This is a genomic window from Subtercola sp. YIM 133946 (genome assembly GCF_036553535.1).
Classification (GTDB): Bacteria; Actinomycetota; Actinomycetes; order Actinomycetales; family Microbacteriaceae; genus Subtercola.
Map to the genome: position 1 here is coordinate 1 of NZ_JAZHPE010000002.1, position 55,966 is coordinate 55,966.

Sequence of the window (55,966 nt, forward strand, 5' to 3'; positions counted from 1 at the left end):
TGCGCCGCTACTCAACCAGCGGCAGCGTCACGCCGGTTGAGTAGGGCCGCAGGCCCGGATCGAAACCGCAACCCCGGCGCGAAGTACGCCGCGGTGCGGGGCGCAGGATCAGTGCGTGGCCTGGATGGTGCGAATGCGCAGCAGCACCTGATCGCGCAGCTGCTCGGGGGCGACCTCTTTGCAGGCGCGCTGAACGGCCTCGGTGAGCACTACGCCCACGTGCAGCTCTGACGAGCAGTCGGTGCAGCCCGCCATGTGCTCACGAATGTCGGCAGCGTCTCTGCTGGCGAGTTCGTTGTGCAGGTACTCTTCGAGTTCAGCCTTGGCTTTGGTGCAGCCGCAGTCGGTCATTTTTTCTTTCCCTTCGGAGCAGACGCCGCGGTTACGGGCGCTGCAGTCGCCGGGTCGGCGGAGTCGGTGGATTTCACCGGCACCCCCCTGCCCTCGGCGTATTCAGACAGCAGGCCCCGCAGCAACCGGCGGCCGCGGTGCAGGCGGCTCATCACGGTTCCGACGGGGGTCTTCATGATGTCGGCGATCTCCTGGTAGGAGAAGCCTTCGACGTCGGCGAGGTACACGGCCAGACGAAAGTCTTCGGGAATCGACTGCAGGGCATCCTTCACCGCGCTGTCAGGCAGGTGATCGATGGCCTCGGCCTCGGCTGAGCGGCTCGAGGTGGCGGTCGACGTGGCCGACTCGGCGTTGCCGAGCTGCCAGTCTTCGAGGTCTGAGGTGCTGCCCTGGTACGGGTCGCGCTGCTTCTTGCGATACACGTTGATGAACGTGTTGGTGAGAATGCGGTACAGCCACGCCTTGAGGTTGGTGCCCTGCTCGAACTGGGCGAACGCGGCGTAGGCCTTCACGAACGTCTCTTGAACGAGGTCTTGCGCGTCGGCCGGGTTGCGCGTCATGCGCAGCGCGGCACCGTACAGCTGGTCGAGAAACGGTATGGCCTGTTCTTCGAAGAGCGCACGGGGGTCGGATTTCACGGTTGTCATCGCCGACAAGTCTACTTCGAGGGCCGCGTCTGCTACGGCAGCCAGATACGTGCTGACGGGGCGGTCGACCGTGCCGATGGTGGAGCGTTCGATGGTGCTCTGCGAACCGCGCACGCGCTCCTCCTGTCGTATTCTCCGCATTGGCCGATACCCTAGACAACTGATGCTGATCTCGAGATATTCCACACCCGACTTCAACCCGTACGGCGATTCCGCCCCCGGCGAGCCGAACCCCGACTGGGCCGCGCCCCGGGCGCACGGCCCCCTCTCTGCCGTCGTCTCGCTGCCGGGCTCGAAGAGCCTCACCAACCGCGAGCTGGTGCTGGCGGCTCTGGCGGATGCCCCCTCGACGCTGCGCCGACCGCTGCACAGCCGCGACAGCATCTTGATGGTCGAGGCACTGCGCTCGCTCGGCGTGACGATCGAGCCCGTGCCGGGTACCGGGCGCTTCGGTGCCGACTGGCTCATCACGCCACCCGACGAGCTGCTCGGCAGCACCACGATCGACTGCGGACTCGCCGGAACGGTCATGCGCTTCCTTCCGCCCGTCGCGGCGCTGGCACTCGGCCCGATCGTGTTCGACGGCGACGAGGGTGCGCGCAAGCGGCCCATGGCCACCACGATCACCTCGCTGCGGGCGCTCGGCGTCGACATCAACGCCGACGGCCGAAGCAACCTGCCGTTCACCGTGTACGGGGCGGGCCGAGTGGCCGGAGGCGAGATCACCATCGACGCCTCGAGTTCGTCGCAGTTCGTCTCGGGCCTGCTGCTCGCCGCGTCGCGTTTCGAGCAGGGCCTCGTGCTGCACCACGAGGGCGAGCGGCTGCCGAGCCTGCCGCACATCGACATGACCATTGCCGCCCTCGCCGCCCGCGGGGTGCCGGTCGCCTCGCCCGAACCCGGTGTCTGGGTGGTCGAGCCCGGGCCGATCGCGGGGCTCGACGTCAGCATCGAGCCCGACCTCTCGAACGCAGCTCCGTTCCTGGCGGCGGCTCTGGTGACCGGCGGTTCGGTGACGATCAGCGGATGGCCGGGGTCGACCACCCAGGTCGGCGACGACCTGCTCGACCTGCTGCCGCTGTTCGGCGCGAACGTTCGGCGCGACGGCGACCGTGTCACGGTGACGGGTGGCACGGGCATCCGGGGTGTCGACCTCGACCTGACCACCGGGGGTGAGCTGGCGCCCGCGCTGGTGGCGATCGCCGCGCTGGCCGACTCGCCGAGCACGATCACCGGTATCGGGCACATCAGGCACCACGAGACCGACCGGCTCGCGGCGCTGGCCACCGAGATCAACCGGCTGGGCGGCGCCGTCACCGAACTCGACGACGGTCTGCGCGTCGAGCCGCGGCCGCTGCACGGCGGTGTGTGGCAGACGTACCACGACCACCGTATGGCCCACGCCGGGGCGGTCGTGGGGCTGGCCGTCGACGACGTGATCGTCGAGAACATCGCGACCACGGCGAAGACGCTGCCCGAGTTCGCCGAGCTGTGGCTCGCCATGGTGAACGGCGACACCGGCAGTGCGACCAACGTCTCCCTCGACGGAGGGCTGCTCGGCAATGGACTGAACGCGGGAATCGCCGGGCCGCGACACGACGAGCCGGGTGCCGTCGACGCTGACGGGTTGCCTGCATGACCTGGTGGGCCGACCCCGACGACGACGAACCCGACGAGTACGACCAGTTCGACGAGTCGAGCGTGCGAGTCAGACCGAACCCGAAGGGCAACCGGGCGCGCACGAAGATCAGACCCGAGCACAATGACGCCGTGCGCGGCCGCGTGCTCTCGGTCGACCGCGGCCGGTTCGGGGTGCTCGTGCGCGAGAACGAGCCCGACGAGGCCATCATCACCGCCTCACGGGCCCGCGAGCTCGGCCGCCTCGGCATCGTGACAGGCGACCTCGTCGACCTCGTCGGCGACACTACCGGGGCCGACGGCACGCTGGCCCGTGTCGTGCGGGTCGACGAGCGCCTCACCCTGCTGCGCCGCAGCGCCGACGACTCCGACGCCGTCGAGCGGGTGATCGTGGCCAACGCCGATCAGATGCTCATCGTGGTCGCGGCGGCCAACCCCGAGCCGCGCGCCAACCTCATCGACCGCTATCTCATCGCGGCCTTCGACGCGGGCCTCGCGCCCATCCTGTGCATCACGAAGACCGACGTCGCCGACCCCACCGAGTTTCTCGAACAGTTCGCCTGCTTCGATCTCGAGATCATCATGGGCGCCAAAGACGACTTTCCGCTCGACGACCTGAAGACGATGCTCGTGGGCCACACCACGGTGACCGTCGGGCACTCGGGTGTGGGCAAGTCGACCCTCGTCAACGCCCTCGTGCCCGGCACCGACCGTGCCGTCGGGCGGGTCAACGACGTCACCGGCCGGGGCCGCCACACCTCGTCGTCGACGGTGTGCCTGCGCGTGCGCGACGCCAACGGCGACCCGGGCTGGATCATCGACACCCCCGGCGTGCGCTCGTTCGGCCTGGGTCACGTCAACCCCGAGAACATTCTGCGGTCGTTCGCGAACTACGCCATCCCCGCCGCCACCCTGCCGCCGGAGGCCGGAGGCATCCCCCTCACCGAGGCCCACGACTGGGAGATCGTCGACCGCATCGAGGCCGGCGAACTCGGCGAGAGCGGCAAGGCCCGCCTCGAGTCGCTGCAGAAGATCATCACCACTCTCGCCACGTAGGAGATCGACGGATGGCCTCCGGCGCCGCCGATGCTCGGGCGACCGGAAGGGCGCGTAGCATGGTGGCGACCGCGAACAAGGGAGCAAGCGTGAAGATCGAACCACTCATCAAGCTCGTCAACGAAGCTCTGGCCGCCCAGGGCGGTGGGCCGTTCATCCAGGGCCCATTCGTCGAGGCCGACACCGATCGTGACGCGAACGAGGCTGTGGTGACCGGCAAGCTCGGCGGTCGCGACGTGAGCCTGACGTTCCACGTGAACAGCGGAAAGGCCGAGCACGCGTACCTGGTGAGCTTCGTCGACGACGCGACCGGCACACACCTCGGCGGCGGCGAGCCGCAGTCGACGTTCGCCGACTCGATCTCGGCGTACAAGTGGAACACGGCGCTGGCAGAGCTGAAGGAGCTCGGCTGAAGGAGCTCGGCTGAAGGTGCTCGGCTGAAGCAACCCGGTTGCTCGCCTCGGTACGCTGAGACCGTGACCGAATACACGCTCGCCGACGACCTGGCGCTCGCCCTGCAGCTGGCCGACACGGCCGACACGATCTCGCTCGACCGCTTTCGGGCCCTCGACCTCGTGGTCGAGACGAAGCCCGACCGCACCCCCGTGACCGACGCCGACAAGGCCGTCGAACGCGCCATCCGGGCGAACCTCGAGCGAGCGCGCCCCGACGACGTCGTTCTCGGCGAGGAGTACGGCGGCGAGGGTGCTGCCGCGCACGCCCACCGGCAGTGGATCATCGACCCCATCGATGGCACGGCGAACTTCCTCCGAGGCGTGCCGGTGTGGGGCACGCTGATCTCGCTCGTGGTCGACGGGGTGCCCGTGGTCGGTGTCGCGAGCTCCCCCGCACTCACGAAGCGCTGGTGGGCATCCACCGGTGCAGGGGCGTGGATGCTCGACCAGACCGCCCCCACGACCGACCACGCCGCACGGCGGCTCGAGGTCTCGAAGGTCGCCGATCTCGGTGGCGCCTCGGTCAGCTACAACTCCTTCCAGGGCTGGGACGACGCCGGCCACCTCGACGCCCTCACCCGGCTCAACCGCACCGTGTGGCGCACCCGCGCCTACGGCGAGATGTGGGCCTACATGCTGCTGGCGGAGGGGCTCGTCGACGTCGTCGGCGAGTTCGACCTCAAGGCATACGACGTCGCGGCGCTGATTCCGATCGTGCGCGAGGCGGGCGGCGCCTTCACGAGCCTGTCGGGTGGCGACCCGCTGTGGGCCGGCGACGCGCTGGCGACCAACGGGCTGCTGCACGACGCCACGGTCGGCCTGCTGGCGCTCTGAGTCGACTCGCCGCGGAGCCCCGTCGATCTGCGGCGCAAGCCGGTACCGGGGCAGGCGCACGAAGCTAGGCTTATGCGTGGGCCGACGGCGGCCACACGTTGAAAGATGGAGCAGGCACACTCATGTCACCGATTTACGACAACATCACCGAACTCGTCGGCCGCACTCCCCTGGTGCGTATCAACCGCCTCACCGAAGGCCTCGACACGACCCTGTACGGCAAGCTCGAGTTCTACAACCCCGCCAACAGCGTCAAAGACCGCATCGGCGTCGCCATCATCGACGCGGCCGAGCAGGCCGGGGCGCTGAAGCCGGGCGGCACGATCGTCGAGGGCACCAGCGGCAACACCGGCATCGCGCTGGCCATGGTGGGGGCCGCCCGCGGCTACAAGGTCATTCTGACGATGCCCGAGACCATGAGCATGGAGCGCCGCGTGGTGCTGCGCGCCTACGGGGCCGAACTCGTGCTGACGCCCGGTGCCGACGGCATGCGCGGCGCGGTCGAGACGGCCAACCGCATCGCGGCCGAGACCGAGGGCGCCATTCTCGCCCACCAGTTCGAGAACGAGGCCAACCCGGCCATCCACTATGCCACCACCGGCCCCGAGATCTGGGCCGACACCGAGGGCGCGGTCGACATCTTCGTGGCGGGCATCGGCACCGGCGGAACCATCACCGGCGCAGGCCACTACCTGCGCGAGCAGAAGCCGGGCATCCAGATCGTCGGCGTCGAGCCGCTCGACTCGCCCATTCTGAACGGCGGGGCGCCCGGCCCGCACAAGATCGCCGGCATCGGCGCCAACTTCGTGCCTGAGATTCTCGACCGCGAGGTCTACGACGAGATCATCGACGTGTCGCTCGATGACTCCATCCGCGTGTCGCGCGAGCTCGCCGCGCAGGAGGGCATCCTGTCGGGCATCTCGACCGGAGCGATCTTCTGGGCGGCCCTCGAGCTGGCCAAGCGGCCCGAGAACGCCGGCAAGACCATCGTGGCGATCGTCTGCGACTTCGGCGAGCGGTACGTGTCGTCGGTGCTCTACGACGACATCCGCGGCTGAGCGGTCTCGCGACCGTGCCCACCGGGTCGCCGCAGCCCCGTCGTCGGGCCGGCCGGTTCTTCGTGCGCCTGCGCGAAGACCTGGCCACCGCCCAGCACCGTGATCCGGCGGCGCGGTCGAAGGTCGAGATTCTGTTCGGCTACTCGGGCCTGCATGCCATCTGGATGCACCGCCTCACCCACACGATGTGGCAGCACGACGGGCTGAAGCTGCCCGCGCGGCTCGTGTCGCAGTTCGCGCGGTTTCTGACCGGTGTCGAGATCCACCCCGGTGCGGTGCTCGGGCGCCGCGTCTTCATCGACCACGGCATGGGCGTGGTGATCGGCGAGACGGCCACCGTCGGCGACGACGTGCTGATCTATCACGGGGTGACGCTCGGCGGGGTCGGCCAGACCGGCGGCCCGCGGCATCCGACGGTCGGCGACGGCGTACTGCTCGGGGCCGGTGCGAAGCTGCTCGGCCCGATCACCATCGGCAGCGGCAGTCACGTGGGAGCCAACGCCGTGGTGCTGCACGACGCCCCGCCGAACTCGCTGCTGGTGGGCATCCCGGCGGTGGCGCGGCCGCGCTGAGCGACGCACGGTGCCCGTTACGACCCCGCGGACGAGCAGTCGGCGACCAGCACCCCGCACACCACCCGCCCGGCACACCACCCACCCCGCACACCACGAAGGCCCCGCCGACGATCCATTCGTCAGCGGGGCCTTCGTGTTCTGCGCCAGATCAGACCTTGCGGCCGGTGATGAAGCGAAGCAGGAAGACGATCAGGGCGATGACCAGAAGCACCACTCCGACCCAGATCAGGAAGTTGAGCGACGAAGAAATCCCGCCTGTGATGAGCAGAATGATCGCGATGACCGCGATGACCGCAACGAGAATATTCATGGTGTGTATCCCTCCCGAGACATGTGTGTGCGGCGGTGACCGCGACCCCATGGTAGCGTCGGGCACCCCTTTTCGAGGGGGGATTGCGCCGGAGTGGCGCACTGCGCTAGGCCGTGCGGCGTCGTTCAGCCGGCCAGAACCCCGTCTTCGGCCGAGACGCGAAGTTCGTCAGCGCGCGATGCCCTGCACGGCGAGAACGGCCGACTTCACCGCCGCGGCAGCCTCGCGCAGCTCGTCGGCGGTGATCGCCGGGCCCATCGTGAACCGCGCCGCGGTCTGCGCCACCTCGGGCTCGTAGCCGACAGCGACCAGCACGTGCGACGGTTCGTCGCTGCCGGCGGCGCAGGCCGATCCGCTCGAGCAGACGATGCCCTGGCGCTCCAGTTCGAGCAGCACCGCTTCACCACTCGTCCCGGTGAAGCAGAACGAAGCGAGGCCGGGCAGACGGTGTTCGGGATGCCCGGTCAGCAGAGCATCCGGAACCTCGCGCTGCACGGCGGCGATGAACTCGTCGCGCAGCACTGTGACCCGGGCGGCTTCGGCCGCGCGGCTGGTCTCGGCGAGCCGCAGAGCCGTGGCCAGGCCGACGGCGCCCGCCACGTTCTCGGTGCCCGAGCGCGCCCCACGCTCTTGCCCGCCCCCGTGCAGTACCGGTTCGAGCGGAACGCGACCCCGCACGTAGAGCGCGCCGATGCCCTTCGGAGCGCCGAGTTTGTGGCCCGACACGGTGAGGGCGTCGACGCCCAGCACCGAAACGTCGAGGGGCAGCCAGCCGGCGGCCTGCACCGCGTCAGTGTGCAACACCGTCGAGGCGGCGTGTGCGCGCTCGGCGAGGTCGGCGATGGGCTGAATCGTGCCGATCTCGTTGTTGGCGTACATCACCGAGACCAGTGTGGTGCCGGGCGTCAGCAGGGCGGTGAGTTCGTCGGGGTCGACGAGCCCGTCGAGCCCCACACCCAGCATCGACACCGTGAAGCCGTGCTGGCGGCGCAGGTAGTCGCACGACTCGAGCACCGCCTCGTGCTCGATCGGCGTGGTGATGAGGTGGCGGCCCTTCGGTCGGGCGAGCGCGATACCCTTCAGGGCGAGGTTGTCGGCCTCGGTGCCGCCCGAGGTGAAGACGATCTCACTCGGCCGGGCGCCGAAGTCGGCGGCGACGGATGCCCGGGCGGCCGCCAGCGCATCGGCCGCACGCTCGCCCAGCGAGTGGGTGCTCGACGGGTTGCCGAAGTCGCCCGTCAGGTAGGGCCACATCGCTTCGAGCACCTCGCGGCGCACGGCGGTTGTGGCGGCGGAGTCGAGATAGATCACGGTGTGGGCTGCATGGCCGGCGTGGGCTGGCCGGTCGACGCGGGCTCGGCGACAGCCGGATGGGCGGCCGGGGTGGGCTGGGGCACGAGCGCCACATCGAGCCCGAGGTCGAGCGAGCGCACGCTGTGCGTCAGCGCGCCCGCCGAGATGACGTCGACGCCCGTCTCGGCGATGGCGCGCACGGTGTCGAGAGTCACCGACCCGCTGGCCTCCACGAGGGCGCGACCGGCGACCTGGGCGACTCCAGCGCGCATGTCGTCGAGGTCGAAGTTGTCGAGCATGATCGTGTCGACCCCGCCGGCCAGCACGGGCTCGATCTGGTCGAGTCGATCGACCTCGGCCTCGAGGTGGGTCGTGTGCGAGAGGGCCGCGCGCACGCGCTGCAGGGCATCCGTCACCGACAGCCCGTCGCGGGTGAGCACGGCGAGGTGGTTGTCTTTGGCCATGACCGCGTCTGAGAGCGAGAAGCGGTGATTGTGGCCGCCACCGCAGCGCACGGCGTGCCGTTCGAGCACGCGCAGGCCCGGCGTCGTCTTGCGGGTGTCGACGATGCGTGCCTTCGTGCCGACGGTCTGGGCGACGAACGCCGCCGTGAGGGTGGCGATGCCCGAGAGCCGCTGAACGAAGTTGAGCGCCACGCGCTCTGACTGCAGCACCGAGCGGGCAGGGCCCGACACGGTGGCGAGGGTGGCTCCACGCTCGAAGGGCGCGCCGTCGGCGACCAGCACGTCGACCGCGACTGTCGGGTCGAGAAGGCTGAAGGCGGCCGCGAACACCGCTCCCCCGCTGAACACGCCCGGTTCGCGGGCGACGAGGCTGGCCGTGGCGGTGGCGTCGGCCGGAATCAGGGTCTGCGAGGTGATGTCGCCCCAGGGCGCGTCTTCGTTCAGCGCCATGGTGACGATCGGCGTGATCTGCAGGGGGGTGAGGATGCCCGGGTCGGTGCTCACAGCGCTACCGGCGCCTTTCGTTCGGTCGTCAGATGGAGGTGGAACCGTTCGCTCGGCTCAGGGAAGTCTGACCTGAAGTGCGCCCCGCGCGACTCCTCCCGCGCCAGGGCCGCGCGGGTGATCAGCGTGGCGAGCTGCAGCAGGTTCGCGTTCTCGCGGTCGTGCAGCGTGGTTGCGTCTGCGCTCCACGACTCGAACGTGGCCAGGGCTGAGCGCAGGGTGGTCTCGTCGCGATAGACCCCGACGGCATCCCACATCAGCTGCTGCAGCTCGAGGCGGGTGAACGACGCGGGCGCCTCGAGGGCAGAGCCGGCCGCGAGGTCGACGTCGGCCTCACGCGCGGCAGAGCCGCCGACGGCCTCGGCGCGGCCGGGCCACTCGGCCGGCTCGGCCGCCCCCTGCAGCGCCTCGACGCAGCGCCAGGCGAACACGACCGACTCGAGCAGCGAGTTCGAGGCGAGCCGGTTGGCTCCGTGCACACCCGTGCAGGCGACCTCGCCCACGGCGAACAGACCGTGCAGCGAGGTGCGGCCCCAGTCGTCGGTCGATACGCCTCCCATCCAGTAGTGGGCGGCGGGAGTGATCGGAATCGGCGTGGCACTCCAGTCGAGCCCGTTGCGCCGGCAGGCCTCGGTGATGCTTGGAAACCGCGACGCGAGAAACTCGGCGCCCAGCGCGGTGGCATCGAGCAGCACCGGTGCGCCGCCCTGCCGGTGCATCTGCTCGGCGATGGCCCGGGCCACGACGTCGCGCGGGGCGAGCTCGGCATCCGGATGCACGGCCGGCATGAACCGCGTGCCGTCGGCGCCGCGCAGCACGGCCCCCTCGCCGCGCACGGCCTCAGAGATGAGAAAGTTGCCCGGCACCGCCAGCGATGTGGGGTGGAACTGGTAGAACTCCAGGTCGGCCAGTTCGGCGCCGGCCCGGTAGGCGGCGGCCACACCGTCGCCGGTCGTCACCACCGGGTTCGTGGTGTGCGCGTAGAGCTGGCCGGCACCACCGCTGGCGAGAATCACGGCGTCGGCGCGCAGCTCGGCGGGGCGGCCGTCGGCGTCGACGATCGAGACCCCCACGACGCGGTCGCGCCCGTCGGCGTCGGCCTCGACCAGCAGGTCGGCGACGAACGTGTACTCGAGAATGGTCGACGCGGTCGCCCGAACGGCACGAACCAGCGCCGACTCGATCGCTGCGCCGGTGGCGTCGCCACCGGCGTGCAGGATGCGGGCGTGCGCGTGCGCCGCCTCGAGCCCGCGCGCCAGCACGGCGACGGGGTCGGCGGCGTCGAGGGCAGCGGCGGCAACGGCGGGGGCAGCATTGGCCTCGGGGGCAGCGGCGGTATCGCCGGGGGCAACGGCGGTGTCGCCGGGCTCGACGTGGGCGCGATCGAACTCGACGCCCAGCGCGATGAGGTCGCGAATGCGCTCGGGCCCCTCGGCGCAGAGCACCTCGACGGCCGACAGCCGGTTGAGCCCCGCGCCGGCGACCAGGGTGTCGTCGATGTGCGACTCGACGCTGTCGTCGGCGAACAGCGCCGCCGCGATTCCGCCCTGGGCGTACCGGGTGTTGCTCTCGCCGAGTTCGGCCTTCGTGATGAGCGTGACGTCGTGGCTGCGGCCGGCCTTGATGGCGACGACGAGCCCGGCGATGCCGCTGCCGACGACCACAGCTGAGGGCCGGCGGGTCACGGCCGGGCCGCCAGCATGCGCTCGAGGGCCACGCGGGCCGGAACGGCGACCTCGTCGGCCACCGTGATCTGGTTCACGACCTCGCCGGCCACGAACGCCTCGAGCACCCACGCGAGATATCCGGGGTGAATGCGGTACATCGTCGAGCAGGGGCAGACCACCGGGTCGAGGCAGAAGATGGTGTGCTCGGGATGCTCGGCCTGCAGTCGCTGCACCAGGTTGATCTCGGTGCCGATCGCGAAGGTCGAGCCGGCCGGGGCCGCTTCGATGGCCTTCTTGATGTAGTCGGTCGAGCCGGCCTCGTCGGCCGCGTCGACGACGGGCATCGGGCACTCCGGGTGCACGATGACCCGAACATCCGGGTGCTCGACCCTGGCCTTGTCGATCTGGGCGACGGTGAAACGCTTGTGCACCGAGCAGAAGCCGTGCCAGAGGATCACCTGGGCATCCACGAGGCCCTCGACGTCGTTGCCGCCGAGCGGCTTGCGCGGGTTCCACATGGGCATGCGATCGAGCGGCACGCCCATGGCCTTCGCCGTATTGCGCCCGAGGTGCTGGTCGGGGAAGAACAGCACACGCTGCCCGCGCTCGAAGGCCCACTTCAGCACGGTCGCCGCGTTCGACGAGGTGCAGACGATGCCCCCGTGCTCGCCGCAGAAGCCCTTCAGGGCCGCCGACGAGTTCATGTAGGTGACGGGGATGACCGGCACCCGGCCGCTCGCATCGGGCTCGGTGCCGTAGATCTCGGCGAGCTGCTCCCACGCCTCGGTGACCGAGTCGATGTCGGCCATGTCGGCCATCGAGCAGCCTGCGGCGAGGTTCGGCAGAATCACCGACTGCTGCGGGCCGGCGAGGATGTCTGCGGTCTCGGCCATGAAGTGCACGCCGCAGAACACGATGGCCTCGGCCTCGGGCTTGGCCTTCGCCGCATTGGCCAGCTGGAACGAGTCGCCCACGAAATCGGCGTACTTCACGACCTCGTCGCGCTGGTAGAAGTGCCCGAGAATGACGAGCCGGTCACCGAGGGTGGCCTTCGCGGCGAGAATGCGGGCATCCAGCTCGTCGTTGCTGGCCAGCCGGTACTCCAGCGGGATCTCTCCCTGCCGCGGGGTGTCTGCCGGCGCCACGTCGTACATCGACGAGCCGGGCCCGTATTCGGGCAGCGGGGTCTTGTCGAAGTTCCAGGGTGCGTCTTTCAGCGCCGGGCTGCAGCTGGTGACTCGTCCGCCGGGGCGGATCAGCTGGATGGTGGTGTCGACTGATGGCATGTCGTGCTCCTTGCGGCACTGAGGGTGGTGCTGGATGATCGGGCGGAGGTTCGGGTGGGCGTCAGGTGACCGGCAGTGGCCCGTTGTCGGCCAGGTCGAACGACTCGTTGTAGCGGTACAGCCGGGGCGGCCTGTGTCGGCCGCCTGCCAGCCGCTCGTCGGTCGCGACCACCGAGTTCGTAGACTCGATCTGCCGGCGGAAGTTGGCCGGGTCGAGCGGTTTTCGCAGCACCGCCTCGTACACCTCGCGCAACTGGGTGAGGGTGAAGCGCTCACCGAGAAAGGCGTGGGCGATGCGGCTGTACTCCATCTTGTTGCGCAGCCGCCACAGGGCGTATTCGACGATCGTATTGTGGTCGAAGGCGAGTTCGGGCAGGTCGTCGGCGGCGAACCAGCGCACGTTCTCGCCTTCGGCCGCTCGCTCGGCCTCGTCGGGCCGTACCAGCGCCCAGTAGACGATCGAGACGACGCGCTGGCTGGGCGAGCGGTCGACGGTGCCGAAGGCGTAGAGCTGTTCGAGGTAGCGCGATCGCAGGCTGGTCGTCTCGAGCAGGTTGCGGGCGGCGGCGTCGGCCAGGCTCTCAGTGCTGCCGATCGGGCCGCCCGGCAGCGCCCAGCGGCCCTCGAACGGCTCGCGGATGCGCCGCACCAGGGGCAGCCACAGGGTGGCCGGCGTCGTCTCGTCAGAGTCGGTGGCCCGCAGCGCGAAGATCACCGTGGAGACGGCGAGGGTGGGCGCTTCGGTGTTCACGGGTGGTCTCTCTGTTGAGCCGAGGAGTAAAGGTGCATGTGACCTGAACTGATGATACAACCAAAACCGACGAGGTGCGAACCATCCACAGAATTGGCAAGCCGTCAAGGGCCATGCCGAAGTTTGTCTCCCGGCCCGAACCCGGCCATAGTTTTGTCATGACGCAGTCGTCTCTCCCCCACGAAGACGCTGCGCTCGGAGTTCTGTGAACGACCGGTGCGCGAGTTCTGACGCCGCCGACCTCTCGAATTCCTGTGGTCTGGCTTCCGACAATCGGGTAGTCCGAAGCCAGACCACTCCTCTTCGGCTGTAGCCGGGGTGTGCGTCTGCCTTTTCGCCGGGCCTGAACAGTAGTCTTAGCGCCAGGGAGAGTCATGGGAAAGCTTGTCTACGGAGATTCGGGCACCGAGATCGAATTCGACGATCGGGTGCTGACCCACCTGCAGATCGTCATCGGAGCCAAGCTGCGCCGCCGTGAGAGTTTCTTCTTCTCCTGGAAAGACGACCCTGCCGTGGGTGATGGCCGCAGCAGCATCTAGCTCGACTCGTCGGTGCCGCTCTACTTCCGCTACACCCACAGCTCTCTGCCGGCCATCAACCGCGACTGGATCGCCGTGATGACGGCCTCGGCCAACAGCGGCGCCGGCCTCACCTTCATCGAAGAGCCCGGCGAGCGCACGACCCCCCTGCCGAAGCCGTCGGCCTGACCCCTACTGTCGGCCGGGCCTGCCCGCCACAGCCGGCCTGCTGCCCGCCGAGGTCGACCTGCCCGCCGCCGTCGGACCGGCCCTCAGACCCGCGCGCCGATCGCCTGGTGCACCGAACGCACGGCGCTCGCGCCCTCGCCCACTGCGGCGGCCACCCGTTTCATCGAGCCGAGCCGCACATCGCCGGCCGCGAACACGGCGGGGATGCTCGTCTCGAACGGCAGCGGGCCGCGGCCGAGGCTCGCCCAGCACTCCGGCAGGTCGCTCGGCTCGAGGCTCTGGTCGGTGATGACGAACCCGTCGTGGTCGGTGGCGACCCCGGTCAGCCACGACGTCTCGGGATCTGCACCGATGAAGCAGAACAGCCCGGTGCACTCGGTGAACTCGTGCTCGCCGGTCACCCGGTTCGTGAGCCGCACCCCGGCCAGTGACTCCGCTCCGGCCAGCGACTCCGCTCCGGCCAGTGACTCTGCCCCGGCCACCGACTCCGAACCCCCCGCCGACTCCAAGCCCCCCATCGACCCCGAGCCGGTCAGCGCCGTCACCTCGGTCGACACCTTGATGGTGACATTCGGATGCGCGCGAAGCCGCTCGACGAGGTACGCCGACATCCCGCTGCCGATGTCATGGTGCCGCACGGCGATCGTGACCGCGCTGCCGTGCCCGGCGAGAAACAGGGCGGCCTGACCCGACGAGTTGGCGCCGCCGATGACCGTCACCGCGCGCCTGCCGCAGGCCCGGGCCTCGATCTCGGTGGCCGCGTAGTAAATGCCCGCTCCCTCGAACTGCGACCAGTTGGGCAGGGCGAGCGACCGGTAGTGCGCGCCGGTGGCGATGATCACGGCCCGGGTGGCGATCTCTGTACCGTCGTCGAGAAAGACCCGCAGCATGCCGACGCTCTCGTCGAGGCTGACCACCTTGCACGGCGTGAACAGTCGTGCGCCGAATTTCTCCGACTGCACGGCCGCCCGCGAGGTGAGCTCTGCACCGCTCAGACCCGACGGAAAACCGAGGTAGTTCTCGATTCGCGAGCTCGCCGCGGCCTGGCCGCCGGTGCCGATCTCGTCGAGCAGAACCGTCGAGAGACCCTCCGAGGCGCCGTACATCGCGGCCGCGAGACCGGCCGGGCCCGCGCCGATCACGGTGAGATCGACGATCTCGCCCGCGATGGCCCGGTATGACAGGCCGACGTGCTCGGCGAGCTCGCCGGGGGTGGCGTTGCGCAGCACGGCGTCGGGCATGATCACGGCCGGCAGATCGGCATCGGTGAGCTCGGCGACCGTCAGCAGGGACTGGCCGGCGACGCTGTCGGAGTCGAACCACAGGTGGGCGAGCTGCTGCCTGGCCGCGTAGGTGCGCAGAGCCAGCGAGGCGGCAGAGAGGCTCGTGCCGACGATCTCGATGCTGCGCGCGCCGGCACCGTGCTGCAGCTTCTTGCGGCGGGCGATGAACGCCCGCAGCAGCACGTCTGAGAGGTCGGGCTCTTCGGCCATCAGGGCGCGAAACCGCTCGGGCGAGATGTGCGTCAGCTGTCCGGGCTCGACGACGCGAGCCGTGAGGTAGAGCGTCTGGCCGGTGAGCAGGTTGAGTTCGCCGATGAAGTGGCCCGCCTCGAAGCGGCTCACCAGCTCCTCGGCCGCGTTCACTGTGGCGGCCTGGCTGATCTCGACCACGCCCTCGTCGACCAGCACGAGATCGAGCTCGGTGTCGCCGGCCCGGAAGATCACGTCGCCGCGGGCCGACGGCCGCGCCTCGCCGTAGGTGCGCAGCCGGCTCAGCTGGTTCGGTGTCAGCTCGGGATACGCCTCCGCCTTGACCCACGGGGCGTACAGCGCGGCCGAATCGGCCGAGACGGGCATGCTCAGACCTGCCGCAGCGGTTCCGGCGGCCAAAGCGACTCGGGAGACGTCTGCCTGGTCAGTCATGGATTACGATCCTATCTGTGAGCGCTATCGAAGGCATCAACCCAGAGGTCGGCCCGAGCGGAACCGGCTGCGTCGACTGCGATCCCGAGCAGGGCTGGTGGCTGCACCTGCGCCGCTGCGCCGAGTGCGGCCACGTCGGTTGTTGCGACGACTCCCCCTCGCAGCACGCGACGAAGCACTACCACGCGGCCGGGCATCCCATCATGCAGAGCTTCGAACCGGGCGAGTCGTGGATGTGGAACTACCGCACGAACGACTTCACCGAGGGCCCCGCACTTGCTCCCCCGGTGCACCACCCGGTCGACCAGCCCGTTCCCGGCCCCGCCGGCCACGTACCCGCGAACTGGCAGCAGCTGCTCAACTGATCGTGCGCGAGGCGTTCTGACGGTCATCCGGCAGCCACCGGCGTGAGCCTGAAGATGCGCAACTCGCGGCCCGACTGCTGTTCGTATTTCCGGTACCCGGGCCACTGGCGCTCGATGTAGCGCCACACCGCCTCGCGCTCGTCGTCGCCGACCAACGCCGCCACGACCGGCACGCGTTCTATCCTGTGTTCTGCAGGCCGGCGGCGACCCCGTTGACGGCGAGCAGCAGCAGCTGATGGGGTTCGTCGGCCGGGTCGGCGCTGCCGGATGCCCGAATCGACTTGAGCGCACGCAGCTGCAGCAACGACAGCGCGTCGACGTACGGGCTGCGCAGCCGAACGGCGCGGCGCAGAACGGGCCGACCCTCGAGCGGCTCGTCGTGCGCCGTGGTCTTCTGCACCCACTCGCGGGTGAGCGCCATCTCGTCGAGAACGAGCCCGGCGAGGTCGTCGCGGTCGCCGAGGGCCAGGTAGCGCCGGGCGAGCCGGTCGTCGGTCTTCGCCAGTGACATCTCGACGTTGTTGAGCATCGCCGTGAACAGCGGCCAGCGGGCGTAGGCGTCGCGCAGCAGGTCGATGTCGCCGACGGCCGCGAGTGCCGAGCCGAGGCCGAACCAGCCGGTGAGGTTGATACGAGCCTGGGTCCACGCGAACACCCACGGAATGGCGCGCAGGTCTTCGAGCGACTCGATCGAGAGCCCCCGGCGGGCGGGGCGCGAGCCGAGCGCCAGCAGGCCGACCTCTTCGAGCGGCGTCACCTGCGCGAACCACGGGGCGAAGCCGTCGCTCTTGATGAGTTCGTAGAAGCGCTCGCGCGAGCGGGCATCCATCGTGGCCGCCACCTCGGCGAAGTCGTCGGTCGCGGCGCGGTTCTCCTCCTCGTTCGACGGGCTCGACGCGAGCAGGGTCGCCGCGGCCATCTGCTCGATGTGCCGGGCGGCGATGGTCTTGTCGCCGTACTGCGCGAAGATCACCTCACCCTGCTCGGTGAGCTTGAACCGGCCCTCCACCGAGCCGGGCGGCTGCGCCATGACGGCCTCGTTCGCGGGGCCGCCGCCACGGCCGAGCGCACCCCCGCGGCCGTGGAAGAGGGTCAGCTCGATGTCGTTGTCTTTCGCCCACTGCGCGATTCTCGCCTGGGCCGAATACAGCGCCAGCGTGGCCGACACCGGCCCGACGTCTTTCGACGAGTCGGAGTAGCCGAGCATGACCTCGAGCCGGCGCCCCGTCGCAGCCAGGCGCGCCTGCACCTGCGGCAACTCGATCATCTCGGCGAGAATCGTGGTGCTGGCCTGCAGGTCGTCGAAGGTCTCGAAGAGCGGAATGGCGTCGAGCGTCGGTGCGGCCTGGGCTGACCCGAGTGCCGCCTCGGCGAGCGCGTACACGTTCGCCAGGTCTTCAGACGACTGGGTGAACGACACGATGTACCGGCGTGACGCGTTCACCCCGTACCGATTCTGCAGGTAGGCGATGGTGCGGTAGACGTCGAGCACTTCGACGGTCATCTCTTCGAGCGGCTCGCCCGATCGGATGTTCGCCAGCGCCTGCCGGTGCACCTTCGAGTGCTGGCGCACCTCGAGTTCGGCGAGGTGGAAGCCGAACGTCTCGACCTGCCAGATCAGGTTCTGCAGTTCGCCGTTCGCGCTGCGCTCGGCACCGGCATCCCGCAGCGAGTTCTGAATCACCCGCAGGTCGGCGAGCAGGTCGTCGGGGGTGGCGTAGGCGAGGTCGGCGTTGCGCAGCCGGGTGGCGGCAATGCGCTGGGCCACGACGAGCAGAACCCGGCGGTGCGGTTCATTGGGTGCACGGGTGCCGATCTGCGCGGTCACCTCGCCCGCGAAACTGCGCTGGCGCGCCCACAGCGCATCCAGTTCGGCCGAGGCCGGGGTGTCGGCCGAGCCCAGTGTGAGGGTGCGCCCGATGCGCGTGGCGACGTGTTCGAGGCCGAGCAGAATGTGCTCGGAGGCGATGGCGGCGGCGGCCTTGGTCACCTCGGCGGTGACGAACGGGTTGCCGTCACGGTCGGCGCCGATCCAGCTGCCGAGGCGCATGAACGCGGGGGCCGTCACCGGTCGGGCACCGGCGTTCTCGCCGAGCAGCCAGTCGTCGAGCAGCCGGTAGACGCTCGGCACGACCTGGAACAGCGTCTGGTCGAAGATGTTCATCGCCGTGCGAACCTCGTCGAGCGGGGTCGGCCGGGTGGTACGCAGCGGCGAGGTGCGCCACAGAATGTCGATCTCCTCTTTCAGGCGACGGTCGTTCTCGGCCTGGCGCAGCGTGCCGGGCTGGATGATGTCTCGCTCAGAGAGCAGCTCGCTGATGCGGCGGATGCCGGATGCCACGGCCCGCCGCCGCGCCTCGGTGGGGTGTGCCGTCAGAACCGGGTGGAACCGCAGGTTCGCGAGCCGGGTGGCGGTCTCGTCGGCGCCCACCTCGGCCGAGAGCCGGTTGATCGCCGCCGCCAGCGAGTCGGCGGCGGCCTCATCACCCTCGGCGTCGCGCGCGAGCAGCACCCGCACCCGGTGGTGCTCTTCGGCGAGGTTGCTGAGGTGGAAGTAGCAGGTGAACGCGCGGGCGACCTGCTCGGCGCGCTCGGGCGTCAGGGAGTCGACGAACTGCTCGGCGTCTTCCAGCGACGCGCTGTAGCCGGCGTCGGCGCGATTGGCTCGTTCGAACGCGCCGATCGAGAGGGCGCGCAGGTTCTCGACGTCGTCGAGCAGGTCGGGGCCGCCCGACTCGGTCAGCACCTGCCCGAGCAGCACGCCGAGCAACCGCACGTCGGCCCGCAGGTCTTCATCGACCTCGTCGCTGATGGCGCTGCGGCTGTGCTCTGAACCTGTGGTGGGGCGGTCTTCGATAGTCACAGGCACAACGCTAGCGCGCCCAGATTGACAGCATGTTACGGGCAGGGTGCCCTGGCGCCACGGCGAGCGCAGCCTTCACCCAGCTTGGCGCGAGAGATTGAAGGCTATGCAACTCGCCGTCGACCTGGTTCTCCTCGTCGCCGCCCTGCTCGCGATCGCCGGCGGCTGGGCGCGCGGCGCCGTCGTCATGGCCGCGTCGCTCGTCGGCATCGCGCTCGGCGCCTGGGTCGCCACGCTGATCGCCCCGCCCATCGTCGACATGCTCGTGCAGTACGGCTGGACCAGCACCCTGCAGCGCTCCATCGCCGCGGGCGCAGTGTTCGTGCTCTGCATCGTCATCGGTTCGACGGTTCTCGGCGCCGCGGCCACGCTCATCCGTCGCGCCGTCGGCCGGGTGCGGGTGGTGCGCGGCATCGACTCGCTCGGCGGCGCTCTGATGGGCGCCCTCGCCTGGGCGGTCGTCGTCTGGCTCGCCGGCGGCTTCCTGCTCTCGACGGGCCAGCTGCAGGCGACCCAGCTGGTCAACTCGTCGCAGGTGGTCAGCACCCTGAACGCCATCGCCCCCGTGCCCGCGACCGCCGCTCTCGGCACCCTCGACAGCGCGCTCGGCAGCGCCGGCTTTCCGACCGTCTTCGCCGACGGAGCCGAGTTCATCGCAGGCGCCCAGGCTCCCGATTCCACCGTTCCCGGCGCCGTCGATGCCTCCCGCGCCGGCGTGGTGAAGGTGCTCACCTCGGCGCCCAACTGTGACAACGACGCCGAGGGCAGCGGCTGGGTCGTGGCCGACGACCGCGTCATCACGAACGCCCACGTGGTGGCGGGCGGCACCGACATCTTCGTGCAGGCCAACGGCTCCGGTGCCCTGCTGCCGGCGACACTGGTCGTCTACGACCCGCTGCGCGACCTCGCCGTGCTCGACGTGTCGGGCCTCGGGGTCTCGCCCCTTGCGCTCGGCTCAGACCTCGGTGCCTCAGACTCCGCAGTGGTCGCCGGCTACCCCGAGAACGGCCCCTACACGACGGCGACCGCACGCGTGCGGCAGGTGGTGCAGGCCGTCGGGCTCGACATCTACGGGCAGCAGACGGTGACCCGCGAGATCTACTCCCTGCGCGGAACCGTGCTGCCGGGCAATTCCGGCGGTCCGTTGTTCGACAGCGGGGGCAACGTCGTCGGGGTGGTGTTCGCCCGGTCGACCTCTGACGGTGACACCGGGTACGCACTGACGCTCAGTGAGGTACAGCCCGTGATCGGCGAGTCGGGGGCATCCACCCCGGTCTCGTCGGGCGCCTGCCAGGCCGACTGACGCCCGCCTCACCACGCCAGGTCGAGGCCCGTTCGCGCGGCCGCCGAGCGAACGCGGTCGTGCAGGTTCGCCTGGGCGTCGGCGGTGAGCGGATGCACAGGGCGCCCGTTCTCGGCCGCCAGCACTCCCCCGACGTAGACCTGCTCGAGGTTGCGCAGGCCGCAGGCGAACGCATAGCTGGCGTAGACATCCCACACCGGACCGGTGTCGGGCGACGACGGGTTCACCACCACGAAGTCGGCGAACTTTCCCACCTCGAGGCTGCCCACCCGGTCGGCGACGCCGAGCGCCTCGGCCGAGCCGAGCGTGTGCAGGCGCATCATGTCGCGCGGCATCAGAACAGAGGCGTCCTGGTGCACGGCCCGCTGGGTGTACATGCCGATGCGCATGTTCTGGAACGGGTCGGAGATGTCGGTGCACGACTGGTCGTCGAGCCCGACGCCGATGGGCATACCCAGGTCGCGGTAGCGCGCGATGTCGGCGATGCCCGAGCCGAGGCGGCCGTTCGAGGTGGGCTGCCACACCATGCCGCTGCCCGACGCGGCAGCTCGGGCCGCCATCTGCTCGTCGGGGTGCACGAAGTGCCCGAACAGAAAGCCGTCGCGCAGCGCACCGGCGTCGTCGTACCAGCGGAACTTCTCGCGCTGCTGGTCGAGCGCCTCGCTGGTCTCGAGAAAGTGCGCCTGATTGCCGATGCCGTGGGCATCCATCACACGCACCTCGTCGCGGGCGGCCTGCTCGGCCTCCGACCACTGCACGGCGCCGAACACGCTGGTGCCAAGAGCCAGGTCGGCCGGAACGTCGCTCTGCACGTAGGCCACGGCGTCGGCGAACACCCCGAAGGCCCGGTCGGCGGGCTGGAACTCGCTGTCGAGCCTGATCGAGGTGACCACTCGCAGGCCCGAGTCGCGTGCGGCATCCACCTGTCGCCGCAGGTAGCTCTCGTCGCGAATCGCGTAGATCTCGCGCCGGTCGGTCACCGGGTCGTACCGGCCGACCACTCGCGAATCGGTGAAGTTGTATGCCGAGGTGATGCCGTTCGAGATGAAGTCGAGGCAGCCGTGCAGTGTGAACCAGTAGATGTCGTCGACGCCCGCGCCTGAGATGAACTGCGACTGCGTGCCAACCCAGCCGTAGAGGGTGGCGCCCGGGGTCATGCCGCGCATGCCCGAAGTGAAGATGTGGCTGTGGGCCGAGATGAAACCCGGGGCCACGAAGGCGCCGTGGGCGTCGACGACGGTGCCGGCGCTGCCGGCGCCTGCGGGCTCGGGCGGGTCGCCCGGGCCGAGCCCGGTGATGCAGCCGTCGGCACCCACCGTCAGCCACCCCCTGAACCAGTCGACGCCGTCGGCCATCGGAATGATCACGGCGTTGACGACGGTCAGCAGGGGCGCGGTGTTCTCGGGCATGGGCCCACGCTAGCGACGCAAGAAGACGAACAGGTTACGCGCCGTTTTCGCACGCGAGCAGCAGCGCCCGCAGGCTCGATTCGAGGTGGGCGAGGTCGGCGGCCGTGAGCGTGTGGGCAAGCTCTGCCTCGACGGCGAGCTGGGCGGGCAGGGCCCGGTCGATGCGCTCGCGACCCTCCGGCGTGAGCGTCACCGTGACCACCCGGCCGTCGGATGCACTGCGGTGCCGGCGCGCGAGCCCCGCCTTCTCGAGCTGCACCAGCCGTTTCGTGATCGAGGCGTTCGAGGCGAGCAGAGTGTGCGCGAGTGCCGACGGGGTGGGCGCCGCCGGGGCTCGGCGCACGGCAGAGAGCACGTCGAACTCGCCCCGGCCGATACCGAATTCCGCGAGGCGGCCGTCACTGAGGGCAGTGACGTGCTTGGCCACACGCAGCAGGCGGCCGATGGTGGCGGCGGGGCTCGTGTCGAGCTGCGGATGCACGGCCACCCATTCGGCCCGCAACTCGTCGATGCTGTCTCTTGTCGAAGCCTCTTCGCTCATCCTAGTATTTTACTGGTAAAATAGTTGCGATGTCGACCACACACTTAGCCCGCCCCGCCACCACCTTCACCCGGTCTCTCGTGAGCATCGGCCGCGATGAGAGTGCACCGCGCGCCGCGCTGCGGGTGGGAGTGTCGGTGCTGGTTCCCCTCGTCGTGCTCCTCCTCATCGGGCACATCGAGTGGTCGGTCTACGGCGCGTTCGGCGCGTTCGCCTCGGTGTACGGCCGCAACGTGGCCCAGGGCGCCCGTCTTCGCATGCAGGCCACGGCCGGTCTCGTGATGGTGGTCTCGGTCGTGCTCGGCTCGGCGATCGCCCTGACGCCCCAGCGCGAATGGCTGACGGTCGCCATCGCGAGCGTGTGGGCTGTGGTGGTCGCGCTGCTGTCGCAGGCGGCCAGGTTCACTCCGCCCGGACCGCTCTTCGCGGTCTTCGCCCTGTGCGCGGTGGCGTCGATCCCGGCGACCTCGATCGCCGGGGGCTCGGGGTTCGGCGACGCGCCGGCGGTCAGCATCGTCATCGCGGTGGTCGTGAGTGCGGCATCCGCCGTCTTCGCCCTGCTCGTAGGCCAGGTGGGCGCACTGGCGGCGCGGTCGGTGCAGTCGGCGCAGTCGGCGCAGTCGGTGCAGTCGGTGCAGCGCCGAGCCCCGGGTGAGGCTGTCTCCACGCAACAGCGTGGCTCGGGCGGCCCGACGGCCGGCGCGGCGGCCCTGGCGCGTCTCGCGAGCGTGCTCAGGTCGCGGGCCTCGCTGCTGTCGGCGGCACGCTTCGGCGTGGCGCTGGCTGTCGCGGGTTCGCTGTCGACGGCGCTCGGAATCGGGCATCCGTACTGGGCGATGGTGGCCGCCGTCGTGCCACTGGTCGCCTTCGAACTCGCCCAGACGATGGTTCGCGGAACCCACCGTGTGCTCGGCACCCTGGTGGGCCTGGTGCTCGCCTGGGGCCTGCTGCTGCTGCAGCCCGCCGGGCTCTGGGCCATTCTGCTCGTGGTCGCCCTGCAGGTCGTCGCCGAGCTGATGGTGCTGCGCAACTACGGCGTGGCGCTCATCTTCATCACCCCGCTGGCGCTCGTCATGGTGAGCATGGCGCACCCCACCGATCCCAGCGCCCTCATCGCCGACCGCGGCGTCGAGACCTTGCTCGGCACCCTCGTCGCCGTCGCGGTCGCCCTGGTGTGGTCGGCCGCACGCACCGCCTCGAGCCGCCGGCCGGGCCGCCCCTGACGCCCGCCCGAGGGCGGGTTCTACTCCCCGCACTGCCGGCGGGCAACGGCCTTCCCCCCGACGTGGCAGCCGCCTAGGGTACGGACTGTCGGGAGTCCAACCAGAAACCCGGCGGGTCAAGGAGGACCACAATGTCAGCCAACAGAGCAGTCGCCTACGAGGGGCCGGGCACGGTCGAAGTGATCGACACCGAATACCCGACCTTCGAACTGAAAGACGGGCCGGGCGTGAACCCGGCGAACATCGGGCGGAAGGTGCCGCACGGCGCCATTCTGCGCACGGTGGCCACGAACATCTGCGGGTCAGACCAGCACATGGTGCGTGGTCGCACGACGGCCCCGGTCAATCTCGTGCTCGGCCATGAGATCACCGGCGAGGTCGTCGAGGTCGGCCCCGGTGTCGAATTCATCAAGGTCGGCGACCTCGTGTCGGTGCCGTTCAACATCTCCTGCGGGCGGTGCCGCAACTGCAAAGAACGCAAGACCGGCATCTGCCTGAACGTCAATCCCGACCGGCCCGGCAGCGCCTACGGCTACGTCGACATGGGCGGCTGGGTCGGCGGCCAGGCCGAATACGTGCTCGTGCCGTACGCCGACTGGAACCTGCTGAAGTTTCCCGATCGCGACCAGGCCCTCGAGAAGATCATGGACCTCACGATGCTCTCCGACATCTTTCCCACCGGGTTCCATGGCGCGGTGACCGCGGGCGTGGGGGTCGGTTCGACGGTCTACGTGGCGGGCGCCGGGCCCGTGGGTCTCGCGGCGGCGACCAGTGCCCTGCTGCTCGGAGCCGCGGCGGTGATCGTCGGCGACATGAACGAAGACCGCCTCGCGCAGGCCCGCAGTTTCGGCTGTGAGACGGTCGACCTCACGAAGGGCGACCCGGCCGATCAGATCGAGCAGATCCTCGGCGTGCCCGAGGTCGACTGCGCCGTCGACGCCGTCGGGTTCGAGGCGAAGGGCCACGGGCACGACGCGGGCAAGGAGGCACCGGCCACGGTGCTCAACTCGCTCATGGACATCACGGCGGCGGGCGGTGCGCTGGGCATCCCGGGCCTGTACGTCACGGGTGACCCGGGCGGCATCGACGAAGCCGCACAGAAGGGGTCGCTCTCGCTGAGCCTCGGCACCGGCTGGGCAAAGTCGCTGTCGTTCACCACGGGGCAGTGCCCGGTGATGAAGTACAACCGCGGCCTGATGATGGCGATACTGCACGACCGGGTGTCGATCGCGAAGAACGTCAACGCGAAGGCCATCGGCCTCGAGGATGCGCCGAAGGGCTACGCCGAGTTCGACGCGGGCGCCGCGACGAAGTACGTGCTGAACCCGAACGGCTACCTCGACGGCGTGGCAGCGGCGGCCTAGGCACGGCGCGGCACAACAAGGGCCGCCCGCACCCCAAGGGGACGGGCGGCCGCTCGAACAGCGCGTGACAGCGGCCGGTGGTGGAGATGGGGGGAATTGAACCCCCGTCCACTGCTGTGGTCGTGTGCATTCTACGGGCGTAGCCACTGAAAGCGTTCTACTCGGCCCCGATCTTTGCCAGCGGCAGCCAGATCGACGGGCCCAGTCTCAGTGCATGTCCTTGTGCGCCCTGAGGCTCGACGCACAAGCAATCCCTCTAGATAACGCCAGGCACCGGGTAGAGGGCATTCCCGGACTGACGGTTCCTTAAACGGCTACAAGGAGCTTAGGCTGCGAGAGCGAAAGCGGCCTTGGCGGCCGGAACAGTGCTGTTTGATTTGGCACTTATTGTTTGCACAGATCGTTTACGAGATGACTGTGCATTCTCGACCCGCTTCTCACACTCACTCAGGCAATGTCGAAACCGATCATCCCCCTGAACGAGACACCCGCGTTCGTTGTCGAACTGGGCGAGTCTCGGGCCTCTGTCACGCGCTGTTGAGTTGTTGTTCACCGCAGGTGGATGCCCGGCGAACCGGCCCCACACGCCGCCCTTTCAGGCAGCCCTCTAGTATATGCACTAATCTCGCCCCATGACGACTGCGCCCTGGACCCCGGCCCTTCTCCCCTCGCTCAGCGGTAGGCGCATCGTCATCACGGGGGGCAATGCCGGCCTCGGCTATTGGGCGGCGGAGTTCCTCGCCCGTCGCGGCGCGACCATCGTTCTCGCCGCCCGCAACGAGCAGCGGGCCACCTCGGCGATCGCCTCGATTCTGTCGCGCGCCCCGCGCGGCGACGTGAGCTGGCTGAAGCTCGACGTCGCCGACCTGGGCTCGGTCGAGGAGGCGGCCGGGCAGCTGGCCGGCTCGCGCATCGACGTGCTCATCGCCAACGCCGGCGTGACATCGGCCTCCCCCCGCTCGTTCACGCGCGACGGGTTCGAGCTGATGTTCGGCACCAATGTGCTCGGCCACTTCGCCCTGATCGCCCGGCTGATGCCCACCCTCGTCGACACCCCCGGCTCGCGCGTGATCACGCTCGGCAGCATCTCGCACGAGTTCAACGAGCTCGACCTCGACGACCTGATGAGCGAACGCGACTACTCGAGCTTCCGCACCTACAGCCGCTCGAAGCTCGCCGCCATGCTCATCGCCTTCGAGCTCGACCGGCGCCTGCGCCGGGCGAAGTTGCCCGTGTCGAGCCTGGCCGCTCATCCGGGATTCGCGCTCGACGAGCTGAGCGCGGCCCGGCCCGGCATCAGCAACGGCAAGCCCGCGAACCTGCTCGTGCGTACCGCCCTGCGATCGTTCGCGCACGGCAAAGACGCCGGCGCGCTGCCGGTCGTCCGCGCCGCCGCCGACCCGGTGGCCCGCGGCGGAGAGTACTGGGGGCCCGACGGCTGGCGCCAGCTGAAGGGCAGCCCGATCGTGGTGCGGGCGCGCAACCGCTCACGCGACATCCGCACCGCCTCAGAACTCTGGTCGGCCGCCGAACAGCTCACGGGCACCACGCTCGACGTCTGATCCGACCGACCCGTCTGGCCCGTCTGGCCCGTCCCGTCTGGCCCGTCTGGGCCGTCTGACCCGTCCCGTCTGGCCCGTCTGGGCCCCGTCGCACGCGTCGTGCTGAGAGCGGCGGTCAGTCGCCGAGGTTGCGCTGGGTGCCCATGGCGCGGTCGGCCTCGCGTTTGTCCTGCCGCTCGCGCAGGGTCTGGCGCTTGTCGTACTCGCGCTTGCCCTTGGCCACCGCGAGCTCGACCTTGGCCTTGCCGTCGCTGAAGTACAGCCGCAGCGGCACCAGGGTGTAGCCGCCCTCTTTGACCTTGTTGTGGATCTTCAGAATCTGCGCCTTGTGCAACAGCATCTTGCGCTTGCGGCGCGGCGGGTGGTTGTTCCACGACCCCTGGTTGAACTCGGGGATGTGCACGGCGTCGAGCCACGCCTCCCCGCCGTCGATGTAACCGTAGCCGTCGACGAGCGACGCACGCCCGGCGCGCAGCGACTTGACCTCGGTGCCGGTGAGCACCAGGCCCGCCTCGTAGGTGTCTTCGATGGTGTAGTCGTGGCGCGCCTTGCGGTTGGTCGCGACGACCTTCTCTCCGCGTTCGCGTGGCACGGTTGCTCCTGGCTGGTCGGTTCTGTGGAGTGGTGGATGCCCGGGCGGATGCCCGCGGCAGCCCACTAGTCTATCGAACCGCACGCCCCCGGGTCACCACGAGCGAGTACTAGTACCAACGTCGCATTGCCGGGGCTTCGGCCGCACGAGAGAGTTCAGTCACGAACATGCACGGTGTTCGGCCGCTCCCACATCTGCTCTCGAAAGGCACTCGAATGTCACTCAAACGTAAGCTCGGCCTCGCCGGCACTGCGGCGCTCGTCGCGGCTGCCGTCGTCACCGGCTCGGTCGCCCTCGCGGCTCCGGCCTCGGCGAAGACCGCCGCCACCACCGGCGACTTCAGCGTCACGGTCAACGGCACCACCTACAACCCCGCCTCCGGCAAAGACGTCAAGCTCGACAACCTGAAGGTGACGAGCACCATCGCCGTGCGCGGCGTGAACGTCGGATTCGACATCAGCCCGACCACCCTGGGCGTGTACAACTACACGCTCACCGGTGCACCCGACGCCCAGCGCATGGTCACGAAGCCCACGGCGATCTTCGCCTCGAAGGTTCCGACCCTCACCGCCGCCCAGCGCTCGGGCACCACGCTGAAGAGCCTCGAGCTGAAAGACGACACCCTCACGGTGCTCTTCACCACGGCGGCCGGCAAGGTCAAGGTGCAGGCGAAAGACGGCGCCCAGGGCGGCATCTTCCAGCTCGAGACCGAGTTCGCGGTACCGGTGGAGTTCGTGCACACCCTCGCCCCGGGCATCTTCTACTTCGTGAACCCGTTCACGAACAAGGTCAACTTCGGTGACGGCACCGACGCGGTGACGTCGGGCGCGGGCGCCCACCAGATGCTGCTCGGCAAAGACAGCCCGCAGGTCGCCACCAAGACCTTCCAGAGCGGAACCGTGACGAAGTGGATCGTTCAGCCCGGCGGCCGCCTCGGCGGCGTGCTCGGCGAAGACGCGATCGAACTGTCGCTCGGTGCGAGCAACTGCACCAGCCAGTGCCAGGCGCAGGAGCAGATCCGCGGATCGCTCCCGGTGCCGCCGAACCCCACCGACCCGACGCCGATCGGTGGCTGACAGCACGACGATGACGCCGCCACCCACCACAATGGAGACAATGGGTGAATCGGCAGCACAGGCTGGCCCCGGCTGGCGGGTGGTATCGGGTGGGCGCATGCGCTCACCCGATACCCCGTTCAACCGCAATCGCGTCATCGCCCTGGTGGTGGTGCTGTCGCTCGTCGTCATCTGCGTCGTCGCCGTGATCGGTGTGGCGGCGGCCCGGGCGCTGGCCGAGAGCGAAGCCGTCAGCGATGACGCCAAGACCACCGACCTGGTGGCGCAGACCCTCATCGCCCCGGCGATACCGAACGCTCTGCAGACCGGCGACCCCGCCGCCCTGGCCACGATCGACGAGGTCGTGCGCAACCACGTGCTGAGCCCCTCGATCGTGCGGGTGAAGATCTGGTCGACGGATGGCCGCATTCTGTACTCCGACGAACCGCGGCTCATCGGCCGATCGTTCGAGCTGGGCGACGACGAACTCGAGGCCTTCGCCGGAGACGGCGTTCGGGCAGAGGTGAGCAACCTCAGCGCGCCGGAGAACGTATACGAGCAGCCCGGCGGAAAGCTGCTCGAGGCGTATCGGCGGGTGAACCTGCCCGACGGGCATCCGGTGCTCTTCGAGACGTACTTCGAATACAGCGACGTCGACGCCAGAACCGCCCAGCTCTGGGGCGGGTTCGCGGCCATCACGCTGGGCAGCCTGGTGCTGCTGGTGCTGCTTCTGATTCCGCTGTTCTGGCGCCTGATCAGCCGGCTGCGTCGGGAACAGGTGCAGCGCGAGGCGCTGCTCGAACGGGCGCTCGACGCCTCGGAGGCCGAACGCCGCCGCATCGCCGGCACGCTGCACGATGGGGTGGTGCAGGAACTCGTGGCCACCTCGTTCACCCTGACCGGGCTCGCGCAGCGCACCGAGCCGCACGACGAGCGGCTCGCTGGCGAGCTGCGGGCGGTGGCGGCGACGGTTCGGGGCGGCATCGGCGGCCTGCGCACGCTGCTGGTCGACATCTACCCGCCGAGCCTGTCGATCGAGGGGCTGGCGGCCGCGCTCACCGACCTCGCGACCGCGCTGCGGGCCCGAGACGTCGAGGTGACGCTCGACATCGCCGACGTGGCGTCGCTCGACAGCGACACCGAGCGACTGGTCTACCGCGTCGCGCACGAGACGCTCGCCAACGTGGCCAAGCACGCCTCGGCGTCGCACGTGCTGGTACGGCTCACCCAGACGCCGAAGGCGGTCGAACTGTCGATCGTCGACGACGGCGTCGGTTTCGACGCGGGCGCCAACCTCGACGCCGGCGGCGAACGCCACTTCGGGCTGCGCGTGCTGCGCGATGTCGCCTCTGACGCCGGGGCCCAGCTGCGGCTGCGCACGAGCCCCGGGCACGGCACGGAGTGGCTGCTGCGAGTGGAGCGCCCGTGACCGACGCGACGAACACCCCGCCGGATGCGCCGGGCGTGGCAGGCGTGCCGCGCGGCGTTCAGGGCGTTCCAGGTGGCGTGCCGGGGCTGCCGGGCGGCCAGCCCGTCATCCCGACGGCGATCACCGTTCTGCTCGTCGACGACCACCCCCTGGTGCGGGCGGGGCTGGCCACGCTGATGGCCAACGCGGCCGACCTGAGCGTGGTCGGTGAGGCGGCCGGCGGCGACGACGCGGTTCGGCTGGCGACAGCCCTGCGCCCCGACGTCGTGCTGATGGACCTGTCGATGCCCGGCATCGACGGCGTCGAGGCGACGCGCCGGCTGCTGGCCGTGCATCCGACAGCCGCCGTCGTCATTCTGACCTCGTTCAACAATCAGGCCCGGGTGCGCGATGCCGTTCGGGCCGGAGCGGTCGGCTACCTGCTCAAAGACAGCGAGCCGACGGTGCTGCTCGACGCGGTGCGGTCGGCGGCGCGGGGCGACGCTCCGCTCGACCCCCGGGTGGCTCGCGCCCTCATGCAGCGCCCCGCCGACGGCGCGAGGCCGCCCACCCGGGGCGGGCCCGACTCCCCCGCCGGCGACCAGGGCTCCGGCTCCCTCTCGGGCACCAGCGGCGGCGCCGGCGGCGACGAGCTGAGCGGGCGCGAGGGCCAGGTGCTGCGCTTGATCACCGAGGGTCTGTCGAACAAACAGATCGGCACGCGGCTCGGCATCTCCGAGCGCACGGTGAAGGTGCACGTGAGCAACCTCTTCCGCCGCATCGGCGTGGCCGATCGCACCAGCGCTGCGATGTGGGCACGCGACCACCTCTGACCCGGGACGCCCGCGCGACCGCCGCCCGTGACGTGCCTGCGCCGCCACCCATCGGGTCGGGCGCCAGCACGGCTGCGGCCGAGACTCAGACGCGCAGGTACCTGGTGATGGCGAACTTGGCCGAGACGGCGGCGAGCAGCACCCCGAGCACCACCAGAATCGGAGCGACGATCCACAGGGCATCCTGAACCGTCACGAAGGCGGTGAGGGGCAGCGACTCCTGCAGATAGCCCTGCACGAAGAAGTGCACGATCGCCCAGACGGTCGCGCCGGCCAGCACCGATCCGATGAGCGCGGCGATCACGCCCTCGAGAATGAATGGCGTCTGGATGAACCGATTGGATGCCCCCACCAGCCTCATGATGCCGATCTCCCGCCTGCGTGAGAACGCCGACAGCCTGATCGTGGTGGCGATCAGCAGCACGGCGGCCACGAGCATCAGCACCGCGATGCCGATGGCGGTGTAGCTCGCCGCGTTGAGGATGTTGAAGATCTGCTCGAGGTAACTGCGCTGGTCGACCACGCTGTCGACGCCCGGCTGGGTCGACAGGCTCTCGACGAGCACGTCAGACTGCTGCGGGTCGACCATGTTGATCCAAAAAGTCTGGTTCAGCAGGTCGGGCGTCACGTACTGCGCCACGTCGTTGCCGGCGAACTGCGCCTTGAACTTCTCGTAGGCCTGCTCATGGTTCTCGAACTCGTAGGTCTTGATGAACGGGGCGAGGGTCGAGCCCTTGAGCATGGCGTCGACGGCGGCGATCTGGTCGTCGGTGGCCTCGCCGTTCGCGCAGTTGGCGCTGCCGGAGGTGGCAGTGCACATGTAGACGGCGACCTGCGCCTTGTCGTACCAGTAGCCCTTCATCTGGCCGATCTGCATCTGCAGCAGAATGGCCGAACCCACGAAGGTGAGCGAGATGAAGGTGACGAGCACGACCGAGATGACCATGGCCATGTTGCGACGCAGGCCGGTGCCGACCTCGCCGAGGATGAGCGCGAATCTCACGACGTGGGGCCCACATTCTGGTCGGCAGAGGTATCGTGGCTCGCCCCGGGCGCGCGCAGGCCGAGCTTCTCGGCGAGGCTGATCTGCCCGGTGGTGAGGTCTTCGACGGGGTCTGCTGCGGGTTCGGGATGCTCGGGCACGAGCCGCCCGGTCGTCGGGTCGACCACCTCGGCGGCCCCGGCGGGCGCCTCTGCGGCGGGCAGCACGTCATTCTGGGCCGGCGGGAAGAACAGCGGTTCGTCTTCTGGCAGGCGAGAGACGGGGATGCCCGAAGTGGGGATACCCGAGGTGGGAACGCGCGGCACGACCGGCAACGACGGGGCCGGAGCCGGAGCCGGTGCTGCGGCGGCTGCCGCGGCGGGGACACCGGGCTCGATGGTCGCGGTCGTCGTGCCACTCGTCGACGGGGCGGCGGGCGCGGTGGAGGAGGCCGCGGCGGCAGCGGGAACCGATGTGGCCGCCGTGACCAGCGGTCGCTCGATGGCACCCGTGGCCTGCATGCGCAGCGAGAGCGGGTCGGGCCGGGTGATCTCGGCCGTCATGCCGCTGTCTTGCAGGCTGACCTCGGTGGTGACGCCATAGCCGCCCTCGCGGTCGTCGCGCACCACAGAGCCGCTGACGAGTTCGACGACGCGGCGCTGCATCTGGTCGACGATGGCGTTGTCATGGGTGGCCATGATGATGGTGGTGCCGCCGGCGTTGATGCGGTCGAGCACGTTCATGATGCCGGCGCTGGTGACCGGGTCGAGGTTGCCCGTCGGCTCGTCGGCGAGCAAAATGGCGGGCTTGTTCACCACCGCGCGGGCGATGGCCACGCGCTGCTGCTCACCGCCCGAGAGCTCGTGGGGCAGCCGGTTGGCCTTCTCGGCGAGCCCGACCATCTGCAGAACATCCGGAACTGCCTCCTGGATGAAGCCGCGCGACTTGCCGATCACCTGCAGCGTGAAGGCGACATTGTCGAACACGTTCTTGTTCGGCAGCAGCCGGAAGTCCTGGAAGACGACGCCGAGGTTGCGCCTGAAGTAGGGCACCTTTCGCGACGAGATCGACCCGAGGTCTTGCCCGAGCACGTGGATGCTGCCGCCGGTGGGCCGGTCTTCCTTCAGCACCAGCCGCAGGAACGACGACTTGCCCGACCCCGAGGCACCGACGAGGAAGACGAACTCGCCGCGCAGAATCTCGAGGTCGATCGAGTTGAGCGCCGGCTTCGCCGTGCCCTTGTACATCTTGGATACCTGGTCGAATCGAATCATTTCGTGACGAGCCTAAGCAGCGGTTCGCGCATCGGGCCACAGCGACGCGCCCAATCCGAAGGCTTGGAGAAGCCTGAAAGCCGCTGGTTGAGTAGCGACGCGCAGCGACGCGTATCGAAACCTGGCGTCGGTTTCGATACGGCCCGCTGTGCAGGCCTACTCAACCAGCGAGCGGCGCGTCAGTCTTGCTTGCGCTTGCGCCAGCGGATGCCCGCCGAGATGAACCCGTCGAGATCGCCGTCGAACACGTGGGTGGGGTTGTTCACCTCGTAGTCGGTGCGCAGGTCTTTGACCATCTGGTAGGGCGCCAGAACGTAGCTGCGCATCTGGTCGCCCCAGCTGGCGGTGATGTTGCCGGCCAGTTCTTTCTTCGTGGCGTTCTCCTGCTCACGCTGCAGCAGCAGCAGACGCGACTGCAGCACGCGCAGGGCCGCGGCCCGGTTCTGGATCTGGCTCTTCTCATTCTGGCAGCTCACGACGATGCCGGTGGGCAGGTGCGTGATGCGCACCGCCGAGTCGGTGGTGTTCACCGACTGGCCGCCCGGGCCCGACGACCGGAAGACGTCGACACGGATGTCGCTCTCGGGCACCTCGACCACATCGGTCTGCTCGATCAGCGGCACGACCTCGACCGCGGCGAAGCTGGTCTGGCGCTTGCCTGCCGAGTTGAACGGGCTCATGCGCACCAAGCGGTGGGTGCCGGCCTCCACCGACAGGGTGCCGAAGGCGTAGGGCGAGTCGATCTCGATCGTGGCGCTCTTGATGCCCGCCTCTTCGGCGTAGCTGGTGTCGAGCACGGTGGTGGGATGCCCGTGCTGTTCGGCCCAGCGCAGGTACATGCGCATCAGCATCTCGGCGAAGTCGGCCGCATCGACGCCGCCCGCACCGGCACGGATGGTGACGACCGCCGCCCGGGGGTCGTATTCGCCGTTCAGCAGGGTCTGCACCTCGAGCTCGCCGAGCACCTTCGTGAGGCTGGCCAGCTCGGCCTGGGCCTCGGCGACGTACGTCTCGTCTGATTCGTCGTTGGCCAGCTCGACCATGATCTCGAGGTCGTCGAGTCGCGAGTCGATGCTGCGGATCTTGGCGAGCTCGGCCTGCCGGTGCGACAGCGCGCTGGTGACCTTCTGGGCCTTGTCGGTGTCGTTCCACAGATCGGGCACACCCGCCTGCTCGCTGAGGTCGGCGATCTGCGCCTCGAGACCGTCGACATCGACGACCGTTCGAATGTCGCTGAAGGTCGAGCGGAGGGCCGCGATCTGCTCTGAGAGGTCAAGTTCTAGCACGGTCATCCATCGTACCCGCGCCTGCTGACCACCCACCCCGCGTAAACTGCTTAACAAATGAGTACTATCGAGCCGGCATTCACGTACCGATCGATCGCTCTCCCGGCCCTTGTGCCGTCGCTGCTGTTCGCCATCGGCGAGGGCTCGGTCATCCCCGTCATCCCCGCGATCGCCTCGAACCTCGGCGCCACGCTCGCCGTCGCCGGCTTCATCGCCGGCATGACGATGCTCGGGCAGCTCGCCGGCGACATTCCGAGCGGCTGGGTCGTCAGCCGTATCGGCGAGCGCCGCGCCATGATCTATGCCGCATGCCTCGCCATCGTCGCCACCGTGCTCTGCATGCTCGCAACCGCTCCCCTTCTGTTCGGCATCGGCATCTTCTTCATCGGGTTGGCCGCTGCGGTCTTCGCCCTCGCCCGGCACGCCTTCATGACGACGTTCGTACCGATCGAGTACCGGGCGAGGGCGCTGTCGACCCTCGGCGGCACCTTTCGGCTCGGCTGGTTCGCGGGGCCCTTTCTCGGCGCCGCGATCATCGCCCTGAGCGGCACCTCGCAGTCGGTGTTCTGGATTCAGGGGCTCTGCGCCCTGGCGGTGATCGTGCTGCTGCTCGTGGTGCCCGACCCCACCGAGAAACTGGCTAAACCGGATGCCGGCGAGACGTTCGTGGCCGACGAGGCCGCCGGGCTGTTCACGACGCTCTACGCCTACCGCGGGCTGCTGCTGCGGCTCGGCTCTGGTGTGGCCATCGTCGGCGCACTGCGAGCGAGCAGAACGGTCATCCTGCCGCTCTGGGCGGTCAGCCTCGGGCTCGGCGAGGCGAACACCGCGCTGATCGTGGGCATCGGCGGGGCGATCGACTTCGGCCTGTTCTACACCAGCGGGCAGATCATGGACAGGTTCGGCCGGCTGTGGAGTGCCATCCCGTCGATGACCGGCATGGGGCTCTGCCTCGTGGTGCTCGCGTTCACCCACGATCTGCCCGGCGCGATCGCCTGGTTCATCGTGATCACGGTTCTGCTCGGGTTCTCGAACGGCATCGGCAGCGGCATCATGATGACCCTCGGCGCCGACCTCGCCCCGCCGGCCAACCCTGCGCCCTTCCTCGGCGCCTTCCGGTTCACCAGCGACGCGGGCACCGCCGCCGCACCCCTTGTGATCGCGCTGGTCGTCGCCCTCGCCTCGCTGCCGCTCGCTGTGGGTCTGATGGGGCTGCTCGGCTTCGTCGGCGCGGGGGTGCTGCTGCGCACTGTTCCCCGCTACGTTCCCCGAAAACTCGCGCGCTGACCCGTTACACTGTCACCCATTACACTGGGGGTGTTTCTCTGCGGGAGTGGTGAAATCGGTATACACGCAGGTTTTAGGTACCTGTGCTTTCGAGCGTGAGGGTTCAAGTCCCTTCTCCCGCACGCCAACGCCCTCGACCCTCGTGACTGGAGCCTGACCCCGATGCACACCGCGCTCATCCCGTGGCTCGACCCGAACACGCTCATCCACTCCTTCGGGCCGTTCGCCCTGCTGGGCATCTGCTTCATCATCTTCGCCGAGACGGGTCTGCTGGTCGGCTTCGTGCTGCCCGGCGACACGCTGCTGTTCTTCACCGGCCTGCTCACCTTCGCCGGCACCCAGCCGAACTCGACCGGCGGCATCGCCATCTCGATCTGGCTCGTGGCGCCGGCCGTCGCCCTGGCCGCCTTCCTCGGCGGAGAAGTGGGGTACCTGATCGGGCGCAAGGCGGGCCCGCGGGTGTTCGAGCGCAAGGAGTCGGGGTTCTTCAGCATCAAGAACGTCGAACGCACCAACGCCTTCTTCGAGCGCTTCGGCGGTTTCGCCGTGGTCATCGCGCGGTTCGTTCCCGTGGTGCGCACGTTCGCGCCGGTGGCGGCCGGCGTCGGCAAGATGAACTACCGCAAGTACAGCCTGTACAACGCGATCGGCGCCATCATCTGGGGCGGCGGGTTCGTGCTGCTCGGCTTCTTCCTCGGGCAGATCCCCGTGGTCGCCACCTTCACCGAGAAGTACATCGACATCGTGCTGCTGGCCGTCGTGGTCATCACGCTGGTGCCGACGGTCATCCACACCGTCTCGTCGGCGCGCAAGTCGCGCAAGCTGGCAGCCGCGGCCGACGCCGACGTGGTCGAGGCCACGGGTGCCGCCGAAGAGCTGCTGCTCGACCCGACGGTGTTCGACCGTCACCACGACAAGAACCGCAACGCCGAGTAGCCCCTCGTGAACGAGGCTTTCGCGTCTCTGGTCGTCGTCGTTCTCGTCGCCGCCGCGGCGCCGCTCATCGTCGACCTCATTCCGGGGCCCATCCGCATACCCCAGGTGGCGCTGCTGCTCGTCGGCGGCGTGCTCATCGGGCCCGCGGTGCTGCATGCGGCCGACCCCGGCGACATCTCGCTCTTCTCGACCATCGGCATGGGCTTCCTCTTCCTGCTGGCCGGCTACGAACTCGACCCGAAGATCTTCGCCGAGAAGGCGGGCAAGCTCGCGCTCTGGGCGTGGCTGTCGACGATCGTGCTGGCTGCGCTCGTGGTCTTCGGGCTGTTCGCGCTGAAGGTCATCGACTCACCCGTGGTGCTGACCATCGCCCTCAGCACCACGGCGCTCGGCACGCTCATCCCGATCCTCAAAGAACACGGCATGTTCGACACGAAGTTCGGTCGCTACATCATCGCGGCGGGTGCCGTGGGCGAGCTCGCACCGATCATCGCCATGGCGCTCTTCCTGGGCACGCGCGGCACGATCGCCGCCTTCATCGCGCTCGTGATCTTCCTGGGCGTGGTCGCCCTCGCTTCGCTCGCGAAGTTCAACGTGCTGCCGGCGAGCTTTCTCGAGCTCGTCGAACGGCGGCGGCACTCGACGTCGCAGCTGGTGCTGCGCCTGGTGATCGCGCTGCTTTTCGTGCTGCTCTTCGTGTCGAGTGCGTTCGGCTTCGACAGCGTGCTCGGCGCCTTCGCGGCCGGCATGCTGCTGCGCCGCTGGTCGCCCGCCGGGTCGGAGATTCTCGAGATCAAACTCGAGGCGGTCGGCTACGGCTTCTTCATTCCGCTGTTCTTCATCTACTCGGGCATGACGCTCGATCTCGCGTCGATCATGGCCAACCCGGCCCCGCTCGTGATCTTCTTCTTCGCGATGCTGCTCATCCGTGGCGCGCCGGCCCTGTTCTGGTACCGCGCCGAACTGCCGGTGCGGGAACGATTCGAGCTCGTGTTCTTCGGTGCGACGGCGTTACCGCTGCTGGTGGCGCTCACCGAGATCGGCGTGAACAACGGAGTCATGACGAAGGAGGCCGAGGCCAGCCTCGTCGGCGCGGGTGCTCTCTCGGTGCTGCTCTTTCCGATCATCGCGGTGGCCATCTCGAAGGCCAGACACCTCGACGGGCTCTCGGTCAGCGATGCTGCTCGTGTTCGTGACCTGCATGCTCGGCCGGTTCGAGCTGAAACGTCGAGTGACCCACGTCGAAGTGCTGCGACAGACACTCCGAGAGGCGATCAAGAAGGAGCCCTGTAGTACCGTCGGCGAAGATCTGGCTGTCGACCACGACGTGCGCCGAGAAGACCGGCTCGCCCGACGTGATCGCCCACACATGAACGTCGTGAACGTCGGTGACGCCGTCGGTGCCGAGGATGTGCTCCCGGATCTTCTGCACGTCGGTCTCTTTCGGCGTCGACTGGATGAGCACAGCGACCACATCGCGCAACAGCATCACGGCCCGCGGCACGATCATCACCGCGATGGCGAGCGAGGCGATGGCGTCGGCCTGCACGAAGCCCGTGACCAGGATGACGATGGCCGCCACGATGACGGCGATCGAGCCGATGGTGTCGCCGAGCACCTCGAGGTAGGCGCCCCGCATGTTGAACGAGGCGGTGTCACCGCCCCGCAGCACCAGCAGAGCGCACACGTTGGCCACCAGGCCGATCGAGGCGATCACGAGCATGATGCCGCCCTGCACGTGGTCAGTCTCGGGCGCGAGCAGGCGCGAGACGCCCTCGACGGCCACGAACACACCGACGATCACCAGGATCAGGCCGTTGAGCAGCGCCGCCAGAACTTCGGCGCGCTGAAAGCCGAAGGTGTGCCGGTCTGACGCCGGGCGCAGGGCGATCACCGAGGCGACGAGGGCGATGATCAACCCGAAGAGGTCGGAGAACATGTGCCCGGCATCCGCCAGCAGCGCAAGTGACCCGCTGACGACCGCGCCGCCGATCTCGACGAGCAGCACGAGGCTGACGATGCCGATGGCGATGCCGAGTCGCGCCCGGTTCGTCGAACCGTGCGCGTGACTGTGACCCTCGCCGTGCCCGCTCATTGCTAACAGACTAGACGAACATGCGGTGGCCGGGGCGGCTGCTCAGGCCGAACCGTCGGCCGGTTCGCCGTTCGACGGCGGCGTGGGGCCTGCGGCGTTGACCTGCTCGATCTGGGCCCAGGTGTTGTAGCCGACCACGACCGAGAGCACGATACCGGCCACGCTCAGTGCCGTTCGCAGTTTCGACGTTCTCATCATCACCGCCGCCTCCGTTCCACCTCGAGTCTGCGACTCGAGACTGTGCACGGGCTATGCGTGCGCCGAAGGTCTGCCGTGGGTCAGCTGGTCGTCGCCTCGAAGGCCCGTCTCAGCACGGGAACGGCCGCCGCGAGCGCGATCGCGCGATGACTGATCGCATTCTTCTCAGCCGGCGAGAGCTCGGCGGCCGTCACGGCAAGGCCGTGGGGAATGAACAGGGGGTCGTAGCCGAAACCGTTCGACCCGCTGGCCCGGCGGGCCAGTCGGCCGCGCCAGAGGCCCTCGACGGTCTCTTCGACGGCGGGGGCATCCGTACCGCCCGGCTCGGGCACGACCAGCGCGATCGTGCAGGCGAACGCCGCGCCGCGATGCTCGTCGAGCACGTCGCCCAGTTGGTCGAGCAGCAGGTCGCGGTTCGCCGCGTCTCCCCTGCCGTGGCCGGCCCAGCGTGCGGAGAAGATGCCGGGGGCGCCGTTCAAGACATCGATGCAGAGCCCGGAGTCGTCGGCGAGGGCCGGCAGGCCGGTGTGCGCCGCCGCAGCCCGGGCCTTGATGAGGGCGTTCTCGGCGAAGGTGACGCCGTCTTCGACGGGCTCGGGGCCATCGTAGGCGACGATCTCGAGGTCGGGCAGGCTCTCACCGAGCAGTGCCTGGAACTCTTCGACCTTGTGCTGGTTGTGCGTGGCCAGAACCACCCTGATCGTCATTCTGCCGTCAATCGTCGAGGTTCAGGGCCAGCTGCTGCACCCGTGCGAGCTCGGCCGTGCCGGTCAGGGCGAGGTCGAGCAGGGAGTCGAGCTCGGCGCGGTCGAACGGTGCGCCCTCGGCGGTGCCCTGCACCTCGACGAAGAGTCCGCGCCCGGTCACCACGACGTTCATGTCGGTCTCGGCGCGTACGTCTTCGACGTACGCCAGGTCGAGCATCGGTTCACCGTCGATGATGCCCACCGAGACCGCCGAGACGCTGTCGATCAGCGGCTTCGCCTTCTGCCCGATGAACTTCTTGCCGCGGGCCCATTCGATGGCGTCGACCATGGCCACATACGCGCCGGTGATGGCGGCGGTGCGTGTGCCGCCGTCTGCCTGCAGCACGTCGCAGTCGATCACGATGGTGTTCTCGCCCAGCGCCTTCAAGTCGACGACGGCCCGCAGCGAGCGACCGATCAGCCGCGAGATCTCGTGGGTGCGGCCGCCGATCTTGCCCTTGACCGACTCACGGTCGGTGCGGCTGTTGGTCGCCCGGGGCAGCATGGCGTACTCGGCGGTGACCCAGCCCTTGCCCTTGCCCGACATCCAGCGCGGCACGCCGTTCGTGAACGACGCGGTGCAGAGCACCTTCGTGTTGCCGAACGAGATGAGCGCCGACCCCTCGGCCTGCGTGCTCCAGCCCCGCTCGATGGTGACGTCGCGCAGGTCGTCTATGCGGCGCCCGTCAGTGCGCACCGTGGTGCTCTCGGCACCGATCTGCGCTGAGCTGGCCTGCCCTGCGTGCGAGTGGTCGGTCATGGGGTCTCCTTGAGAAGGGGCGGCAGTGAGATGACTCCGGTCTCGACGAGGTCGACGCGCGACACTTCGGGGCCGAGAAACTGGTGGGCGAGGCGCAGAAACTCGTCGGCACTCTCGCCGGTGGCCTCGTAGCGGTAGCTCGGCGCCGTTCGGCTGGTGCGCTGGATGCCCAGGCCCACCAGTTCGCGATACACATCGTTGGCCGTCTCGGTGTCACTCGACACCAGCGAGACGCCGTCGCCCATCAGCACGCCGATCGCGCCCTTCAGAAACGGATAGTGCGTGCATCCCAGCACCACCGTGTCGACCCCAGCCCGCTTCAGCGGCGCCAGGTATTCGGCCGCGACCGAGAGCAGCTCAGGGCTCGACGTGTCACCCGCCTCGACGAAGTCGACGAACCGCGGGCAGGCCTCGCTGAACAGTTCGAGGTGCGGCGCGGCGGCGAAGGCGTCGTTGTACGAGCGGGAGTTGATGGTGCCGAGCGTTCCGATCACGCCGACGCGGTTATTGCGGGTGGCGCGAACGGCCGCCCGAACGGCGGGCTGGATTACCTCGATCACGGGCAGCGTGTACCGCTCCCGGGCATCCCGCAGCATTGCAGCGGAGGCCGTGTTGCAGGCGATGACGAGCATCTTGACGCCCTGCGCCACGAGGTCGTCGAGCACAGCGAGGGCATACTCACGAACCTCGGCGAGCGGCTTGGGGCCGTAGGGCGAGTGCGCGGTGTCGCCGACGTAGAGCAGCGACTCCCCTGGCAACTGGTCGCGGATGGCGCGGGCCACGGTGAGACCGCCGACACCGGAATCGAAGATGCCAATCGGTGCGTCGCTCACGGGCGTCAAGCTTATACGGCTCGCCTGACCGGTCGCTGGCGGGCACGGGCGTAGGCTCGGCAGGGTGAGTTCGACACCTGCCGCGGCGCCATCGACCGCCCTCCTCACCGACCGCTACGAGCTCACCATGCTCGACGCCGCCCTGCGCGACGGCACCGCAGGGCGCTCGTGCCTCTTCGAGGTGTTCGCCAGGTCGCTGCCGCACGATCGCCGCTACGGCGTGGTGGCGGGCACCGGTCGTGCCCTCGAACTCGTGCGCGACTTCCGGTTCGGCGAGGCCGAGCTCGACTGGTTGCGGCAGAACGACGTGGTGAGTGCGCCCACGCTCGACTGGCTCGCCGACTACCGGTTCAGCGGAACCATTCGCGGGTACCGCGAAGGTGAGCTGTACTTTCCCGGGTCGCCGATTCTCACGGTCGAGTCGTCGTTCGCCGAGGGGGTCATCCTCGAGACGCTGCTGCTGAGCGTCTTCAACTACGACTCGTCGGTGGCGAGCGCGGCGGCGCGCATGGTCTCGGCTGCGGCCGGGCGGCCACTGGCCGAGATGGGCTCGCGGCGCACCGGCGAGCGGTCTGCCGTGGCCGCCGCGCGGGCCGCGTACATCGCCGGGTTCTCGGCCACCTCGAACCTCGAGGCCGGCCGCAGCTGGGGCGTGCCCACGATGGGCACCGCCGCGCATGCGTTCACTCTGCTGCACGACACCGAAGAAGAGGCGTTCGAATCACAGGTCGCCTCGATGGGCCCAGGCACGACCCTGCTCATCGACACCTTCGACGTCGACGCGGGCGCCGACCTGGCCGTGCGCGTGGCCGGCCGTGAGCTCGGTGCGGTGCGGCTCGACTCGGGCGACCTGCCTGCGCTGGTGGCCTCGGTGCGGGCGAGACTGGATGCTCTCGGTAACACCGACACGAAGATCACGGTGACGAGCGACCTCGACGAGTACACGATCGCGGCGCTCTCGGGCACCCCCGTCGACTCGTACGGGGTCGGCACCTCGGTGGTCACCGGCAGCGGTTCGGTGGCGGCCGGAATGGTCTACAAGCTCGTCGCTCACACCGACGACGACGGCTCGTGGGTGTCAGTGGCGAAGCGATCGGCCAAGAAGACCTCGGTCGGCGGGCGCAAGATCGCACTGCGCCGGCTCGGCTCCGACGGCCTGGCCACCGCCGAGGTGCTCTACATCGACTCCGACGTCGACGGGGCCGAGCCGACGAAATCACGCCTGCTCGGCGAGGTGCTGGTGCAGAACGGCGTCATCGACGAGCGGTTCGTCGGGCCGCAGGGCGTTCAGGCGGCCAGGGAGCACCACGCGCGGGTCGTGCGGGAGCTGCCCGAGCAGGCGTTCCGGCTGGCGCGCGGCGGAGAGCCGGTCATCCCGACCGAGTATGTGACGGCGCCGACGCCCTAGCGCCGCGTTCGCGTTGCCCCTGGGTGGCGCATCACTCGTCTTGCATCTTCTCGTAGATCTCTTTGCAGGTCGGGCAGACGGGAAACTTGTCGGGGTCACGGCCCGGCACCCACTTCTTGCCGCAGAGCGCCTTCACCGGCTTGCCGGTCATGGCCGACTCGAGAATCTTCTCTTTCTGCACGTAGTGCGAGAAGCGCTCGTGATCGCCGGGCTCGACATGCTCGTTCTCGAGCATCTCTTCGAGCTCACGCTCGAGGGTCGCCGTTCCGCCGCCGTCGGGGAGGCTGCCGGGGGCGCCGGGGTCGGCGATGGATGCTCGGGGCGAAATGTACATGCAAAAATTGTAGCCCGGCCAGCGTGCAGGGTGGCGGCTCGCGGCTCAGCTTCGCAGTGAGCTCGCCAGAATCTCAGGCCCTCGGCGGTTCACCACGGCACCGCCGGCCAGGGCACCCAGAACCAGTGCGGCGACACCGATCGCCACGCCCCACCAGAGCGACATCCAGTACGCATCGGCGTCACCTGAGATCGCCTGGATGGCGAACATCAGGCTCGGCACCGAGAACAGCAGCGTGCCCACGACCGTGCCCACCTGAACGAATGCCGAGGTCGATCCGGTCGCCTGGGGCTGCACGAACGGGCTGTCGCCCGGCCTCGTGGCTGCGTAGGGAAAACGGGCCGAGATGACGCTGCCGAGGCCGAGCGCGCTGAACAGAATGCAGGTGCTGACGCCGAGAACCGCCGGCAGCGCGGCGCTGTTCGCGGCGAGAAAGACGGTGAAGACCGAGCCGATGCCGATGAGCGGCAGACCGATCAGGAGCACGGGCGCCATGCGGCCCAGCCGGTCGGCGAGCCCGCGCTTGCCCGAAACGATGTGCAGCCACACGGCTGAGCTGTCGAGCGCGATGTCGTTGTGCACCATGAAGCCGAGGAACAGGCACATGACCGGCAGCGGGATGAGCGCATAGGTCGTCAGCGGAAAAGCCACCAGCACGAACGGAATCGCCATGACGATCGGCACGATCGGCACGATCACCAGCGGCACGAAGTACCGCGGGTCGCGCGACCAGTAGGTGAGACTGCGTGCGGCGATCGAGCCCGTCGGCGTCGAGGGCAGGCGCGCGAACCAGCCGAGGCCCGCGGGCTCGGCTCTTTCGTCGTCGCTGCGGTTCGACTGCAGCATGACCGCCACGAGCGCCGACCACGCCAGCCAGAGCACCACCACTGTGATCGCGGCGATGGCGAAGCTCAGCCAGGCGGCGCCGGCGTCTCCGGTCGCCGCCGCCGCGGGAATGGCCCAGGCCGCGCCGAACGGGGTGAAGCCGGCGAGGGCCGCCACACTCTCACCCACGCTCTCGCCCGATGCGCCCCAGTTCACGCTCAGCGCGAGCACCACGGCGGGAGCGAGCAGCACGAGAATCAGCACCCCGATGACGCCCGCGATCTCTCGGGCACGCCGGGTCGACAGCAGGAACGCCGCGAGCGACGACGACAGCCGACCGAACAGGATGCACGTGGCGACCGCGAGCGCAGCGCCGACGATCGCGAGCAGCACCAGCCCCACGTCGTTCGACCAGGTCACGATGCTCGACAGTGCGAACAGGGTCACGGCGACGACCGGCAGCGCCGCGAAGGCGCTGACGGCCAGGCCGATCGCCAGCGTGCGTGGCGCGATGCCGAAGAAGCCGAAGCGGCGCGGGTCGACGGGGTCGGCGCGTTGCAGAATGAGCGGAACGATCGCGAACGCGAGAACGACCACCGACCCGGCGACGACGATGTCGGTGCGCGCCATCTCGGGGGCGGCGTCGGCGAGGCCGATCGCGCGCAGGCACACGGCGATGACCGCTATGAGGGCCGCGATCAGCCCGACGGTCACGCCGAACGTGCGCGCCCTGCTGCCGGTGAAGATGTTGCTGAGAAGCGCGAGCCTCAGTCTAAAGAGCTCAGCAACCATTCCATGCCTTCAACTGCCTTGTGGCCACCCGCGAGCTCGATGAACCGGTCTTCGAGGGTCGAGCCGTTCCTGACCTGGTCGACACTGCCGCTGCTGAGCACCCGGCCGTGCACGATGATCGCGACGCCGTCGCAGACGCGCTCGATCATGTCCATGCTGTGGCTCGAGAGCACGACGGTTCCGCCTGCGGCGACGTACTTCTGCAGAATCTCGGTGACGGTGTCGGCCGACACCGGGTCGACCGACTCGAACGGTTCGTCGAGCACCAGCAACCGGGGCGAATGGATCATCGAGGCCGCGAGGGCGACCTTCTTGGTCATTCCGGCCGAGTAGTCCGAGACGAGGCGGTTCAGGGCATCCTGAATGCCGAACGCCTCGGCCAGTTCATCACTGCGCTCGCGCACGGTCTGGCCCTTGAGCCCGCGCAGCGAACCCGAGTAGTGCAGCAGCTGGCGGCCGGTGAGCCGGTCGAACAGGCGCAGCTTGTCGGGCAGCACGCCGATCATGCGCTTGGCCTCACTGACGTCTTTCCACACGTCGTGGCCGTCGACGCGCACGACGCCCTCGTCGGGGCGCACGAGGCCGGTGATCATCGAGAGTGTCGTCGTCTTGCCGGCGCCGTTCGGGCCGACGATTCCGTAGAAGCCGCCACGCTGCACCTCGAGGTCGACGCCGTCGACCGCGATCGTCGAGCCGAACCGCTTCACGAGGTGCGTGAGCGAGAGCGCCGCGTTCGGCGCAGTCGGCACCTCGGGGTCGGCGCCGTCGGTGGCCACAGGTTCGGCGACCGTGCGGTCGTTGGCGAAGCGCTCGTGAGCCTGGGGCTCGACGACTTCAGTCTCGTCGGCTTCGGGCCCGACGGTTTCAGTCTCATCGGCGAAGGTCTCGTCGGCGAAGGTCTTGTCGGCGACGGGCTCGACGGTTTCAGTCTCATCGGCGAAGGTCTCGTCGGCCAAGGTCTCGTCGGCGTCGGTCTCGTCGGCGTGGGTCTCGTCGGCGATGGCGAACGGATGCCCGGCAGCCGACTCGTCGTCGACAGATGTCTCGTCGGCGACCACGTCTTCTCCGCGAACGACCGTGACGTCAGCGGCCGCGATCGTGTCGTCTGCTGCAGCCGTGTGCGCAGTGGATGCAGGTTCGGCGACGGTGGCTTCGTCGGCGATCACGCGTTCGGTGGCCGGTTCGTCGGCGTGGAGGGCGAACGCCTCCTCGATGCGGTCGAGCGGGGTCGATCGCATCGTCGTTATGACCTCGGTCTCGGCGTCGGGCGTGGAAGGGGCCGAGGCCGTGGCCGACGCAGCAGACGCGGCGGCGGCGGCCGCCTTCGTGCGCGGGGCCGGGCGTCTGCGCGGGGCGGCGGTCTTCGCGCCGGCTGCCTTCGCGGTGCCGGCTGCGGTTCGGCCACTCGGCGACGGAGTCACCGTTGCCGTCTCGGGCGCAGCGGCGTCGAGAACGGTCACAGCCTCGGCTGCGGCATCCTTCTCTGCGGCATCCTTCTCTGCGGCATCCTTCTCTGCGGCATCCTTCGCTGCAGCATCGACGGGGAACGGAGGAGTCTGTGTGGAGGCGGCCCGGGGGGTGGTGCGAGCGGTAGTGCTGCGGGCCGCCGAGGTGCGGGGTGCGCGAGGAGTGGACGACGCCGGGGAACGGGGGGTCGACGGGCGCGGGGTGGTCGAACGGGTACCCGCCGCGGCGGGCTTGCGCACCGGGGCCGGGCGGCGAGCGGGGGTGGCCGGCGCGGAGGCGCCTACGGGCTCTCCGGACGAGTCGGTCGCGGAGGAGGTGGACGGGGCCGCAGCGGGGCTCGCGTCGTCACGGGCCATCAGATCGGTGGTGGAGGTTGCGGCGGTGGGCGCTGCGGCGGTGGAGGTTTCGGCGGTGGTAGCGTCAGCAGGCCGCGCGACCGACTGGGCGCGTTTCGCCGCCACCGACGCGGCCGGTCTCTTGGCCGCGCCCGACGCCGCGGCGCGCGCGGGGGTGGCCTTCGGGCGCGCGGGCGCACGCCTGGCCGGGGTACGGCTCGCGGTGGCCGTCTCGGCCTGGTCGCCTCCGTCGTCTCGACGCTCTGTGTCTGAAGTCACTGCATCAACCTATCAATCCCCGGTGTGCCTCGCCGTCTCTGCCCCTGCCATGACCCTGCACGAAAAGGCCCGACAGCAGCATGTATATCACAGTGGGTGTCGACCCAGCTGAGCCTCGAACATCCCCCTCTGCCGACATACAATTGGCCGTTCACACCGCATTCAGGAGAGAACTGCCGATGGCCTCGAACCTACCGCTGAACGAACCGATGAACGCCTCCCAGGTGAACCCGAATGTGGTGCGCGGCGTCGACAGGGTGCTGAGCATCCATCGGCCCGTCGTGCTGGCGCACATCCGCGGTCTGCGCAGGCGGCACCCGGGAGCGAGCCCGCAACAGCTGATCGGTATTCTCGAACGGCACTACCTGACGGCGGTCACCTCGGGTGGGGCGGCGGTCGGTGCGACCTCGGTGATCCCCGCGGTGGGCACCGCGACATCCCTCGCCCTGACCGGGGTCGAGACGCTCGGCTTTCTCGAGGCCAGTGCCCTTTTCGCACAGTCGGTGACCGAGGTGCACGGCATCGCGGTCGAGAACCCCGACCGGGCGCGCGCACTGGTCATGACGCTGATGCTCGGCAGCGGAGGCGTGGAGCTCGTCGAGCAGCTGGCCAAGCAGGCCGGGGGCATCGGCGCGGCTCGCACACAGTTCTGGGGCACGCTGGTCACCCGCAATCTGCCCTCTGCGGCCGTGGGGCCGGTCGCCGACCAGGTGAAGAAGACCTTTCTGAAGCACTTCGCGGCGTGGACGGGATCGACGGCGGTCGGTCGCCTGATGCCCTTCGGCATCGGTGCCGTCATCGGCGGGGCCGGCAACAACATTCTCGGCCGGCGCGTTGTGCGCAGCGCGCGCTCGGCGTTCGGACCGGCTCCGCTCGAGTTCCCTCCCGGTCTCGAGCCGCGCATCACGCTCACGGTCGACTCGCCGAGGCCGGCGAAGGCACCCAAGGCTGCGAAGACGCCGAAGCCGGCGAAAGCGCAGAAGGCACCGAAGGCACCCAAGCCCGCCAGGCCGCCGAAGAACGCCGCACCACGGGCCGCCGACCGCCCTGTGAACTACGGCCACCCGGTCAGCCCGCCTCCCCCACAGGCGACGCCGCTGCCCTGAGTGCACAGGCGAGCCCCGGCAGCCCTGCGGCACCCGCGGCGCAGTCGGTGGGCAGACCTATGATCGCGGCATGCAACACGCGCTGCACCCTTCGACTCGTGGCACCCCGCGCCCCGTCGCCACCCCGGGGCCATCCGGCGAGGCCGCCTCGAGCGGGGCTGCCGACGACGCAGAGGTTCCCGTCGACAGCGCCGGGCGCGGCGCTGTGCACTCCGTGGCGGCGCACGACGGCATCCACCCGGGCGGCGGCGCATTCACCGCGGCCGCCCACGACGACATCGACCCGCGCGAGGCGGCGTACTCGGTGCCGTTGCGCGTCGACCGCTCGGGGGCGCCCCGCTACCGCATCGTCAACGTGGGGCACGAACGCCTGGTCGGGCTGACCTTCTCGCTGCTCGGGTCGGGAGTGATGACGTCGGCCGTTCCGCGCACTCTCGACGTGGGCGAAGGCGCCGAGGTGGTCATCAGGGGCGACGACCTCGCCCGACGCACGGTGCTCGTTGTGCGCTGGTTCCGGCCGAGCGGTGAGGAGTACCTGTGGCGGGTCAGCTTCTGAGGCGAGAGAACGTCAGAGAGTGTCGGGGGTTGATGCTTTAATGCCTCATGCACATAATCGGTATGACGTCGACCGAGGTCGACATTCTGTGGCACCTGCCCGAGGTCGAGTGGCACGACGCGACGGTCGAGCTGCGTTCTGGCGTGACGCCCACAGGCGCGACAGTCGTCCGCTGGCACATCGACCCCGCGTACGACGGCGAGGTCTTCAGGCCCGGGTGGTCATCCGGCCGCGGTCGCCGGCTGAAGCGCCGCGCGCGCATCCGTGTGCCCCGCCACGACGGCCCGTGCGTGGTTGCGGTGCGCATCGTCGACGAGGCTGGCGGCCACGTCGTCACCCAGTTCAGCAGCACCCGCCGCTGATACCCAGCCCACCGCCGCCCAGCCAGCTGACCGGTCGCCCGGGTCAGTCGAAGTCGACGATGACGGTGTCGGCCGCGCCCTCGAGGTTCACGAACCCTGCGATGAACCCGAAGCCCCAGCTGAAGTGCACCAACGGCAGCACCAGCGCGAACCAGAGACCGGTGCGCGGTTCGGTTCTGACCATCGCCGAGATCGCCAGCACCACCACACCCACCAGATAGACCACCGGCACCACGAGCAGGGCGAACAGGATCACCGAGACCACCGCAGCGACGCCGAGCGCGCCGGCGACCAGGCCGAAGAACCCGACGGCGCCCAGAATGAAGGCCAGAATCGTGACGATGACGACGAGCGACGGCAGAAAGAAGCGCAGCACCTTCTCTTCGGGGAAGGCACGTGCGAACTCGCCCCGCCAGAGCCCCTCGGCGAAGAGCGACCGGGTGACGTCGACCACCCGTGACGGCGGGCGGTAGTCGAGGTGCAGCGCCGGCTCGAACCACACCGTGTGGCCCGCCTCGCGCAGGCGCTCGTTCAGCTCCCAGCCCTGCCCGTGCCGAATCTCTTCGTTGTACAGGCCGATCTCGATGAAGGTGCGGCGCCGGATGACGTGGGCGAACGCCGACTGCGCCTGGCGCTCGGGGCCGGCCGCCGCAGCACTCACCTCGCCGTAGGGGGTCAGCGGGTCTCGCGCGAGCCCCACCGAGCTCAGCGTCGCCAGCGAGACCGCCCGCTCGAACGAGGTCGTGCCGACCGGCGTGATGCGGGCGACGAGGGCGACGGCATCCGTTCTCGCCATCGCGGCCACAGCCTCGGTGGCGAAGCCTTCGGGCAGCGCTGCGCGCGGGTCGACCCTGATCACGAGGGAGGTGCGGGCGGCGGCGATCGCCTCGTTCACACCGACCACCAGCGACGACGACGCGAACTCGAGCACCGAGATGCGCGGATGCTCGGCGGCGAGTGCGGCAGCGAGGTCGCCCGTGCCGTCGGTGCTCGGTGACACGGCGATGACGATGTGCAGGTCGCCGCCGTAACTCTGGGTCAGCAGCGAGTCGATCGCGGTCGGCAGGGTCGCGGCGTCATTGCGAACCACGACGATCGCCGTCAGGGGCGGTGACGCCGAAGACGAGGGCGTGGGATCGGTCATGTGTTCCGCTCGGTGGATGAGGTGCCAACAGACCGGTAGGCCCATCGCGCCAATAGCAACGATGAGCCTACCAGTTAGCGCGAGTGCGCTTTCGGGGTGTGCGGGTGGTGCGGGCGATGCCCGCCCGGGTCAGCTCGCGAGCTCGCCCAGGGTGACGGTGACGGTCTTCGACGTCGATCCGCGCATGTAGGTGACGCTGGCGGTGGCGCCGGCCGGCAGCACCCGAACCTGCGCGGTGAGGTCGGTCGCGTCGGTGATCGGGATGCCGTTGAAGGAGGTGATGACGTCACCCTTCTGGATGCCCGCCGCCGCTGCCGCTCCCCCGCTCGTCACGTCGGCGACCGTGGCACCGACGACCGTGGCCGAGGCGTCGCTCGAGGCGGCGATCGACGCGCCCAGCAGGCCGTGGGTGGCCTTGCCGTTGGCGATGATCTCGTCAGAGATGCGCTTGGCGAAGTTCGCCGGAATCGAGAAACCGACGCCGATGCTGCCCGACTGGCTGGTCGACGAGCTCGACGAGTCGGCGCTGGCGATCGCCACGTTGATGCCGATCAGCTGGCCGTCGGAGTTGAGCAGCGCGCCACCCGAGTTGCCCGGGTTGATCGCGGCGTCGGTCTGGATGACCGCGAGCGAGATGGTGCTGCTGGCCGTCGACGGCGTCTGAGCCTGCGAGTCGCCCTGGCCCGGAATGTCGAAGTTCCAGAAGTCGTAGGGGCTGCCTGTGCTGTTCGGGTCGGGGGTGGCCTCCTCGCCCGAGGTGTCGGGTGCCGCCGACGACGCGACGGTGATGCTGCGGTTCAGCGAGCTGACGATGCCGTTCGTGACCGTGCCCGAGAGACCGAGCGGGGCGCCGATGGCGATGGCGGTGTCGCCGACGTTCAGCTTCGACGAGTCGCCCCACTCGATGGGGGCGAGGCCGCTGGCATCCTGCAGCTTGACCACGGCGAGGTCGGCGACGGGGTCGGTGCCGACCACCTTGCCGACGTAGATCTTGCCATCGGCCGCCGTCACCGAGATGGTGGGGCTGGCGGTGGCGCCGTCGAGGGTGACGACGTGCGTGTTCGTCAGCACGTAGCCGTCGGCCGAGAGAATGACACCTGACCCCGTGCCCGACGTGGTCGAGCCGTCGGTCACCGAGAGGGTGACCACCGAGGGCGAGGCCTTCGTGGCGACAGCGGTGATGTCGTTGACGTTGTTCGGGTTGTTGACGGTGATCGTCTGCGGGCTCGAGGCCTGCGTCGATGAGGTGCCGTTCTGCGAGAGGGCCCAGACGCTGATGCCGGCCCCGGATGCTCCACCGATCAGTGCGCCGATGACGAGTGCGGCGACCAGTGCTGCACCGCCGCGCCGCTTGGCCGGAGCGGAGCCCGCCGGCAGCGGCTGCCCGTCAGAACCGTACGGGGGGCCGACGGGTGGCTGGCCGAAGCCGCCGTTGCCGTAGTTGGGCTGGGCGGCGCCCGAACCGACGACTGCCGCGGCGGGGGCCGTCGAGCTGGCGGGATAGCCATAGTTGGGCTGGGCCGGGGCGCCGGGCGTGCCGGGTGCGCCAGGTGCCATCTGGCCGGCGACGGGCTGGGCGAGGGGCGCCTGCCCGGCGACGGGCTGGGCGTGAGGAGCCTGGCCTGCGATCGGGGTCGTGGGCAGGGTCTGGCCGTAGGTGGGAGCACCGGCGACCGGCGCCACGGGGGCGACAGGCTGAATCGGAGGTACTGGCGCGCCGTGCGCACCGGCAGTGGCTGTGGCGGCCGGCGGAATCACGGGCGCGGGCGGGAGAACCTCGGTGGGCTGCGCGGCGGTGGGCTGCGCGGCGGTGGGCTGGGCATCCGTCGGCGCCTGGGGAGGCTGCACTGCCTCGGGAGGCTGCACTGCCTCGGGAGTCTGGTCGGAGGCGCTCGGGTGAAGGGGAATGTCGTTTTCAGTGCTTTCTGACACGGGGGTGCTCCTTTCAAGCACGTTCAGCATCCATGGCCCAGCTGAAGGTTTTATATGTGCAGGCTGAACACGATCTGCCAGGTTGGGCTGACCGGCTGCCGGCGCCGCAGCGCGGCCCGCTCGCTGCCGGTAGGTTGGTGGAATGTCAATCACCGGTTCCTGGCAGCGCGCGGCCGACGGCGCCGGGCTGCTCTCGCCCGACGGAACGATCAGGGCGACGATCTTCGCCGAGATGAGCGCGCTGGCCGAAGCCACCGGAGCCATCAATCTCGGCCAGGGCTTTCCCGACGAAGACGGCCCCGACGAGGTGCTCGCCGCCGCCCGTGAGGCCATCAAGAACGGCATGAACCAGTACCCGCCCGGCCGCGGCACCGCCGAGCTGCGCACCGCGATCGCCGAGCACCAGAAGCGGTTCTACGGTATCGAGCTCGACGCCGACCGGGAGGTGCTGGTCACCGCGGGGGCGACCGAGGCACTCGCTGCGACCATCCTGGGGCTCGTCGACGACGGCGACGAGGTCGTCACGCTCGAGCCGTTCTACGACGCATACGGCGCCCTCATCTCGCTGTCGCGCGGCGAGCACCGCACGGTCACGCTGCGGCTGCCCGACTTTCTGCCCGATCACGACGACCTGCGAGCGGCAGTGACCGACCGCACCCGGCTGATCGTGATCAACACGCCGCACAACCCGACCGGCGCCGTGCTGCCGCTCGACACGCTCGAACTGATCGTCGAACTCGCCCACGAGCACGATGCCCTGATCGTCACCGACGAGGTGTACGAACATCTCGTGTTCGACCAGCGGCACATTCCCATCGCCAGCCTGCCCGGTGCCTGGGAGCGCACCCTCACCATCTCGTCGGGCGGCAAGACGTTCAGCGCCACCGGCTGGAAGATCGGCTGGATCACGGGCCCCGCCAAGCTCATCACCGCAGTGCTGAGCGTCAAGCAGTTCTTGACGTATGTGAACGGCGCTCCCTTCCAGCCCGCGATCGCCACCGGCCTGGCGCTGCCCGACACGTTCTTCGACACCATCGCCGGCGTGCTGAAGCAGAAGCGCGACGTTCTGTCGGCGGGGCTGTCGAAGGCCGGGTTGGAGGTCTTCCCGTCAGAGGCGGGGTACTTCGTCGTCGCCGACGCTGCTCCGCTCGGCTACGACGATGCCGTGACGCTCTGCCGCGAGCTGCCCGACCTCGCCGGAGTGGTGGCGGTACCGATCTCGGCGTTCTGCCACGACGAGCTCGCCGGTGAATACTCCTCGCTCGTGCGCTTTGCGTTCTGCAAACGGTTCGAGGTGCTCGAGCTCGCCGCGGCCCAGTTGGCGCGGCTGGGGCGCTGAGCCCACGGGATGCCCCGGTGGTCGGCCCCGACGGCCGGCCCCGCGTACGCTGAGCCCTTCGGTCAGCCCCGCGGCGTGACCGTGAACCGGCGCAGCTGCAGTGCCGGGTTGATGCGGCGCACCGCCGCCACGCGCTCGGGGTCGAGAAACGCCACCGCCACGTCGGGCTGTGCGCCGATGCTCGCCACCACCTCGCCCATCGGATCGACGATCATGCTCAGCCCCACGCCACCCGGCGCGGTCTGGTCGGCCGCGGCGATGTACAGCGTGTTCTCGATGGCCCGCGCCGTGACCAGCGTCGCCCAGTGCCGCTCTTTGGCCGGGCCGGGAACCCACTCCGACGGCACCAGCACCAGGTCGACCCCGGCGTCGACCAGCCAGCGGGTGGCCTCAGGGAACCTGATGTCGTAGCACGTCTGCAGCCCCACCGTGAAGCCGCCGATCGAGAAGGTCGCCGGATGCCCGGGGTCGCCCGCGCGCATCCATTCGCTCTCGCGCACGCCGAACGCGTCGTACAGGTGCACCTTGCGATACGAGGCGACCAGGTCGCCCGCGGGGTCGAGGGCGACGAGGGTGTTGAAGAAGTGGTCGTCGTCGGCCCGTTCGACGAGCCCGGCCACGACGGTGCACGAATGGTCGCGAGCGACCGCCGCGACGGCCGCGACGAACGGCCCGTCGAGCGTCTCTGCCGCGGCGAGCGTGTCGGCGCCGAGCGGCGCCTGGAAGTGCGACGAGTACTCGGGAAACACGACGAGGGTGGCCCCGCGCGCGACGGCCTGCCCGGTCAGCCGGCGCAGTTCTATGAGATTGGCAGCCGTGTCGGCCGTCGGCGCGAACTGCGCAATAGCGACCCCGAGCGCGGGCCCAGAGCCTGACACATACTCCTCGACAGCACCCTGAGCGGCACCGACTCGGGGCGCGGCGGCGGCTGTGTCTTCGGGTGGCGGTGTCGACATGCTGCCATGCTATTGCGCCGGCGGCGGCACGTAGACTCGTCAGCATGGTTTTCGAGCGCGTCGATCGGCTGGCCGCCGGCCGCACCGCCGGGTACCGCATCGACGACCAGCTGCTCACGCACCCGCGCACACGTCGCGCCTTCACCGCCATCACCTGGCTGCTCGCGGTCGAGCTGATGCTCGGCATCGCGGCCCTGCTGATCGCGTGGATTCTCACCCTCGACGGCCAGAGTGTCGCCTGGCCGGTATGGTTTCGCGGCCTGGTCGTGCTCGGCATCACCACGACGCTGTTCTACTTCTCGTGGCGCGCCCGCGAAGGCTACTACTGGGCCTACTCGCGGCTACGGCTGTTCAGCAAGATCTTTCCGATCGTCACGCTGGTCATCGCCGCGATTCCGGGCCTCTACCCGCTCTGGATGATCACCGAGCAGATTCTCTTCAGCCTCGTGCTGATCGGGGTCGCCGACTACCTCTCGTCTGACCACATGCGCCAGGTGTTCGCCAAGCCGACCGCCGCCGACCTCGGGAATACCTCGGCCCGCTGAGCGTTTCACTGTGTATGAGCACGCAAACCCTGACACAGGAGAACCACGACGACACCGTCGCCGACGGTATCGTTCTGATCGACTTCTGGGCCGCCTGGTGCGGCCCGTGCCGGCAGTTCGGCCCGGTCTTCGAAGCGACCAGCGAGAAAAACACCGACATCACCTTCGCGAAGGTCGACACCGAAGACCAGCAGGCGCTGGCCGCCAGCTACGGCATCACCTCCATTCCGACCCTGGTGGTCTACCGCGACGGCATCCCCATCTTCGGCCAGCCCGGCGCGCTGCCCCAGCCCGCACTCGAGAACCTCATCGAACAGGTTCGCGAGCTCGACATGACCGAGGTGCGCAAGGAGTACGACGAGGCGATGGCGAAGCGCCAGGCCGCGGGCGAGTAACTGCACGCCGCGCAGTCGACCATCGGAGGGGCGTGATGTCTTCCTGCCCACTCGCTGGGCACGAAAAAGGCTCCCGATCGCTCGGGAGCCTTTTTCGTTGCGAGAAGCGCGGCCTAGGCGCCGTCGACGTGGCGCAGGAGCTGCAGCGGAATGAAGATTCCGAGGCTGACCGCCACCAGGCCCGACGCGAAGATCAGCGTCGCGAAGTCAGGAAACTGGAAGGCGAGACCGAAGAGGTACATGCCACCGAGAAACAACACGAGCGACACGATGATCGTCACGACGGTGACGACTCCACCGGTCGACTGCCGAGATTCTACGGGGCCCTTGCCTAACTGAGTCATGACTCCATCCTATTGCCTCCCGCGAGCGCCCGCTCGCGACTCTCGCGCCGGTGCGGTCACGATTCGCGAACGACGTCGGCCGCCGACTTGTCGGGCCGCCAGCCGCGCCAGGTCGGCTGGCGCAGGTGGCCCGATGCCGTCCACTCGGCGAACTCGACCTCGCCCACCAGACTCGGCGTGATGTAGTGGGCGTCGGCGGCCACCTCGCGCGGGGTCTCGGCGAACGGCGACGTCGTGCGCTTCATCGTGGCGAACTGCGCGGCCATGCGATCGAGCTCCCGGTCGCTGAACCCGGTGCCCACCCGCCCGACGTATTCGAGCCCACCATCGGTCGGGATCCCCAGCAGCAGCGACCCCACCCCGCCGGCGCGCCGCCCGGCCCCGGGGCGCCAGCCGCCGATCACCACCTCCTGCGTCGAGGAGTGCTTGACCTTGATCCACGACCTCGAACGGCGACCGGCCGTGTAGGTGCTCTCGTGCTTCTTCGCCATGACGCCCTCGAGCGCGAGCGACTTGCTCGCGGCGAAGGCGGCCGCGAAGTCGCCGTCGAAGGCGGCGGGCACCTGAACGAGAGACCGGGCATTTGGTGCCACCGTCTGCTCGAGCGACACCCGGCGGTCGTCGTACGAACGGCGCAACATCGACTGCCCGTCGAGGTTCAGGATGTCGAAGACCAGGTAGTGCACGGCCACGGCGCCGACCGCGCGCTCGATCTCGGCCGTGCCCTGCAGGTTCATACGCTGCTGCAACCGGCCGAAGTTCGGCCGGCCCTTCGCATCGAGGGCGACGATCTCGCCGTCGAGCACAAGGCTGTGCCCGGCGGCCGCCTCGCGCAGCGGATCGGCCAGCTCGGGGTACTGCGCGGTGACATCGTGGCCGTTGCGGGTCAGCAGGCGCACCGAGGCGCCTGCATCAGCCCCGCCGGCGGCACCGGGGTCGATGTAGGCGATCGCCCGGATGCCGTCCCACTTCATCTCGTAGGCCCACGCGTCTTCGTCGCCCAGGTCTCTGGCCGTCCCCAGCGTGGCGAGCATCGGGGTGATCACGTCGGGCAGCCGCTCCCGGTGCGGCGGATCGCTCGCAGCATGCGTGTCGCTCGCCGACGCCGGCTTCTTCGGGGAGGCCTTGTCACCGCGCGGAGTCGCCCGCCGCGCCGCGTTGATGGCGGGCGCCTCGTCGTCGGGCTGCGGCGGCAGCGTCGCGTGCCGCTTCTCGCTCTCGGCGCTGTAGTGCGGCTCCATCAGGTGGATGAGCCAGTTCTGCTCGGCCTTCGATCCGCCCCCTGACGCCGTATGGATGAGCACGAACTTACGGTCGCCGCCGAGCCCGCCGGGCTTCGTGCCGTGCAGCGTCGCGATCACCTCTTTGCCGTCGCGCCACTTCTCGAGGTCGTAGGTGCCCTCGTCCCAGA

Annotated in this window: 53 protein-coding genes, 1 tRNA gene, 1 other RNA gene and 2 pseudogenes (1 of these 57 cut by a window edge); 26 read left to right on the top strand and 31 right to left on the bottom strand. The window is 69.3% G+C overall.

Annotated features, from left to right (window positions below):
• Positions 1–108 precede the first annotated feature (108 nt).
• Complete coding sequence (locus tag V3W46_RS00205; protein ID WP_331781067.1) at positions 109–351, bottom strand: zf-HC2 domain-containing protein; 243 nt, start codon at positions 349–351, stop codon at positions 109–111.
• Positions 348–998: a sigma-70 family RNA polymerase sigma factor gene (locus V3W46_RS00210; RefSeq protein WP_331781184.1), complete on the bottom strand. Its 651-nt coding sequence runs from the start codon at positions 996–998 to the stop codon at positions 348–350. The genes V3W46_RS00205 and V3W46_RS00210 overlap by 4 nt, the downstream gene beginning before the upstream one ends.
• Positions 999–1,161: 163 nt before the next feature.
• Here V3W46_RS00210 and aroA point away from each other — a divergent pair, with 163 nt between their 5' ends.
• The 6 genes from aroA to epsC all read left to right on the top strand — a co-directional run bounded on the left by aroA (position 1,162) and on the right by epsC (position 6,611).
• Positions 1,162–2,637 carry a 3-phosphoshikimate 1-carboxyvinyltransferase gene (aroA, locus tag V3W46_RS00215; protein WP_331781068.1) on the top strand — a complete coding sequence of 492 codons (1,476 nt, stop codon included), beginning with the start codon at positions 1,162–1,164 and terminating at the stop codon, positions 2,635–2,637.
• The gene (gene rsgA / locus V3W46_RS00220) at positions 2,634–3,692 is read left to right on the top strand and encodes a ribosome small subunit-dependent GTPase A (protein ID WP_331781069.1); all 1,059 of its coding nucleotides are present in this window, start codon (positions 2,634–2,636) and stop codon (positions 3,690–3,692) included. The genes aroA and rsgA overlap by 4 nt, the downstream gene beginning before the upstream one ends.
• 89 nt (positions 3,693–3,781) lie before the next feature.
• Positions 3,782–4,105 carry a hypothetical protein gene (locus V3W46_RS00225; RefSeq protein WP_331781070.1) on the top strand — a complete coding sequence of 108 codons (324 nt, stop codon included), beginning with the start codon at positions 3,782–3,784 and terminating at the stop codon, positions 4,103–4,105.
• 63 nt (positions 4,106–4,168) lie between these two features.
• Positions 4,169–4,981 carry an inositol monophosphatase family protein gene (locus V3W46_RS00230; protein WP_331781071.1) on the top strand — a complete coding sequence of 271 codons (813 nt, stop codon included), beginning with the start codon at positions 4,169–4,171 and terminating at the stop codon, positions 4,979–4,981.
• Positions 4,982–5,103: 122 nt separating this feature from the next.
• On the top strand, positions 5,104–6,039 hold the full coding sequence (gene cysK / locus V3W46_RS00235; RefSeq protein WP_331781072.1) for a cysteine synthase A: 936 nt from the start codon (positions 5,104–5,106) through the stop codon (positions 6,037–6,039).
• Between the two features lie 14 nt (positions 6,040–6,053).
• On the top strand, positions 6,054–6,611 hold the full coding sequence (gene epsC / locus V3W46_RS00240) for a serine O-acetyltransferase EpsC (RefSeq protein ID WP_331781073.1): 558 nt from the start codon (positions 6,054–6,056) through the stop codon (positions 6,609–6,611).
• 151 nt (positions 6,612–6,762) lie between these two features.
• Here epsC and V3W46_RS00245 read toward each other — a convergent pair whose 3' ends face one another.
• From V3W46_RS00245 to V3W46_RS00270, 6 genes are all read right to left on the bottom strand, one after another.
• Positions 6,763–6,924, bottom strand: a complete 162-nt coding sequence (locus V3W46_RS00245; RefSeq protein WP_331781074.1) for a hypothetical protein — start codon at positions 6,922–6,924, stop codon at positions 6,763–6,765.
• A 168-nt stretch (positions 6,925–7,092) separates the two neighbouring features.
• Positions 7,093–8,235, bottom strand: a complete 1,143-nt coding sequence (locus V3W46_RS00250) for a cysteine desulfurase family protein (RefSeq protein ID WP_331781075.1) — start codon at positions 8,233–8,235, stop codon at positions 7,093–7,095.
• Complete coding sequence (nadC, locus tag V3W46_RS00255; RefSeq protein WP_443069901.1) at positions 8,232–9,167, bottom strand: carboxylating nicotinate-nucleotide diphosphorylase; 936 nt, start codon at positions 9,165–9,167, stop codon at positions 8,232–8,234. The genes V3W46_RS00250 and nadC overlap by 4 nt, the downstream gene beginning before the upstream one ends.
• Positions 9,168–9,181: 14 nt before the next feature.
• Positions 9,182–10,870: an L-aspartate oxidase gene (gene nadB, locus V3W46_RS00260; RefSeq protein ID WP_331781076.1), complete on the bottom strand. Its 1,689-nt coding sequence runs from the start codon at positions 10,868–10,870 to the stop codon at positions 9,182–9,184.
• Positions 10,867–12,138: a quinolinate synthase NadA gene (gene nadA, locus V3W46_RS00265; protein ID WP_331781077.1), complete on the bottom strand. Its 1,272-nt coding sequence runs from the start codon at positions 12,136–12,138 to the stop codon at positions 10,867–10,869. The genes nadB and nadA overlap by 4 nt, the downstream gene beginning before the upstream one ends.
• 61 nt (positions 12,139–12,199) lie before the next feature.
• Complete coding sequence (locus V3W46_RS00270) at positions 12,200–12,889, bottom strand: NUDIX hydrolase (protein WP_331781078.1); 690 nt, start codon at positions 12,887–12,889, stop codon at positions 12,200–12,202.
• A gap of 374 nt (positions 12,890–13,263) precedes the next feature.
• Here V3W46_RS00270 and V3W46_RS19585 point away from each other — a divergent pair.
• Positions 13,264–13,596, top strand: a pseudogene (locus V3W46_RS19585) (DUF7882 family protein).
• An 83-nt stretch (positions 13,597–13,679) separates the two neighbouring features.
• Here the strand turns inward: V3W46_RS19585 and V3W46_RS00285 are convergent.
• Positions 13,680–15,521: an FAD-dependent oxidoreductase gene (locus V3W46_RS00285; protein WP_331781081.1), complete on the bottom strand. Its 1,842-nt coding sequence runs from the start codon at positions 15,519–15,521 to the stop codon at positions 13,680–13,682.
• 17 nt (positions 15,522–15,538) lie between these two features.
• Here V3W46_RS00285 and V3W46_RS00290 point away from each other — a divergent pair, with 17 nt between their 5' ends.
• Positions 15,539–15,886 carry a UBP-type zinc finger domain-containing protein gene (locus V3W46_RS00290; RefSeq protein ID WP_331781082.1) on the top strand — a complete coding sequence of 116 codons (348 nt, stop codon included), beginning with the start codon at positions 15,539–15,541 and terminating at the stop codon, positions 15,884–15,886.
• A gap of 23 nt (positions 15,887–15,909) precedes the next feature.
• Here V3W46_RS00290 and V3W46_RS00295 read toward each other — a convergent pair whose 3' ends face one another.
• Both V3W46_RS00295 and V3W46_RS00300 read right to left on the bottom strand, forming a co-directional pair.
• Positions 15,910–16,059 carry a nitroreductase/quinone reductase family protein gene (locus V3W46_RS00295; protein WP_331781083.1) on the bottom strand — a complete coding sequence of 50 codons (150 nt, stop codon included), beginning with the start codon at positions 16,057–16,059 and terminating at the stop codon, positions 15,910–15,912.
• 5 nt (positions 16,060–16,064) lie between these two features.
• On the bottom strand, positions 16,065–18,749 hold the full coding sequence (locus V3W46_RS00300; protein WP_331781084.1) for a phosphoenolpyruvate carboxylase: 2,685 nt from the start codon (positions 18,747–18,749) through the stop codon (positions 16,065–16,067).
• 106 nt (positions 18,750–18,855) lie between these two features.
• On the opposite strand from V3W46_RS00300, the gene V3W46_RS00305 reads away from it, so the two are divergent.
• A complete protein-coding gene (locus V3W46_RS00305; protein ID WP_331781085.1) occupies positions 18,856–20,052 on the top strand; it encodes a MarP family serine protease in 1,197 nt (398 codons plus the stop codon).
• Between the two features lie 8 nt (positions 20,053–20,060).
• On the opposite strand, the gene V3W46_RS00310 is transcribed toward V3W46_RS00305, so the two are convergent.
• Together V3W46_RS00310 and V3W46_RS00315 are read right to left on the bottom strand one after the other, a co-directional pair.
• Positions 20,061–21,461, bottom strand: coding sequence for an amidohydrolase family protein (locus V3W46_RS00310; protein WP_331781086.1), 1,401 nt, complete (start codon positions 21,459–21,461; stop codon positions 20,061–20,063).
• 34 nt (positions 21,462–21,495) lie between these two features.
• Complete coding sequence (locus V3W46_RS00315; protein ID WP_331781087.1) at positions 21,496–22,002, bottom strand: MarR family winged helix-turn-helix transcriptional regulator; 507 nt, start codon at positions 22,000–22,002, stop codon at positions 21,496–21,498.
• Between the two features lie 29 nt (positions 22,003–22,031).
• On the opposite strand from V3W46_RS00315, the gene V3W46_RS00320 reads away from it, so the two are divergent.
• Together V3W46_RS00320 and fdhA are read left to right on the top strand one after the other, a co-directional pair.
• Positions 22,032–23,225, top strand: coding sequence for an FUSC family protein (locus V3W46_RS00320; RefSeq protein WP_331781088.1), 1,194 nt, complete (start codon positions 22,032–22,034; stop codon positions 23,223–23,225).
• Between the two features lie 131 nt (positions 23,226–23,356).
• A complete protein-coding gene (gene fdhA / locus V3W46_RS00325; protein WP_331781089.1) occupies positions 23,357–24,589 on the top strand; it encodes a formaldehyde dehydrogenase, glutathione-independent in 1,233 nt (410 codons plus the stop codon).
• Between the two features lie 78 nt (positions 24,590–24,667).
• Here the strand turns inward: fdhA and ssrA are convergent.
• Positions 24,668–25,064: a transfer-messenger RNA gene (ssrA, locus tag V3W46_RS00330) on the bottom strand.
• 157 nt (positions 25,065–25,221) lie between these two features.
• On the opposite strand from ssrA, the gene V3W46_RS00335 reads away from it, so the two are divergent.
• Positions 25,222–26,151, top strand: a complete 930-nt coding sequence (locus tag V3W46_RS00335; protein ID WP_331781090.1) for an oxidoreductase — start codon at positions 25,222–25,224, stop codon at positions 26,149–26,151.
• Positions 26,152–26,266: 115 nt separating this feature from the next.
• On the opposite strand, the gene smpB is transcribed toward V3W46_RS00335, so the two are convergent.
• Positions 26,267–26,743: an SsrA-binding protein SmpB gene (gene smpB / locus V3W46_RS00340; RefSeq protein ID WP_116415051.1), complete on the bottom strand. Its 477-nt coding sequence runs from the start codon at positions 26,741–26,743 to the stop codon at positions 26,267–26,269.
• A gap of 215 nt (positions 26,744–26,958) precedes the next feature.
• Between smpB and V3W46_RS00345 the strand changes: the two genes are divergently transcribed.
• The 3 genes from V3W46_RS00345 (at position 26,959) to V3W46_RS00355 (ending at position 30,039) form a co-directional block, all read left to right on the top strand.
• Complete coding sequence (locus tag V3W46_RS00345) at positions 26,959–27,819, top strand: hypothetical protein (RefSeq protein ID WP_331781091.1); 861 nt, start codon at positions 26,959–26,961, stop codon at positions 27,817–27,819.
• Positions 27,820–27,916: 97 nt separating this feature from the next.
• Positions 27,917–29,227: a sensor histidine kinase gene (locus V3W46_RS00350; RefSeq protein WP_331781092.1), complete on the top strand. Its 1,311-nt coding sequence runs from the start codon at positions 27,917–27,919 to the stop codon at positions 29,225–29,227.
• Positions 29,224–30,039: a response regulator transcription factor gene (locus V3W46_RS00355; protein WP_331781093.1), complete on the top strand. Its 816-nt coding sequence runs from the start codon at positions 29,224–29,226 to the stop codon at positions 30,037–30,039. Before V3W46_RS00350 ends, V3W46_RS00355 begins: the two co-directional genes overlap by 4 nt.
• An 85-nt stretch (positions 30,040–30,124) precedes the next feature.
• Here V3W46_RS00355 and ftsX read toward each other — a convergent pair whose 3' ends face one another.
• The 3 genes from ftsX to prfB form a co-directional block, all read right to left on the bottom strand.
• Positions 30,125–31,042 carry a permease-like cell division protein FtsX gene (gene ftsX, locus V3W46_RS00360; protein WP_331781094.1) on the bottom strand — a complete coding sequence of 306 codons (918 nt, stop codon included), beginning with the start codon at positions 31,040–31,042 and terminating at the stop codon, positions 30,125–30,127.
• Positions 31,039–32,295, bottom strand: coding sequence for a cell division ATP-binding protein FtsE (gene ftsE, locus V3W46_RS00365; RefSeq protein ID WP_331781095.1), 1,257 nt, complete (start codon positions 32,293–32,295; stop codon positions 31,039–31,041). Before ftsE ends, ftsX begins: the two co-directional genes overlap by 4 nt.
• A gap of 179 nt (positions 32,296–32,474) precedes the next feature.
• Positions 32,475–33,581: a peptide chain release factor 2 gene (gene prfB, locus V3W46_RS00370; protein ID WP_331781186.1), complete on the bottom strand. Its 1,107-nt coding sequence runs from the start codon at positions 33,579–33,581 to the stop codon at positions 32,475–32,477.
• A 57-nt stretch (positions 33,582–33,638) separates the two neighbouring features.
• Here prfB and V3W46_RS00375 point away from each other — a divergent pair, with 57 nt between their 5' ends.
• The 4 genes and pseudogenes from V3W46_RS00375 to V3W46_RS00390 all read left to right on the top strand — a co-directional run.
• Positions 33,639–34,868 carry an MFS transporter gene (locus V3W46_RS00375; protein WP_331781096.1) on the top strand — a complete coding sequence of 410 codons (1,230 nt, stop codon included), beginning with the start codon at positions 33,639–33,641 and terminating at the stop codon, positions 34,866–34,868.
• Positions 34,869–34,908: 40 nt separating this feature from the next.
• A tRNA-Leu gene (locus tag V3W46_RS00380) sits at positions 34,909–34,990 on the top strand.
• 40 nt (positions 34,991–35,030) lie between these two features.
• Positions 35,031–35,804, top strand: coding sequence for a DedA family protein (locus tag V3W46_RS00385; protein ID WP_331781097.1), 774 nt, complete (start codon positions 35,031–35,033; stop codon positions 35,802–35,804).
• Positions 35,805–35,810: 6 nt separating this feature from the next.
• A pseudogene (locus tag V3W46_RS00390) lies at positions 35,811–36,923 on the top strand (cation:proton antiporter); the annotation flags it as partial.
• Positions 36,924–36,975: 52 nt separating this feature from the next.
• On the opposite strand, the gene V3W46_RS00395 reads toward V3W46_RS00390, so the two are convergent.
• From V3W46_RS00395 to murI, 5 genes are all read right to left on the bottom strand, one after another.
• On the bottom strand, positions 36,976–37,899 hold the full coding sequence (locus tag V3W46_RS00395) for a cation diffusion facilitator family transporter (protein ID WP_331781098.1): 924 nt from the start codon (positions 37,897–37,899) through the stop codon (positions 36,976–36,978).
• 42 nt (positions 37,900–37,941) lie between these two features.
• The gene (locus V3W46_RS00400; protein ID WP_331781099.1) at positions 37,942–38,097 is read right to left on the bottom strand and encodes a hypothetical protein; all 156 of its coding nucleotides are present in this window, start codon (positions 38,095–38,097) and stop codon (positions 37,942–37,944) included.
• Between the two features lie 80 nt (positions 38,098–38,177).
• Positions 38,178–38,804, bottom strand: a complete 627-nt coding sequence (rdgB, locus tag V3W46_RS00405; RefSeq protein ID WP_331781100.1) for an RdgB/HAM1 family non-canonical purine NTP pyrophosphatase — start codon at positions 38,802–38,804, stop codon at positions 38,178–38,180.
• Positions 38,805–38,811: 7 nt separating this feature from the next.
• Entirely contained in the window at positions 38,812–39,603 is a 792-nt protein-coding gene (gene rph / locus V3W46_RS00410; protein ID WP_331781101.1) for a ribonuclease PH, read from the bottom strand.
• Positions 39,600–40,436: a glutamate racemase gene (gene murI / locus V3W46_RS00415; protein ID WP_331781102.1), complete on the bottom strand. Its 837-nt coding sequence runs from the start codon at positions 40,434–40,436 to the stop codon at positions 39,600–39,602. Before murI ends, rph begins: the two co-directional genes overlap by 4 nt.
• Positions 40,437–40,563: 127 nt before the next feature.
• Here murI and V3W46_RS00420 point away from each other — a divergent pair, with 127 nt between their 5' ends.
• Positions 40,564–41,844, top strand: coding sequence for a nicotinate phosphoribosyltransferase (locus V3W46_RS00420; protein WP_443069902.1), 1,281 nt, complete (start codon positions 40,564–40,566; stop codon positions 41,842–41,844).
• Positions 41,845–41,875: 31 nt separating this feature from the next.
• Here V3W46_RS00420 and V3W46_RS00425 read toward each other — a convergent pair whose 3' ends face one another.
• From V3W46_RS00425 to V3W46_RS00435, 3 genes are read right to left on the bottom strand one after another with little or no spacing between them, the layout of a single operon-like run.
• Positions 41,876–42,178, bottom strand: coding sequence for a DUF3039 domain-containing protein (locus V3W46_RS00425; protein WP_331781104.1), 303 nt, complete (start codon positions 42,176–42,178; stop codon positions 41,876–41,878).
• Positions 42,179–42,223: 45 nt separating this feature from the next.
• Entirely contained in the window at positions 42,224–43,795 is a 1,572-nt protein-coding gene (locus tag V3W46_RS00430; RefSeq protein WP_331781105.1) for an ABC transporter permease, read from the bottom strand.
• Positions 43,771–45,876, bottom strand: coding sequence for an ABC transporter ATP-binding protein (locus V3W46_RS00435; protein ID WP_331781106.1), 2,106 nt, complete (start codon positions 45,874–45,876; stop codon positions 43,771–43,773). The genes V3W46_RS00430 and V3W46_RS00435 overlap by 25 nt, the downstream gene beginning before the upstream one ends.
• Positions 45,877–46,055: 179 nt before the next feature.
• On the opposite strand from V3W46_RS00435, the gene V3W46_RS00440 reads away from it, so the two are divergent.
• The 3 genes from V3W46_RS00440 to V3W46_RS00450 all read left to right on the top strand — a co-directional run bounded on the left by V3W46_RS00440 (position 46,056) and on the right by V3W46_RS00450 (position 47,900).
• Positions 46,056–46,982 (top strand): hypothetical protein, encoded by a 927-nt coding sequence (locus tag V3W46_RS00440; RefSeq protein ID WP_331781107.1) that lies wholly within the window; start codon positions 46,056–46,058, stop codon positions 46,980–46,982.
• Between the two features lie 70 nt (positions 46,983–47,052).
• Positions 47,053–47,538 (top strand): hypothetical protein, encoded by a 486-nt coding sequence (locus V3W46_RS00445; protein ID WP_331781108.1) that lies wholly within the window; start codon positions 47,053–47,055, stop codon positions 47,536–47,538.
• Between the two features lie 47 nt (positions 47,539–47,585).
• Positions 47,586–47,900 carry a hypothetical protein gene (locus V3W46_RS00450; RefSeq protein ID WP_331781109.1) on the top strand — a complete coding sequence of 105 codons (315 nt, stop codon included), beginning with the start codon at positions 47,586–47,588 and terminating at the stop codon, positions 47,898–47,900.
• A gap of 43 nt (positions 47,901–47,943) precedes the next feature.
• Here V3W46_RS00450 and V3W46_RS00455 read toward each other — a convergent pair whose 3' ends face one another.
• Both V3W46_RS00455 and V3W46_RS00460 read right to left on the bottom strand, forming a co-directional pair.
• A complete protein-coding gene (locus tag V3W46_RS00455; protein WP_331781110.1) occupies positions 47,944–49,044 on the bottom strand; it encodes a glycosyltransferase in 1,101 nt (366 codons plus the stop codon).
• Positions 49,045–49,173: 129 nt separating this feature from the next.
• Entirely contained in the window at positions 49,174–50,976 is a 1,803-nt protein-coding gene (locus V3W46_RS00460; RefSeq protein WP_331781111.1) for a trypsin-like peptidase domain-containing protein, read from the bottom strand.
• 142 nt (positions 50,977–51,118) lie between these two features.
• On the opposite strand from V3W46_RS00460, the gene V3W46_RS00465 reads away from it, so the two are divergent.
• On the top strand, positions 51,119–52,315 hold the full coding sequence (locus V3W46_RS00465; RefSeq protein WP_331781112.1) for a pyridoxal phosphate-dependent aminotransferase: 1,197 nt from the start codon (positions 51,119–51,121) through the stop codon (positions 52,313–52,315).
• 62 nt (positions 52,316–52,377) lie between these two features.
• Here V3W46_RS00465 and V3W46_RS00470 read toward each other — a convergent pair whose 3' ends face one another.
• Complete coding sequence (locus V3W46_RS00470; protein ID WP_331781113.1) at positions 52,378–53,271, bottom strand: carbon-nitrogen hydrolase family protein; 894 nt, start codon at positions 53,269–53,271, stop codon at positions 52,378–52,380.
• Positions 53,272–53,315: 44 nt separating this feature from the next.
• Here V3W46_RS00470 and V3W46_RS00475 point away from each other — a divergent pair, with 44 nt between their 5' ends.
• Both V3W46_RS00475 and trxA read left to right on the top strand, forming a co-directional pair.
• The gene (locus tag V3W46_RS00475) at positions 53,316–53,816 is read left to right on the top strand and encodes a hypothetical protein (protein WP_331781114.1); all 501 of its coding nucleotides are present in this window, start codon (positions 53,316–53,318) and stop codon (positions 53,814–53,816) included.
• A gap of 14 nt (positions 53,817–53,830) precedes the next feature.
• Positions 53,831–54,211 carry a thioredoxin gene (gene trxA / locus V3W46_RS00480; protein ID WP_331781115.1) on the top strand — a complete coding sequence of 127 codons (381 nt, stop codon included), beginning with the start codon at positions 53,831–53,833 and terminating at the stop codon, positions 54,209–54,211.
• Between the two features lie 113 nt (positions 54,212–54,324).
• Here the strand turns inward: trxA and V3W46_RS00485 are convergent, their stop codons facing one another.
• Positions 54,325–54,555 carry a hypothetical protein gene (locus tag V3W46_RS00485; protein WP_331781116.1) on the bottom strand — a complete coding sequence of 77 codons (231 nt, stop codon included), beginning with the start codon at positions 54,553–54,555 and terminating at the stop codon, positions 54,325–54,327.
• A 56-nt stretch (positions 54,556–54,611) separates the two neighbouring features.
• A protein-coding gene (locus V3W46_RS00490) for an ATP-dependent DNA ligase (RefSeq protein WP_331781117.1) crosses the window boundary here: on the bottom strand, positions 54,612–55,966 show its 3' portion. 1,288 nt of this gene lie beyond the right edge of the window; the window shows 1,355 of its 2,643 coding nt (coding positions 1,289–2,643); the start codon falls outside the window, past its right edge — the gene reads right to left on this strand; the stop codon is at positions 54,612–54,614.

What these genes read in the sequence shown, in the direction of transcription:
- rdgB (WP_331781100.1), bottom strand. Translation starts at nt 38,804, where the DNA reads ATGACGATCAGGGTGGTTCTGGCCACGCACAACCAGCACAAGGTCGAA.
- V3W46_RS00475 (WP_331781114.1), top strand. Translation starts at nt 53,316, where the DNA reads ATGGTTTTCGAGCGCGTCGATCGGCTGGCCGCCGGCCGCACCGCCGGG.
- V3W46_RS00470 (WP_331781113.1), bottom strand. Translation starts at nt 53,271, where the DNA reads ATGTCGACACCGCCACCCGAAGACACAGCCGCCGCCGCGCCCCGAGTC.
- V3W46_RS00465 (WP_331781112.1), top strand. Translation starts at nt 51,119, where the DNA reads ATGTCAATCACCGGTTCCTGGCAGCGCGCGGCCGACGGCGCCGGGCTG.
- V3W46_RS00310 (WP_331781086.1), bottom strand. Translation starts at nt 21,461, where the DNA reads ATGCCCGAGAACACCGCGCCCCTGCTGACCGTCGTCAACGCCGTGATC.
- V3W46_RS00440 (WP_331781107.1), top strand. Translation starts at nt 46,056, where the DNA reads ATGGCCTCGAACCTACCGCTGAACGAACCGATGAACGCCTCCCAGGTG.
- fdhA (WP_331781089.1), top strand. Translation starts at nt 23,357, where the DNA reads ATGTCAGCCAACAGAGCAGTCGCCTACGAGGGGCCGGGCACGGTCGAA.
- trxA (WP_331781115.1), top strand. Translation starts at nt 53,831, where the DNA reads ATGAGCACGCAAACCCTGACACAGGAGAACCACGACGACACCGTCGCC.
- V3W46_RS00320 (WP_331781088.1), top strand. Translation starts at nt 22,032, where the DNA reads ATGTCGACCACACACTTAGCCCGCCCCGCCACCACCTTCACCCGGTCT.
- aroA (WP_331781068.1), top strand. Translation starts at nt 1,162, where the DNA reads ATGCTGATCTCGAGATATTCCACACCCGACTTCAACCCGTACGGCGAT.
- V3W46_RS00375 (WP_331781096.1), top strand. Translation starts at nt 33,639, where the DNA reads ATGAGTACTATCGAGCCGGCATTCACGTACCGATCGATCGCTCTCCCG.
- ftsE (WP_331781095.1), bottom strand. Translation starts at nt 32,295, where the DNA reads ATGATTCGATTCGACCAGGTATCCAAGATGTACAAGGGCACGGCGAAG.
- V3W46_RS00450 (WP_331781109.1), top strand. Translation starts at nt 47,586, where the DNA reads ATGCACATAATCGGTATGACGTCGACCGAGGTCGACATTCTGTGGCAC.
- V3W46_RS00350 (WP_331781092.1), top strand. Translation starts at nt 27,917, where the DNA reads ATGCGCTCACCCGATACCCCGTTCAACCGCAATCGCGTCATCGCCCTG.
- V3W46_RS00400 (WP_331781099.1), bottom strand. Translation starts at nt 38,097, where the DNA reads ATGATGAGAACGTCGAAACTGCGAACGGCACTGAGCGTGGCCGGTATC.
- V3W46_RS00395 (WP_331781098.1), bottom strand. Translation starts at nt 37,899, where the DNA reads ATGAGCGGGCACGGCGAGGGTCACAGTCACGCGCACGGTTCGACGAAC.
- rsgA (WP_331781069.1), top strand. Translation starts at nt 2,634, where the DNA reads ATGACCTGGTGGGCCGACCCCGACGACGACGAACCCGACGAGTACGAC.
- V3W46_RS00445 (WP_331781108.1), top strand. Translation starts at nt 47,053, where the DNA reads ATGCAACACGCGCTGCACCCTTCGACTCGTGGCACCCCGCGCCCCGTC.
- V3W46_RS00425 (WP_331781104.1), bottom strand. Translation starts at nt 42,178, where the DNA reads ATGTACATTTCGCCCCGAGCATCCATCGCCGACCCCGGCGCCCCCGGC.
- V3W46_RS00305 (WP_331781085.1), top strand. Translation starts at nt 18,856, where the DNA reads ATGCAACTCGCCGTCGACCTGGTTCTCCTCGTCGCCGCCCTGCTCGCG.
- V3W46_RS00245 (WP_331781074.1), bottom strand. Translation starts at nt 6,924, where the DNA reads ATGAATATTCTCGTTGCGGTCATCGCGGTCATCGCGATCATTCTGCTC.
- V3W46_RS00205 (WP_331781067.1), bottom strand. Translation starts at nt 351, where the DNA reads ATGACCGACTGCGGCTGCACCAAAGCCAAGGCTGAACTCGAAGAGTAC.
- V3W46_RS00210 (WP_331781184.1), bottom strand. Translation starts at nt 998, where the DNA reads ATGACAACCGTGAAATCCGACCCCCGTGCGCTCTTCGAAGAACAGGCC.
- V3W46_RS00385 (WP_331781097.1), top strand. Translation starts at nt 35,031, where the DNA reads ATGCACACCGCGCTCATCCCGTGGCTCGACCCGAACACGCTCATCCAC.
- V3W46_RS00285 (WP_331781081.1), bottom strand. Translation starts at nt 15,521, where the DNA reads ATGACTGACCAGGCAGACGTCTCCCGAGTCGCTTTGGCCGCCGGAACC.
- nadA (WP_331781077.1), bottom strand. Translation starts at nt 12,138, where the DNA reads ATGCCATCAGTCGACACCACCATCCAGCTGATCCGCCCCGGCGGACGA.
- V3W46_RS00315 (WP_331781087.1), bottom strand. Translation starts at nt 22,002, where the DNA reads ATGAGCGAAGAGGCTTCGACAAGAGACAGCATCGACGAGTTGCGGGCC.
- V3W46_RS00345 (WP_331781091.1), top strand. Translation starts at nt 26,959, where the DNA reads ATGTCACTCAAACGTAAGCTCGGCCTCGCCGGCACTGCGGCGCTCGTC.
- V3W46_RS00455 (WP_331781110.1), bottom strand. Translation starts at nt 49,044, where the DNA reads ATGACCGATCCCACGCCCTCGTCTTCGGCGTCACCGCCCCTGACGGCG.
- rph (WP_331781101.1), bottom strand. Translation starts at nt 39,603, where the DNA reads ATGACCGACCACTCGCACGCAGGGCAGGCCAGCTCAGCGCAGATCGGT.
- V3W46_RS00430 (WP_331781105.1), bottom strand. Translation starts at nt 43,795, where the DNA reads ATGGTTGCTGAGCTCTTTAGACTGAGGCTCGCGCTTCTCAGCAACATC.
- cysK (WP_331781072.1), top strand. Translation starts at nt 5,104, where the DNA reads ATGTCACCGATTTACGACAACATCACCGAACTCGTCGGCCGCACTCCC.
- V3W46_RS00420 (WP_443069902.1), top strand. Translation starts at nt 40,564, where the DNA reads ATGCTCGACGCCGCCCTGCGCGACGGCACCGCAGGGCGCTCGTGCCTC.
- V3W46_RS00335 (WP_331781090.1), top strand. Translation starts at nt 25,222, where the DNA reads ATGACGACTGCGCCCTGGACCCCGGCCCTTCTCCCCTCGCTCAGCGGT.
- V3W46_RS00485 (WP_331781116.1), bottom strand. Translation starts at nt 54,555, where the DNA reads ATGACTCAGTTAGGCAAGGGCCCCGTAGAATCTCGGCAGTCGACCGGT.